This is a genomic window from Streptomyces sp. P3 (assembly GCF_003032475.1).
Lineage (GTDB): Bacteria > Actinomycetota > Actinomycetes > Streptomycetales > Streptomycetaceae > Streptomyces.
In genome coordinates this window covers 2,807,271-2,864,783 of record NZ_CP028369.1, presented here as the reverse complement: position 1 = coordinate 2,864,783, position 57,513 = coordinate 2,807,271, and the positions used below count along the sequence as shown (strand labels likewise).

Sequence of the window (57,513 nt, the reverse complement as noted above, 5' to 3'; positions counted from 1 at the left end):
CCACGATCTCGTTGGGACCGCTCTTCGCGTCGGTCGGCAGGTAGAGCGTGTTGGCGTCGGACGCGGTGCCCTGGCAGCCGGTGAGGTTGCGCTGCAGGAAGCCGGAGTCGCAGTCGGGAGCGAAGTCCTCGTCGAAGCCGACCTGCGAGCGGTAGGAGCCGTTCGCCTTGAACGTCGAGATGTTCCAGGAGTTCTTGTCCTTGTTGGTGCTGTAGACGACCAGCGGGTCGACGGAGTACGTCTTGCCGACGCTCCACCCCTTGTCGAACTTCTGGGTCCACTTGACCTTGCCGGTGGCCGGGTCCAGCTCCTGGAGCTCGTCGTGCTCGGTGGCCTTGGTCGCGTCGCAGGACGCCACCGAGAGGAGCCGGGTTCCGCCCGCGAACGCCGTCGGGAAGCACGAGTCGCCGTACTTCTGCTTGTCGTACAGCTTCTTGCCCGTGCGGACGTCGTAGGCCGTGCCGGACTGCGAGCGGCCCACCATCAGCGTGTTGCCGGCCAGCGACAGTTCGACGCTGATCGCGCTGTCGAACAGCGCGCCGTCCGCGACCACGCCCGTCCAGCCCTTGGCGCCGGTGCCGAGGTCGACCTGCTGGAGCTGGTTGCACTTGGCGCGGTCGCTGGTGCCGCTCATGTACGCGACGACGATTTTGTCGTCGGCGGTCCGCTGCGGGGTGACCGCGCAGATCTTCTGAGGGAACGTGAGGGCGGGCCAGGTCGGCCTGCCGTCCGCCGTGTTGTACGCGACGACCTGCTTGTAGGCGGCTTTCACGGCCGCCTTCGACGTGATCCACATGCCGGGGGCGTCGGCGCCGGAGGCGGGTGCGTCGGGCGCCTCCTTGTACCAGAGCACCTTCGCCTCACCGGACTTGCGCCCGGCGTTGAAGTCCTGGTCGTCCTCGCCGCCGTCGCCGCCGCCGTCACCGGGGTTGACCGGCGCCGCGCTCGTGGCCTTGCCGTCGCCGCTCGGTCCGGCGACGGGCTTCTTCGGGTCCTTGTCGTCGCCGTTCGTGACCGCGAACACCGCGCCGCCGATCACCAGCAGCGCCACGACCGCGGCCCCGACGACCAGTGCGGGCCGCCCCTTGAAGGGGTTACGTCCGCCCGCCGGGGCGCCGGGCGCGCCGGAGAACGGGGGCTGCTGCGGGTAGCCGTAGCCGGGCTGCGGGGCGTAGGGGCCGCCGGCCTGCCCGTACGGGCCCGGTTGCCCGTAGGGGCCGGGCTGACCCGACTGCCCGTAGGGGCCGGGCTGCTGGGGCTGCCCGTAGGGGCCCGGCTGCGGGGACTGCTGCCCGTAGGGGCCCGGCTGTTGTGGGTAGCCGTAGCCGGGCTGCGGCGCCTGGGCGGGCGGGCCCTGGGGCGGCTGCGGCGGCATCTGCGGAGCGCCGAAGCCGCCCTGCGGCGGCGGCTGCTGCTGCGACGGCTGCTGCGGCTGGTCCTGCGGTGCTCCGAAACCGCCGGGCTGCGGCGGCTGACTGGGCGGCTGGGCCATCGGCGTGTTCCCCCTGGTCACTGATTTTTAGCCACGCCCCCGGGCCAGTGACCACCCGGAGCCGTCCTCAGAAGGTTCTCGGACGGCTCTTTCTATCACCCGGTGCCGACGGCTTCCGGGGCCGCTCCACCCCTGTTCCCAAGGGAGGACCGCCCCGTGATGCCGTCGTTATGCGTCTTCACGCACCCTTCACGCGTCCTCGGCGAGATCCAGCCATCGCAGCTCCAGTTCCTCGCGCTCACCGGCCAGCGCACGCAGTTCGGCGTCGAGTTCGGCCACCTTCGCGAAGTCGGTGGCGTGGGCGGCGATCCGGTCGTGCAGCTTGGTCTCCTTCTCGGAGACCTTGTCCAACTGCCGCTCGATCTTCTGGAGTTCCTTCTTGGCGGCGCGCTGGTCGGCGGCGCTCCTCTCGGGCGCGGTCTTCTGCGTGACCGACGGGGCGGCGGAGGCGGCCGCGGCCTCCTCCATGCGCTGCCGGCGCTCGATGTACTCGTCGATGCCGCGCGGGAGCATCCGCAGTGCGGCGTCGCCGAGGAGGGCGAAGACGCGGTCCGTCGTGCGCTCGACGAAGAACCGGTCGTGGGAAATGACGATCATCGAGCCGGGCCAGCCGTCGAGCAGGTCCTCGAGCTGGGTGAGGGTCTCGATGTCCAGGTCGTTGGTGGGCTCGTCGAGGAAGAGGACGTTGGGCTCGTCCATCAGCAGCCGCAGGATCTGCAGTCGGCGGCGCTCGCCGCCGGACAGGTCGCCGACCGGCGTCCACTGCTTGTCCTTGTTGAAGCCGAACGTCTCGCAGAGCTGCCCGGCGGTCATCTCCCGCCCCTTGCCGAGGTCGACGCGTTCGCGCACCTGCTGCACGGCCTCCAGCACCCGCAGGTTCGGGTCGAGTTCGGCGACCTCCTGGGACAGGTAGGCGAGTTTGACGGTCTTGCCTACGACGACCCGGCCGGCCACGGGCTGCACCTCGCCCTCGCTGCGCGCGGCCTCGGCCAGGGCCCTCAGCAAGGAGGTCTTGCCGGCGCCGTTGACGCCGACCAGGCCGATGCGGTCACCGGGGCCGAGGTGCCAGGTGATGTGCCGCAGCAGCACCTTGGGTCCGGCCTGGACGGTGACGTCCTCGAGGTCGAAGACCGTCCGGCCGAGCCGCGAGGAGGCGAACTTCATCAGCTCGCTGCTGTCGCGCGGCGGAGGCACGTCCGCGATGAGCTCGTTGGCGGCCTCGACGCGGAAACGCGGCTTGGACGTGCGCGCGGGCGCGCCGCGGCGCAGCCAGGCCAGCTCCTTGCGGACCAGGTTCTGCCGTTTGGTCTCCTCGGTGGCGGCGATGCGCTCACGCTCCGCGCGCGCGAAGACGTAGTCGGAGTACCCGCCCTCGTACTCGTGGACGGCGCCGCGCTGCACGTCCCACATGCGGGTGCAGACCTGGTCGAGGAACCAGCGGTCGTGGGTGACGCAGACGAGCGCGGAGCGGCGCTCGCGCAGATGCCGGGCGAGCCAGGAGATGCCCTCGACGTCGAGGTGGTTGGTCGGCTCGTCCAGGACGATGAGGTCCTGCTCCTCGATCAGCAGCTTGGCGAGCGCGATACGGCGGCGCTCACCACCGGAGAGCGGGCCGATGACGGTGTCCAGGCCCTGCGGGAAGCCGGGCAGGTCGAGCCCGCCGAAGAGCCCGGTGAGCACGTCCCGGACCTTGGCGTTGCCGGCCCACTCGTGGTCGGCCATGTCCCGGATGACCTCGTGGCGGACGGTCGCTGTCGAGTCCAGCGAGTCGTGCTGGGTGAGCACGCCGAGGCGCACCCCGCCGGAGTGCGTGACCCGGCCGGAGTCCGCCTCCTCCAGCTTGGCGAGCATGCGGATCAGCGTGGTCTTCCCGTCGCCGTTGCGGCCGACGACACCGATCCGGTCCCCTTCGGACACGCCGAGCGAGATGCCGTCGAGCAGCGCACGGGTCCCGTACACCTTGCTGACGTTCTCGACATTGACCAGATTGACGGCCATTTCACTCCTGCGCATCGGGGTCGGACAGCCTTTAAGCCTACGGCCTGACGGGTGAGGCACCGGGCGCGAGGGTCCCATCACTCTTTGTGATGACGTGATCGGGATCGGGCCGCTACCGTGAAGGTCGGGCAGCAGGATCCCGTCCATGGGAGGAACCATGACCGCCGAGTCCGTCAAGCGCCGCGTCCAGTGGCCGGTGCCGCCGCAGGACGGTTACACCGTGGACGACCTGTTCACGCTGCCTGATCTCCCGCCGCACACCGAGCTGATCGACGGGAGCCTGGTCTTCGTGAGTCCCCAGCGAGCTTTCCACGCCGATGCGATCGACCTGCTGGTCACTGGTCTGCGCGGTGGGCTGCCGGCCGAGTTCAAGGTCAAACGCGAGATGACCATCGTCCTCGACACCCGCAACGGCCCCGAACCGGACGTCAGCGTGATCCGCGCCGACGCGGTCACCGGCCCGGATCAGACGAGTTACCGGGCCGAGGACGTGCTCCTCGCCGTGGAGGTCGTCTCACCGGACTCGGAATCCCGGGACCGCACGACCAAGCCACAGAAGTACGCGGCCGCCGGAATCCCGAATTTCTGGCGAGTCGAGCAGAGCGGGACCAGCAACAGGGCTGTCATCCATGTGTACGAGCTGGACCCGCTCACCCAGGCGTACGTTCACACAGGGATGCATCGGGACCAGGTCAAGGTCGACAAGCCCTATGACATCGTCATCGACCTGACCGCCATCGACGAACTCTGACCACGGCCGCCCTCAGAGCACCGTCGCCCCCGCCGCCGGCGCCGAGGCCACCCGCGCCGCTCGGCAGGTGCCGGAGGCGCGCAGGGCCTCGGCCACTGTCCGTGCCGCCCCCGGATCACGGACGAGGAACGCCGTCGTCGGGCCCGAGCCCGAGACCAGCGCGGCCAGCGCTCCCGCCCCGCGCCCCGCGCCCAGAGTGCCGGCGAGTTCCGGGAAGAGCGACAGCGCGGCGGGCTGGAGGTCGTTGGAGACGGTGGCCGCGAGGGCGTCGGGGTCGCCCGCGGAGAGGGCGTCCAGGAGCGCGTTCGAGGCGACCGGCTCGGGAACGTCCGTACCCCGGGTGAGCCGGTCGAACTCGCGGAACACCGCCGGCGTCGACAGCCCCCGCCCGGCCATGGCGAACACCCAGTGGAAGGCGCCGCCGGTCTCCAGGGCCGTCAGCTTCTCGCCTCGCCCGGTGCCGAGGGCTGCCCCGCCGACCAGACTGAACGGCACATCGCTGCCCAACTCGGCGCAGATGTCGAGGAGTTCGTCCCGGGTGGCACCGGTTCCCCACAGCGCGTCGCAGGCCAGCAGCGCGCCCGCGCCGTCCGCGCTGCCGCCCGCCATGCCCCCGGCGACCGGGATGTCCTTGGCGATGTGCAGATGCACGTCGGGGGTGCGGCCGTACCGCTCGGCGAGGGCGATCGCGGCCCGTGCCGCCAGGTTCGTGCGGTCCAGGGGCACCTGCCCCGCGTCCGGGCCCTCGCAGGTGACGCGGAGCGCGTCGGCCGGGGTCACCGTGACCTCGTCGTACAGGCCGACCGCCAGGAACACGTTGGCCAGGTCGTGGAAGCCGTCCGGGCGGGCCGCGCCCACCGCGAGCTGCACGTTGACCTTGGCGGGCACCCGCACGGTGACGCGGGCGCTCACGCGGAGTCCTTCTGCCGGTGCTCGGCGATCCGGGCGAACTCCTCGACGGTGAGGGCCTCGCCGCGCGCCTGCGGGGACACCCCGGCGGCGACCAGGGCCGTTTCGGCGGCGGCCGCCGACCCCGCCCATCCGGCGAGCGCGGCCCGCAGGGTCTTGCGGCGCTGGGCGAAGGCCGCGTCGACGACGGCGAAGACCTCGCGCCGGGAGGCCGTGGTCCTGATCGGCTCGGACCGCCGCACCAGCGAGACCAGCCCGCTGTCCACGTTCGGCGCCGGCCAGAAGACGTTGCGGCCGATGGCGCCGGCCCGCTTGACGTCGGCGTACCAGTTCGCCTTCACGGACGGCACGCCGTACACCTTCGAGCCGGGGCCCGCGGCGAGCCGGTCGGCGACCTCCGACTGGACCATGACCAGGGTGCGTTCGATGCTCGGGAACATCTCCAGCATGTGCAGCAGCACGGGCACGGCCACGTTGTACGGCAGGTTCGCGACGAGAGCGGTGGGAGCGGGGCCCGGCAGCTCGGTCACGTGCATCGCGTCGGAGTGCACCAGCGCGAACCGCTCCGCGCGCCGCGGCATGCGGGCGGCGATCGTCGCGGGCAGCGCGCCGGCCAGGACGTCGTCGATCTCGACGGCCGTGACCCGGTCGGCGACCTCCAGCAGCGCGAGAGTGAGGGAGCCGAGCCCGGGACCGACCTCGACGACCACGTCGTCGGGCCGCACCCCCGCGGTGCGGACGATCCGGCGGACGGTGTTCCCGTCGATCACGAAGTTCTGGCCGCGCTGCTTGGTGGGCCGCACGCCGAGGACGGCCGCCAGCTCACGGATGTCGGCGGGGCTCAGGAGGGCGTCGGAAGGGGGGCTGCTGCTCACGGAACAAGGGTACGGGGCTGCGAGGACGCCCCCGCACCGCCGCCGTGACCCGGGGGCGCCGTATCCGGGGCGACCGCCGTATCCGGGGCGGCCGCCGTATCCGGGGCGGCCGCCGTGACCCGGGTCCGACCGCGGCACCGCCGCCCTCTCCGCCGCCGTGCGACGCGGTCAGCCGTGCAGGCGCCGTCCGCAGTGCGGCCAGGGGCTCGCGCCGCGTCGCACGTAGAGCTTCTTCGCGCGGTACGTCTGCTCCGCCGCCGGGGCGTCCTGCGGCCGTCCGCGGCCGCCGAGGCTCTGCCAGGTTCGGGTGTCGAACTGGTAGAGCCCGCCGTAGGTGCCCGACGGGTCGACGGCGCCGGGCCGGCCGCCCGACTCACAGGCCGCGAGGCCGCGCCAGTCCAGGCCGTCCGCTCCCCGCACCGACGACGGCAGCGGCTTCGTCCCGACCCTCACCCGCTGCTCGCGCGGCTCGCGCACGATCTCCTCGCGGAGCCGCCGGGGCTTCTGCCGCACGCCGTTGACGGAGCGCAGGGCGTAGGTGATGCGCCGCAGTCCGGGCCGACCGGCCCGCTCCACCACCTCCGCGCCCTGGAACAGCGACGGGTCCGCGGTGCGGCGTACGCCGAACGGGATCTGCTCCTCGCGGACCTCCTGGGAGCCGGTGATCCGCAGCACCGTGACCGTCTGGCCGTCGCGCGGGAAACTGCCGGGCTCCACGGAGGTGGTGTCCTCGCCGCGCAGGGTGATCCCGGCCGCCGCGACCGCCTCGCGCACGGTCGCCGCGTTGGTGCGGATGGTGCGGGCCCGGCCGTCGGCCATGACGGTCACGGAGCGCTCGGTGCGCACGTCCATCGCCAGCCCCGCGCGTCCGATGCGCTGGGAGCGCGACACGGACATGTACGCGCCCTCCGCCCGCACCCCGAGCTGCCGGAGCGCCTCCTCGACGGTGTGCGCGGTCGTCCACCACTCTTGCGGCTGCCCGTCCAGGGTGAGCCGGACGGGCCGCCCGTAGTGCACGGTGATCTCGTCGCCGCTCGCGAGGTCCGAGCCCGGGGCGGGTACGACCACGTCGTGCTCGCCCACCCGCACACCCTCGTCCGCGAGGAGTTCGCCCACGTCGTCGGCGAAGGTGTGCAGGGTGCGCGGCCTGCCGTCGACGGTCAGCTCCACCGCCTTGTCGTCGGCGACGAACGCGGTGGTGCCGCCGGCCAGGAACGCGACGACGAGGGCCTGCGGGAGCAGCCGGCGCATCGCGGACTCCGGGCGCTCGGCGTCACGGGCCCGGCGCCGGCGCTCGGCCCGCCGCCCCACGCCCTGCGCCGGCAGCGGCGGTTGGGAGAGGGGGAGGGGGAGGGGGAGCACCGGCTCGGTCAGCTGCAGGGTCCGCGCGGGCCCGGCCGGGATCGGCTGCGTTTCGTACGCGTCGCGCGCGTCGTCCGTCGCGTACTCCTCGTACGAGGGGCGGTACGTGTCGTCGTACGTCCCGGGCGCCGCGTACACGCCGTACGCGACCGTCTCGGCGTTGTGCAGGTCGACCTGCGTACCGCCGCCGTACGGCCCGTACTCGAGGTACTGCGAGTTGCTCACGCCGACACTCCAGGGGTGGGGTCCGGATCGGGCCCCCAGAACCTAGCGGAGCGACGGTCACTCTCCAAAGTGGCGCGGCTACCGAGCGTCGTGTTCGACGCGCGTGTGCGGGTCAGTATCCGAACGCGCGTGCCGTGTTGGCGGCGAGCGCGGCGGCCAGGACGTCCTCGTCGACGCCCCGCACGGCGGCCAGGGCGCGCACGGTGACGGGGATGAGGTAGGGGGCGTTGGGCCGTCCGCGGTAGGGCGCCGGGGTCAGGAACGGGGCGTCGGTCTCCACCAGGAGCAGCTCCGCGGGGGCCACGGCGACGGCGTCCCTGAGGTTCTGGGCGTTCTTGAAGGTGACGTTGCCGGCGAAGGACATGAAGTAGCCGGCGCGGGCGCAGACCCCGGCCATCTCGGCGTCGCCGGAATAGCAGTGGAAGACGGTCCGCTCGGGGGCGCCCTCCTCCTTCAGGACGCGCAGCACGTCGGCGTGCGCGTCGCGGTCGTGGATGACCAGGGCCTTGCCGTGCCGTTTGGCCATCTCGATGTGGGCGCGGAAGGAGCTCTCCTGGGCTTCCTTGCCCTCGGGGCCGGTGCGGAAGAAGTCGAGGCCCGTCTCGCCGACGCCCTTGACGTGCGGGAGCGCGGCGAGGCGGTCGATCTCGGCGAGCGCCTCGTCGAGCGCCGCCATGCCGCCCGCCCCGCGCGCCCCCTGCCGGGACCCCCCTCCCCCGGGGTCGCCGTGCACGATGCGCGGCGCCTCGTTCGGGTGCAGGGCGACGGCGGCGTGCACGCTGTCGTGCGCCGCCGCCGTCTCGGCCGCCCACCGGGAGCCGCGGACGTCGCAGCCGACCTGGACGACCGTGGTCACGCCGACCGACGCGGCTTTGGCGAGGGCCTCCGCCACCGTGCCCGACTGCATGTCGAGGTGGGTGTGGGAGTCCGCGACCGGCACCCCGAGGGGGGCCGGAAGCGGCGGCGCGGCACTCTTGTCGGCGCGGTCGCCGGCGTTCGAAGACATGCCCCGATCCTACGGAAGGGGCCGCCCTCGCCCGGCCTGCTCCCGGCTAGCTCGCCTTGCGGAAGGGGTGCAGCAGGTCGGACAGGTGCCAGTGGTGCTGCGGCTGTCCCTCGGCCGCCGTCACCGGCGCCCGGACCGGTCCGGCCGGAGGCGCCTTGCGCTGACGGGCCGCGCTCAGCACCGAGGAGACCTGACCCGCCCGCATGATGCGCACGATGTGCCCGTCGCAGTTCTGGCAGGCCGGCCGGCTCAGCGGCGACGGTACGACACGCCCGTTCGCCACGTAGAGGACGAACTCGTGTCCGTCGGCGTCGGTGTGGTGCTCGATCTCGTACGACTGTTCCCAGCCGTGCCCGCAGCGCATGCAGGCGAAGGAGTACGACTCGTTGACGACGGCGCTCGCACCGCCGCGGAGGCCGGTCTGCCCTGTGATGTCACTCATGGCCGCTCCCGTGGTCCGCTGGTGGGACGCCTCACGTCCCGTCGTCCAGTGGACGCCTCCCCGGTGGCGAATGCACTCGACCTGTGCACTGTTGAAGGCGATTTGGGTGTCCCTTGCCCCAGGGCCCGGGGTCCTTTGCCCGCGCATGGGGCGCACGCTCAGACGACATGCGCCCTGCTCAGAGGGGGTGTGAGCTCCTTCACAACACCCTGGTACCAGCCGTCACAGCGCACCGGAGTTCTTCGCCGCCACCACCGCGTCGAACACCTCGCGCTTGGGCAGTCCGGCTTCCGCGGCGACGGCCGCGATGGCCTCCTTGCGGCGCTCGCCCGCCTCCTCGCGCACCCGTACGCGCCGGACCAGTTCCGCGGCGTCGAGTTCCTCGGGCCCGCGTTCCGGCGCGCCGGTGACGACGACGGTGATCTCGCCCCGCACGCCCTCGGCCGCCCACCGGGCCAGTTCGCCGAGCGGGCCGCGCTTCACCTCTTCGTAGGTCTTGGTCAGTTCGCGGCAGACGGCGGCCCGCCGGTCCGCGCCGAACACCTCGGCCATCGCGGCGAGGGTGTCGTCGAGCCGGTGGGGGGCCTCGAAGTAGACGAGCGTGCGGCGCTCGTCGGCGACGTCGCGCAGCCGCGACAGCCGTTCGCCCGCCTTGCGCGGCAGGAACCCCTCGAAGCAGAACCGGTCGACGGGCAGCCCGGACAGGGCCAGCGCGGTGAGCACGGCGGACGGGCCGGGGACGGCGGTGACGCGGACGTCCCGCTCGACGGCGGCGGCGACCAGCCGGTAGCCGGGGTCGGAGACCGAGGGCATCCCGGCGTCGGTGACCAGCAGCACCCGTGCGCCGCCGACGAGTTCCTCGACCAGCTCGGGTGTGCGGGCGGACTCGTTGCCCTCGAAGTAGGACACCACCCGCCCCTTGGGCGTCACGCCCAGGGACTGCGTCAGCCGGCGCAGTCTGCGGGTGTCCTCGGCGGCGATGACGTCGGCGACCGTCAGTTCCTCGGCGAGGCGCGGCGGGGCGTCCGCGACGTCGCCGATCGGCGTGCCGGCGAGGACGAGGACTCCGGGGGCGGTTCGGGTCGTAGCTGTCACGTTTCCATCCTCGCAGGGGGAGAGACGCGGGACTCACACAGACGTGTTCCCTACGATGGCGCGGTGACCAGTACCGCGTCCTCCATGGACTCCACGGACTACCGGCAGGGCCCGGCGCCGCACGACCGGCGGCCGTCGTGGCAGCAGCGGCTGCGCCGTTTCGGCTACCCGGCGCAGCCCTCCGCCGACGTCCGGGAGCGTCTGCTGCCGCCGTTCGCACAGCCGGGCCCGCGGCTGTGGCAGGCGCTCGGCGTCCCGTACGGGTGGGCGGACCGGATCGTCCGCTGGTCTTCCTGGCTGGGGCCGCTGCTGGTCACGCTGGTGGCGGGGGTGCTGCGGTTCTGGCACCTGGGCAGCCCCAGGGCGGTGATATTCGACGAGACGTACTACGCGAAGGACGCGTGGGCGCTCGTCCACCGCGGGTTCGAGGTCAACTGGGACAAGAACGCCAACGACGCCATCCTGTCCTCGGGCGGCCATGTCCCGATCTCGGGGAACGCGGCGTACGTCGTGCATCCGCCCGTCGGCAAGTACGTGATCGGGCTGGGCGAACTGCTCTTCGGGTTCGATCCGTTCGGCTGGCGGTTCATGACGGCGGTGCTCGGCACGCTCAGCGTGCTGATGCTGTGCCGGATCGGCCGCCGCCTCTTCCGCTCCACGTTCCTCGGCTGTCTCGCGGGCGCGCTGATGGCGGTGGACGGCCTGCACTTCGTGATGAGCCGCACGGCCCTGCTCGACGGGGTGCTGATGTTCTTCGTGCTGGCGGCGTTCGGCTGTCTGGTCGCCGACCGGGACTGGGCCCGCGCGCGACTCGCCGCGGCGCTCGAGCCGGACGCCGACGGCCGCTGCCGTCCGGACGCGCACCTCGCGGAGACGACCCGCATCGGGTGGCGCCCCTGGCGCTGGGGGGCGGGCCTGATGCTGGGCCTGGCCATCGGCACGAAGTGGAACGGCCTGTACATCATGGTGGCGTTCTGCCTGATGACGGTGTTGTGGGACGTCGGCTCGCGCAAGGTGGCGGGCGCCCGGCGTCCGTACCTGGCGGTGCTGAAGCGGGACACGGGCTTCGCGTTCCTGGCGACGGTGCCGGTCGCGCTGGTCACGTACCTGGTGTCGTGGACGGGCTGGATCCTGTCCGCCGCGGACGGCAGGGGCGGCTACTACCGCAACTGGGCGGCGACCGACGGCAGGGGCGGCAGCTGGACGTGGCTGTTCCCCGACTGGTGGCGCAGCCTGTGGCACTACGAGCACGAGGTCTACGAGTTCCACACCCACCTGACGTCGCCGCACACGTACCAGTCGAACCCGTGGAGCTGGCTCGTCCTCGGCCGCCCGGTCTCCTACTTCTACGAGTCGCCGGCGCCCGGTGTGGACGGCTGCCCGGCGGACGCGGGCGAGAAGTGCGCGCGGGAGGTGCTGGCCATCGGCACCCCGCTGCTGTGGTGGGCGGCCTGCTTCGCGGTGCTGTTCGTGCTGTGGCGCTGGCTGTTCCGCCGTGACTGGCGGGCGGGCGCGATCGTCTGCGCCGTCGCGGCCGGCTACCTGCCGTGGTTCATGTACCAGGAACGCACGATCTTCCTCTTCTACGCCGTGGTCTTCCTGCCGTTCCTGTGTCTGGCGGTGGCGATGATGATCGGCGCCCTCGTCGGCCCACCGGGCTCCAGCGACACCCGCCGGGTGGCGGGCGCCACGGGCGCGGGCGTCCTGGTCCTGCTGATCGCCTGGAACTTCATCTACTTCTGGCCCCTCTACACCGGCCAGGCCATCCCGATCGACGACTGGCGTTCACGGATGTGGCTGGACACGTGGGTCTAACGATTGCGGAAACTCCCGCCCCGTCCGCCCGGTTAGCGCTTACTGTGAGGCTGAGCGCGGTTTTCTGAACGCGTTCAGAAAAGGCCCGGGAGGGTCGCCACGGGGATACGGGGAGGACGCGGACCATGCGCAAGGGGGCCAAGGCGGCCATAGTCGGCTCGGCGTTAGCGGTGATGGTGGGCGGGGCCGGCTATGGAGCCTTCAACATCGTGAGCGCGCTCAGCGACACCGACGGGAGCGGCGGGCCGGGAGGCGCCGAGCCGGTGGCCGTGAAGAGCGGACCACCGAGCGACTCCGAGGTGAAGGACACCAGCGCCGCGTTCTTCGCGGCCTGGGAGAAGGGGCAGGCCTCGGCCGCCGCCGATCTCACCGACAACGCGGCGAAGGCCGGGCCGCTGCTGACCTCGTACGGCCAGGCCGCGCACATCACGGGCGTGCAGATCACACCGGGCAGCCCGGTCGGCGACAGTGTGCCCTTCTCCGTGAAGGCGACGGTGTCCTACGACGGGAAGTCCAAGCCGCTCGCCTACCGGAGCCGGCTGACGGTCGTGCGGGGCGTCACCACCGGCAGGGCGCTGGTCGACTGGCAGCCGTCGGTCGTCCATCCCGCGCTCAAGAGCATGGACGACACCCTGGTCACGGGCGACTCGTCGGCGCCGTCGATCGAGGCGGTGGACCGGGACGGCAAGGTGCTGACGAAGGAGAAGTACCCCTCCCTGGGACCGGTCCTGGACCAGCTGCGCACGAAGTACGGGGCGAAGGCGGGCGGGACGCCGGGCGTCGAGCTGGCGATCCGGCACGCCACCCCCGACACCGCCGACACCTCACTGCTGACGCTCGCCGAGGGCAAGGCGGGCAAGCTGCCCACCACCCTCAGCGCGCGCGTGCAGGCGGCGGCGGAGAAGGCGGTCCAAAAGCACCCCGAGTCGTCGGTGGTGGCCCTCGAGCCGAGCACCGGCGAGATCCTGGCCGTCGCCAACAACCGCGCCGACGGCTGGAACGCCGCGTTCCTGGGCGAGGTCGCGCCCGGCTCCACCATGAAGATCGTCAGCGCGGCCACCCTCATCGACAGCGGGCTCACCACCGCGAACGGGCCCGCGCCGTGCCCGTCCTCGGCCGTCTCCGAGAGCCAGACCTTCAAGAACATCAAGGGCATGAAGCCCGACGAGGGCGCGACCCTCTCCGAGAGCTTCGCCCGCTCCTGCAACACGGCGTTCGTGAAGTTCGCGGACGAGGTGAAGGTCGACTCGCTGACGAACGAGGCCCGGGACCGCTTCGGGATCGGCCTCGACTGGCAGACCGGCATCCCGTCGTTCGACGGCTCCGTCCCGGCGGCCGGCGGCCCGGACACCGCGGCCGGCCTGATCGGCCAGGGCAAGGTCCAGATGAACCCGCTGAACATGGCCTCGGTGACCGCGACCGCGATGACCGGCGCCTTCCGGCAGCCGGTGATCGTGCCGCTGAGCCTCGACGGCCGCGACCCGGCCCGCGCGAAGGGCCTGTCGGCGAGCACCGTCCAGCAGTTGCGCTCCATGATGAACCGCACCGCGACCAGCGGCACCGCGGCCCAGGTCATGGCCGGTCTGGGCGGCCGCATCGGCGCGAAGACCGGCTCCGCCGAGGTCGACGGACAGGCCCGGTCCGACAGCTGGTTCACCGGCTACCGGGGCGACGTGGCGGCCGCCGCGATGACCCAGGACGGCGGCCACGGAGTCGACGCGTCGGGGCCGATCGTCGCGGAGGTGCTGCGGGCCGGCTGAACCGGAACCGGAGTGGCCGACGTCACCTATGACGTCACATCCACCGGACGGGACTCTAGGCTGTTGCCGTCGTTGGGGTCGGTGAGGGCAACGAGGGCAACGGGGCGGGGGGAAGCCCCTGGGGATCCGGAGGATCGCACGCAGTGGGCAAGAGAAGGCGCGTCGAAGAGCAACGCAGCAGGCGGCGTCCCGCCGTGGTGGGCGGCATGATCGCCGTCGTGGTCGCGGGCGCCGGAATCGGCGTCTACGCGCTGTACGGCGGGGCGGCGGCCCTCGACGGTTCCTCCGGGGACCGCCGAGAGGTGCTCAGGTTCCGGACCGACCCCCCGTCGGCGGACGAGGCCAAGGCCGTGGCCCAGCGGTTCCTCACGGCCTGGCAGGGGGGCGAGGTGGCCCGGGCGGCCGCCGTCACGGACGATGCCGCGGCCGCCTCCGCCCTGCTGACCGGCTACGGCAAGGACGCCCATGTCACCGGCGTCGCCCTCAGCGCCGGCGAGGCCACGGGCACCAGAATCCCGTTCACGGTGAAGGGCACGGTGACGTACAAGGACGTCAGCAAGCCGCTGTCGTACGCCAGCTCGCTCACCGTGGTCCGCAACCCGAAGAACGGCAAGGCGCAGGTCGACTGGCACGCGTCGGTCGTCCACCCGGATCTGCAGGACGGCGACCGGCTCGTCACCGGTGCGGCGGGCACTCCGCCGGTCAAGGCCGTCGACCGCGACGGCGGTGAGCTCAGCGTCGCGAAGTACCCCTCTCTGGCGCCCGTCCTGGACGGGTTGCGGGAGAAGTACGGGAAGAAGGCGGGCGGCAAGGCGGGCGTCGAGCTCCAGGTCGTCCGCGGCAAGGCGGCCAAGGCGAAGAAGGTCTCCGACAAGACGCTGCTGGAGCTGAGCAAGGGCACTCCGGGCACCGTGAAGACCACGCTGAGCCCGGCCCTCCAGGCGGCCGCCGAGCAGCAGGTGGCGAAGACCGCGAAGTCGTCGGTCGTCGTGCTGCGCCCCTCCACGGGCGAGATCCTCGCGGTGGCCAACGCCGGTCACGGCTTCAACACCGCGTTCAACGGCTCGCTGGCGCCCGGCTCGACGATGAAGGTCGTCACGTCCTCGCTGCTCATCGAGAAGGAGCTGGCGTCGGCGGACAAGACGCACCCCTGCCCCAAGACGTTCACCTACGGCGGCTGGAAGTTCCACAACGACGACGACTTCGAGATCAAGGACGGCACGTTCAAGGCGAGTTTCGCGCGCTCCTGCAACACCGCCTTCATCAGCCAGGCGCCGGAGCTGGACGACGACAGCCTGACCAAGCAGGCGCAGCAGGTGTTCGGTCTGTCGATGAACAACTGGGCGATCGGGGTCCCGTCCTTCGACGGTTCGGTGCCGGTGCAGTCGAAGGCTCAGATGGCGGCGTCGCTGATCGGCCAGGGCGGGGTCCGGATGAACCCGCTGAACATGGCGTCGGTCGCCGCGACCGTGAAGTCGGGCTCCTTCCACCAGCCGTACCTGGTCGCCCCGTCGGTGGACGACCGCACGCTGGCGAAGGCCTCCCGCACCATGTCGGCGGCCACGCTGTCCCAGCTGCGGGAGCTGATGAACTACACCGCCGCGGCCGGCACCGCCGCCGAGGCGATGTCCGGCCTCGGCCCCGACTACGGCGCCAAGACGGGTTCCGCGGAGGTCGACAACCAGGACAAGCCCAACGGCTGGTTCACCGCCTACCGGGGCGACCTGGCGGCCGCGGGAGTCGTCCAGGCGGGCGGCCACGGCGGGGACACGGCCGGCCCGATCGTGGCGTCGCTGCTGCGCCTGGGCGGCTGACGGCCGGCCCCTCGGGGACGGCGCCGGCGGGCCCCGTCCCGTTCTCGCGATCCCGGGGTCCCGCCGTCCCGGGGTCCCGGAAGGTGTGTCACCGGGCCCGGGACACGCCCTAGTGGCTGACGGGCTGCTGCCGCGCCGTGGCCGAGCCCTTGGCGGCGGTGGCCGTGTAGGTGCGGCGCAGGAAGCGCAGCAGCGTCTTCGACTCGAACTGGACGACCGAGACGCCGTCAGGGGAATGGAACTCCACGATCGCCTGGACGCGCCCGCACGGCCACACCCGGACCTCTCCGGTGCCGGCCGGGGCGCGCAGGCCCTGTTCGAGGAGCGTTCGGGAGAACGTCCACTCGTGCCGGTCGGGCAGTCCGACCCGTACCGAGCGGGGGTCGCTGTCCGGGTCGTAGCGCAGGACGACGGGAACGGCCGTCCGTTCCTCCTCGACCTGGTCGGCGTCCGTGACGATATGGGCTCGCGCGTACTGTTCGACTACAGACATCGGCCGACCCTCTCACGCAGCGTGACCTGTGCGGAAGCTGTGCGTCCACTCCCCTCCAATGTCCCATATCTGCCGTAATACGCTCGTCCGAGCAGACGGATCTCATCTGTGCGATGCGTCGCACTGCAACACCCTGCGATACACAAGATTCTCGCTCTTGCGAATAGTTCGCATCAAGCCCCTATCATCGTCGGGTGCACGTACCCGACGGATTCATCAACGCCCCGACCTCCGCCGTGACCGGTGTCGTGGCCGCCGGCGCCATCGCCGTGAGCCTGCGCGGCGCGCGCCGTGAGCTCGACGACCGGACCGCGCCGCTGGCCGGCCTCGTCGCGGCCTTCATCTTCGCCGTGCAGATGCTCAACTTCCCCGTCGCGGCGGGGACCAGCGGCCATCTGCTCGGCGGTGCGCTCGCCGCGATACTCGTCGGCCCCTTCACCGGGATCCTGTGCGTGTCCGTGGTCCTGCTCATGCAGGGCGTCCTCTTCGCCGACGGCGGACTCACCGCCCTCGGCGTGAACATCACCGACATGGCCATCGTGACGACGGTCGTCGCCTACGCCGTCTTCCGGGGCCTGGTGAAGGTGCTGCCGCGCAGCCGCCGGTCCGTCACGGCCGCGTCCTTCGTCGCCGCCGTGCTGTCCGTGCCCGCCGCCGCCGTGGCCTTCACGTTCCTGTACTGGATCGGCGGCACCACCCACGTGGCCATCGGCAAGGTCGCCACCGCCATGATCGGCGTGCACGTGCTGATCGGCGTCGGCGAGGCGGCGATCACCGCGCTGACCGTCGGCGCCGTGCTCGCCGTGCGCCCGGATCTGGTCCACGGCGCCCGTGACCTGCGACAGAAACTCCGGCTGCGGGTGAACGGCGAACTCGTCGACGCCCCGGCGGCCGGCAGGGCGCCCACCGGGCCCGCCGCCCCGGTGGCGGCGCGCACGTCCCGGCGCACGCTGTGGGCGACGGGCCTCGTCACCTCCCTCGTACTGGCCGGATTCGTCAGCTTCTACGCCTCCGCGAGCCCCGACGGCCTGGAGAAGGTCGCCGCCGACAAGGGCATCGACGCGAAGACCGAGAAGCACGCGACCTCCGACTCCCCGCTCGCCGACTACGGCGTCAAGGACGTGACGAACGCCCGCCTGTCCGGCGGCCTCGCCGGCGTCATCGGCGTCGGCGTGACCGTCGTCGGGGGCAGCGCGATGTTCTGGACGGTGCGCAGGCGACGCGGCGCCGACGCGTCCCCCACGGCCGTAGAGAACGTCTGACGGCCATGGGAGCAGGCCACGCCCACCGGCTCTACCTGCACGGACACTCACCCGTGCACGGTCTGCCGCCGCACACCAAACTGGCCGCCGTCCTCGCGTTCGTGGTCGTCGTGGTGTCGACGCCCCGGGAGGCGATGTGGGCGTTCGGCCTGTACGCGCTGCTGCTGGCGTTCGTCGCGCATCGCGCGCGCGTGCCCGCCGGCCTCCTGCTGAAGCGGCTGCTGATCGAGGCGCCGTTCGTCGCGTTCGCCGTGCTGATGCCGTTCGTGGCCGAGGGCGAGCGGATGGACGTCCTCGGGCTGTCCCTCAGCGTCGACGGACTGTGGGGTGCCTGGAACGTGCTCGCGAAGGGCACCCTGGGCGTCGCCGCGTCCGTGCTGCTGGCGTCCACCACCGAACTGCGGGAGCTGCTGCTCGGGTTGCAGCGGCTGAGACTGCCGCCCCTGCTCGTGCAGATCGCCTCCTTCATGATCCGCTACGGGGACGTCATCGCGGACGAGATGCGGCGCATGCGGATCGCCCGGGAGTCACGCGGTTTCGAGGCCCGCGGGGTGCGGCACTGGGGGGTGCTCGCGAAGTCGGCGGGCGCACTGTTCATCCGCTCCTACGAGCGGGGCGAACGCGTGCACCTGGCCATGATCAGCCGGGGGTACGCCGGTTCCATGCCGGTGATCGACGAGGTGACCGCCTCCCGGGCCCAGTGGTCGTACGCGCTGACCCTCCCGTTCGCCGCTCTCGTCGTCTGCGTGTTGGGATGGGTCCTGTGACTGACGTGACGGCTTCCCCCGACCTGGCGGCCTCCCCCGACGGGCCGGCCTCCCTCGACGTGGCCGGTCTGGCCTTCGCCTACCCGGACGGCCACCAGGCCCTGTTCGGTGTGGACTTCTCCGTCGCGCGCGGGGAACGGGTCGCGCTGCTCGGGCCGAACGGCGCCGGCAAGACGACGCTCGTGCTGCACCTCAACGGCATCCTGACCGGCGGCACCGGCACGGTGACGGTGGCCGGACTGCCCGTGGACAAGCGGCACATGGCCGAGATCCGACGCAAGGTCGGCATCGTCTTCCAGGACCCGGACGACCAGCTGTTCATGCCGACCGTCCGCGAGGACGTGGCGTTCGGACCGGCGGCGGCCGGACTGAAGGGGGCCGCGCTGGAGGCGCGGGTCGACCACGCGCTCGCGCAGGTGGGCATGGCGGAGTTCAAGGACCGTCCGCCGCACCACCTCTCCTTCGGGCAGCGGCGCCGGGTGGCCGTCGCGACGGTCCTCGCCATGGAGCCGGAGATCCTCGTCCTGGACGAGCCGTCCTCCAACCTCGACCCCGCCTCCCGGCGCGAACTGGCCGACATCCTGCGGGGGTTGGACGTCACGGTGCTGATGGTCACCCACGACCTGCCGTACGCCCTGGAGCTCTGCTCACGCGCCCTGATCCTCAGCGAGGGCGTGATCGCGGCGGACGGCCCGACGGGCGAGCTGCTCGCGGACGACGCCCTCATGCGCGCCCATCGCCTGGAGCTGCCCTTCGGGTTCGACCCGCGCTCCGCCACAATGGGCGGGTGACTGACGAGGAACCCGCCGCCGACCGCTCGCTGCTGCTCCTCGACGAGCAGCTGTGTTTCGCGCTGTACGCGGCCCAGCGCGCGGTGACGGCCGCCTACCGGCCGCTGCTGGAGGAGCTGGGCCTGACCTACCCGCAGTACCTCGTGCTCCTGCTGCTGTGGGAGCGCGGCGAGACGAGGGTCAAGGACCTGGCGTCCGCGCTGCGGCTGGACTACGGCACGATGTCGCCGCTGCTGAAGCGCCTGGAGGCGGCGGGGCTGGTGCGCCGGGAGCGGGCGGCGCACGACGAGCGCTCGGTGCTGGTGGCGTGCACCGGTCGCGGCGAGGAGCTGAAGGGGCGTGCGGAGCGCGTCCCCGGGGCGCTGCTCGCCGCGACGGGACTGGACACGGCGGAGGTCGCGCGGCTGCGCGAGGAGCTGTGGGGCCTCGCGGAGCGGGCGCACCCGATGGCGGACCGCGCCCGCTAGGACCCACCCCCGCGTGCCCGCTGACCCACCCCCACGCGCGCACCCGCCGGGACTCCCCCTGTGGCGGCCTGTCCGGCCGGCCGGACACGTCCGCGGCCCGAGGCGAAGTTACCGAGGGTTATCTGCCCCTCCCCGGGACGCACCTACCTACCGGCCGGTACCTTGTGCACGATGCAATTGGGGAAGATGTTTGGGGAGGGACCGCCGTGACAGAGGGCGCCGCAGCCGCTACGACCGAGACCGCCGGGACGGCCGGCACCGCCGACACCCGTCCGACGAAGATCATGTACGTCGCCGAGGCCACCGCGCACGGGGGCCGCGACGGGTTCGTGACCAGTCAGGACGGCCAGATCGAGCTGAAGGTGGCGATGCCGCCGCAGCTGGGCGGCGACGGCAACGGCACCAACCCGGAACAGCTCTTCGCGGCCGGCTACAGCTCCTGCTTCCACAACGCGCTGATCCTGGTCGGCAACCGTGCGGGCTACGACCTGACGGGGTCGACGGTGGCGGCCAAGGTCGGGATCGGCCCCAACAGCACCAAGGGCTACGGGCTCGCGGTCGCGCTCAGCGTCTCGCTCCCCGTCCTGGACCCGGGTCTCGCGGAGAAGCTGGTGGACGCGGCGCACCAGGTGTGCCCGTACTCGAACGCCACGCGCGGCAACATCGATGTAACGATCATTCTCGGCTGACGGGACGAAGGAATCGCAGCCCAGCCCCGGGCGTTCCCCGAGGAGTCGAAGGCGAACTGCGAGAGGACGTGCGGGCGTGGACGTGAACGGTGCGGTGGCCGAGGGCTTCGAGCCGGTCCGGGAGGCGTTCGCACGGAACTTCGAGGCGCTCGGCGACCGGGGCGCGGCGGTCGCCGTCTACCGGGACGGCCGCAAGGTCGTCGACCTGTGGGGCGGCACGAAGGACGTCGACGGCACGGCCCCCTGGGAGCAAGGCACCGCCCAGATCGTGCGCTCGGCGACCAAGGGCGTGGTCGCCGCCGGCCTCCTGCTGCTGCACCAGCGCGGCGAGCTGGACCTGGACGCGCCCGTGGGAACGTACTGGCCCGAGTACAAGGCGGCCGGCAAGGAGCGCACCCTCGTACGGCATGTCCTCGCACACCGCGCGGGCGTGCCGGTCCTCGACCGGCCGCTGACGCCCGCGGAGGCCGCCGACCCCGACCTCGGCGCGGCGGCGGTCGCGGCACAGGCGCCGGTCTGGGAGCCCGGGACGGACCACGGCTACCACGCGCAGACCTACAGCTGGCTGACCGGCGAACTGGTACGGCGGATCACCGGACGGCCGGTCGGCGAGTGGATCGCCGACGAGATCGCCCGGCCGCTCGGCGCCGACCTGTGGCTCGGACTGCCGGCGGCGCTGCGCGGGCGCGCGGGGCGCGTGGGCCAGGTCGAGGCGCCGGCGCAGACCGGCACGCTGAGGACCCGGCCCAGGCCCGCCGTCACGGCCGCCTACGCCGATCCGGCCTCCCTCACCCGCCGCGCCTTCGCCGCGATCACCCCGCTGCCCGACGAGAACGACGCCGCGTACCGGGCCGCCGCCCTGCCCGCCTCCAACGGCATCGCGACCGCCGAGGGCCTCGCCCGCTTCTACGCGTCGCTGATCGGCGAGGTGGAGGGCGGGGTGCGGCTGCTGCGGCCGAAGACGGTGGAACTCGCGCGCGGCGAGCAGTCGTCGGGCCCGGACCGGGTCCTGGTGGTGAACACCCGGTTCGGCCTCGGCCCCATGCTGCACGGCGCCGTCTCCCCGCTGCTGTCCCCCGGCGCCTTCGGCCACCCGGGCCGCGGCGGCGCCCTCGGCCTCGCCGACCCGGAGTCGGGGATCGCCTTCGCCTATGTCACCAACGGTTTCCGGACGAGCGTGACGGCGGACCCGCGGGCACAGGCACTGCTCCGGGCGCTGCGGACGGCGACCGCGGCGACATCGTGACGGTCGCGGTGGCCGCCGCTGCCGCTGCGGCGTCTACACGTTGATCGAGTGCGACGTCCGTCCCGAGGCGTCGTCGATCTCGGTGTGCGCCTTGGTCAGCAGTTGCATGGCGAGCTCGTTGAGCGCGCGGGCGCCGGCGATCTCCTCGCCGACCCGGGGCTGGTCCGCGTCCACGGTGTGCCGGCTGGCGTGCCCCTGGGACCGCACCTCGGTCCCGTCGGGCAGCCGTACCAGCGCGGCCGCACGCGTGTGCCGGTCGTCCTCCTCGAACTCCAGCTCGACATGCCATCCGACTGTGGTGCGTGTTGCGGTGTGCGTCATGACGGCCACCTCCGAAGCCTCTGCTTCCAGGGTGCGCCCCGCAACGGGCGGCCGCACCCAGCGGACGTCCCCGGCCGGCGGACGTCGGCCCGGGTCGAACAGCAGACCCGTTCCGACGACCGGCAGCCCCGCGGCGACGGGGCGCCACCCCGGACCGCTTTTTGCCGAACAACCCCGGGCGGCGGCCCCGGCCAGGACCGACGACTCGCGCAGCGCTGCGACCAGGGCGAGTTCGGCGCGGGTCTGCGCTCGCAGGACGAGGGCGTGCGCGAGCACGGACAGGGAAGAGGCGCGCGGATCGCCGGCCGCCGCCCGGACGACATCGTGCGCCAGGAGGCCCCGGTCCGCGAGGACACGGGATTGTCCGGTAGGCGTCGCGCGCTGCGCGGAAATCGCGCCCCTGTTGTCATTGGCATGCCATACGCTGCTGCTCTGCCGCGTTCACGCGCCCGCTGCGGGTGCGAAGGGGGGACGCAGGCGCTTCATCACGCCCGGCGGACACACCGGGCTCTTTTCCTGGGGGTTCCCATTTCTGTGCGCAGGCGCAGCATCTCGGCCGCGACGACGCTCGCGGTCGTTCTCAGCTCCGCGGTACTCGCCGCGGGTTCGGCGGGAGTGGCCGTGGCCGACTCCGCCAACGTCCTTCCGGTGGAGTCGGTCGGCGACATCGTCGTGGACGGCGTCCACCAGCGGGTCTACGTCTCCGACCCGCGCGGCGGCAAGATCGTCGTCACCGACTACGCGGGCGCCGTCAAGGCGACCCTGACCGGGTTGTCCGGCGTGAGCGGCCTCGCACTGTCCGCCGACTCCGGGCAGGTGTACGCGGCCGTCAAGAACGGCAACAGGATCGTCTCGGTGGAGACGGGGACGTACACCGAGACCGCCAGCTACCCGGTGGGGGCGGCTCCGGGCGACCTGGAGGTCGTGGACGGCCGGATCTGGTTCGGCTACGGCTCCGACATCGGCTCGCTCGACGTCTCCGGCGCCGAACCCGTCGTCCACCTCTCCCAGCGCGGGGACGCCGACTTCTCCGGCGCCGCTCTCCTGGGCGCCGACCCGGCCGTCCCGGGCGTGCTGGTGGCGGGCAACGGCGGCCGGGTCGCCGTCTACGACCTCTCGGCCGACGGAGCCACGCTGCGGGCCAAGGGCTACATGGACTCCTCCGTGAGGCAGCTGGACCTGACGCCCGACGGCAAGCAGGTCCTCACCTCGTGGGGCTCGCCCGAGTTCGGCTACGGCCTCGGCGCCTACTCGGCCACCGACCTCGCCGAGCAGCCCGGCTACGCCATCGACGCGTACCCGAACGCCGTGCGGGTCGCACCCGACGGCAGCGTCGCGGGCGGCAGCTTCTCCTCGTACGACCCCGACGTCCACATCATCCGGCCGGGCGCGACGACGCCGGTGCGGGAGTACGACTTCCCCAACACCGGCAACAGCAGCGGCGCCGACACCCTCGTGGACGGCGCGCTCGCCTGGGCGCCGGACAGCAGCCGGGTGTTCGCGGTCTCCGTCAACACCGCCGACGTCTTCACCCTGCGCGCGCTGACGGACCCGGTCAGGGAGCTGCCGGCGCTGAAGGTGACGGCACCGGCCAAGGCGGAACGCGCCAAGAAGCTCACCGTCACCGGCAGACTGACCTCGGCGACGCCGCTTCCGGCGGGCACCGCCCTCAAGGTGACCCGGGCGGACCTGGAGTCGCCGGGCGGCAAGGTCCTCGCCGCCGTCAAGACCAAGGCCGACGGCTCGTTCTCCTTCACGGACGTCCCGCCCGCCGGCGGCAAGGTCACCTACCGGGTGTTCTTCGCGGGCGACGCCACCCACGCGGCCACCGTCGGCTCCGACACGGTGGCCGTCTCGCGCAAGGCGACCGCGCTCAGCGTCACCAACAACGCCAAGCTGTACGCGTACGGCAAGGACGTGACGTTCACGGCGCATCTGGGCGCGACGTACAAGAACCGCACGGTGGCGATCTACGTGGACCCCGCCGGCTCCGACAAGCCGAAGAAGCTGGTCAAGAACGCGAAGGTCAACTCGCAGGGCAACCTGTCGGTGGTCGTCGACATGACCCGCGACACGGCCGTCACCGCCGTCTTCGCGGGCGACGCGCGCAGCGCCGAGAAGACCGCGAAGTCCACCGCGGGCGCCTACGCGAAGGTCTCGACCGCCGTCTCCCGGCACTACAAGACGGGGCGGATCGGCTCCACGACGTACTCCTACTTCCGCAAGAACACCGACCCGTTGTTCACCACGACCATGAACTACTACGCGGGCCGCCAGCAGCGCCTGCAGATCCAGGTCTACTACCAGGGTTCCTGGTACGACTCCGGGTCCCAGTACTTCCCGGTGGGCCCCAACGGGAAGTCCGCCGTCACACTGGAGGCGCCGGGCGAGGCGGGCATCCGCGCCCGGATCCGCTCGTCGTACATCGACGGCTCCTCCGGCGACAACGTCAACGCGACGACGCACGGCGCCTGGAAGTACATCGTCTTCACCAACTGAGCACCGGCCGCGGGAGGGTCCGCGGCATGACATGGCGACGCGCCCGCCCCGCAAGGGGTCGGGCGCGCCGCGCGTGGTGGGGCCGGGTCAGCGGTGGTCGTGGCCGTGGCGGCGGTCGTCGCCGTGGTGGCGGTCGTGGCCGTGGTGGCGGTCGTCGCCGTGGTGACGGTTGTGGCCCCAGGACTCCTGGTCCACGCGGCGGCCGTGGTCGTCGCGCAGGGTGGCGGTGTCGGAGCGGTTGTCCCACACCTCGCGACGGCGGTCCTGGTACAGGTCGCTGCGGGTGTCGCGGCCGATGCCGGTGTGGACGCGCACCGTGGAGCGCGGGGCCAGGCGGTAGTGGCGGAAGGTGTACTTGTCGCCGCGGTCGTCGGAGAGCGTCCACCCGTCCAGGTTGACGGCGTGACGGGTGGTGTTGGTGAGCTCCACCCACTCCTTGTTCAGGGAGAAGGCCGAGCGGTCGTCGCGACCCGGGGCGTCGTAGTGCACTGCGCTGATCTCGACCTGCGGCCGGTTCGGACGCGAGGTCGCGGTGGCCGACGCCGGCAGTGTCGCCGCCCCGGTCACAGCGGCGGCGACGATCGCGACGGCGGTGAGACGACGGGCGGAAACAGAGGAAACGGACACAAGGTCTCCTTGCTTGGTGCGGTGTGCGGCCCCTCGGCCGCAGAACCAGATTGGCCCAGCCGGCCCGCCCCAAGTGGCTCAATACCACTGCACGTTACGAATCATGCACATTCCGGTGACAGTAGCCTTCCATGTCCATCTATGTCCTGAACACACCGGACCCGTTGGGCCACCGGCCCCGCGCGGCCCGCGCGCCTGAGGCCGTCACCCGATAGTGGGTCACAGAGCGGGCCGCGAAGAAAAAGGCCGGTGAGGGCGCCCCGTCCCCACGGAGCCCTCACCGGCGGTCTTTCGGACGGTCCGACGCGTCAGACGCGGACCGGTTCGCGGTTCTCGTCGCCCGCGTCGGAGGGGGTGCGCAGTCCCTCTCCCTCGACGTCCACGTCGGGCAGGGCGCGGTCCAGCCACTTCGGCAGCCACCAGGCCTTCTTCCCGAGCAGCGCGAGCACCGCCGGGACGATCGCCATGCGGACCACGAACGCGTCGAAGAAGACGGCGATCGCGAGGCCGAAGCCGATCGTCTTGATGATGGCCTCGCTGGAGCTGATGAAGCCGCCGAACACGGCCATCATGATGATCGCGGCGGCGACCACCACCTTGGCGCTGTGCCGGAAGCCGGTGACGATGGCCTGGCTCGGGCTCTCGCCGTGGACGTACGCCTCCCGCATCCGGGTCACGAGGAACACCTCGTAGTCCATCGCGAGGCCGAAGACCACGCCCACCATGAAGATCGGCGTCATCGACATGATCGGGCCGGTCTCCTCGACGCCGATCAGGCCGCCGAGCCAGCCCCACTGGAAGACCGCGACCACGGCGCCGAGCGCGGCCAGCACGCTGAGCAGGAAGCCGAGGGCCGCCTTCAGCGGGACCAGGAGGGAGCGGAAGACCACGATCAGCAGCAGGAACGCCAGGCCGACGACCAGGCCCAGATACGGGATCAGCGCGTCGTTGAGCTTCTGCGAGAAGTCGATGTTCATCGCGGTGGTGCCGGTGACCAGCACCTGCGCACCGGTGTCGGCCCTGACGTCGGCGCCCTGGTCACGGATGGCGTGCACCAGGTCCTCGGTCCGGGTCGAGGACGGCTTGGAGCCGGGGATCACGGTGATGGTGGCGGTGTCGCCGGCCTTGTTGAACATCGCCGGGGTGACCGTCGCGACGTCCCCGAGCTTCTTGATCCCGTCGGTCACCGAGGCGGCCGCGGCCTTGGGGTCGTCGCTGTCCGCGGCGTCGACCACGATCATCAGAGGGCCGTTGAATCCCGGGCCGAAGCCTTCCGACAGCAGGTCGTAGGCCCGGCGCTGCGTCGTCGACGTCGGCTGCGAGCCGTCGTCGGGCAGACCCAGCTCCAGCTGGGTGGCCGGGACGGCGATCGCGCCGAGACCGACCACGCCGAGCAGCAGCACGGCGGCCGGACGGCGGATGACGAAGCTCGCCCAGCGGACGCCCGGGCCGGGCTTGGTCCGCTCGCCCTGATCGCCCTTCGCGGCGGCCGGCCTGCGCTTCTCGCCGGTGGCCCTGACCTTGCCGCCCGCATAGCCGAGCAGCGCCGGGATCATGGTCAGCGCGATGAGGACGGCGACCACGACCGTGCCCGCCGCGGCGAGGCCCATCTTGGTCAGCATCGGCACGTCGACGACCGCGAGGCCGGCCAGGGCGATGACGACCGTGAGGCCGGCGAAGACGACGGCCGAGCCGGCGGTGCCGGTGGCGCGGCCGACCGCCTCCTCGCGGTCCCGGCCCTCGGCGAGCTCGCTGCGGTAGCGGGAGACGATGAACAACGCGTAGTCGATGCCGACCGCGAGGCCGATCATCAACGCGAGGGTGGAGGTGGTGTCGCCGAGGTCGAGCGCCTTGGCGAGGACGGTGATGGTCGAGACGCCGATGCCGACGCCGACGATCGCGGTGAGCAGCGGCAGCCCGGCCGCGACCAGCGAGCCCAGGGTGAGGACGAGGACCACGGCGGCGATCGCGAGACCGACGACCTCGCCGATCGCACCGGGTTCGGCCGCGACCTGGAGGGCGTCGCCTCCGACGTCGACGGTCAGTCCGGTGGCCCGGGCCGTGTCGCCGGCCGCCTCGAGGGCGTCCCGCGTCGAGTCCTGCAGCTCCATGCCGGGGACGTCGTACTTGACGGAGGTGTAGGCGACCGTCCCGTCCTTGCTCACGGCGTTCGTCGTGAAGGGGTCGGTGACGGAGGTGACCTCGGAGCCGTCACGCAGGGCCTTGACCGTCCTGTCGACGGTCGCCCTGTTGGCGGGATCGGTCATCTTCTGGCCGTCGGGCGCCTTGAAGACGACGCGCCCGGTCCCGCCGTCGGCACTGGCTCCGGGGAAGCGCTGTTCCAGCAGGTCGAAGGCCTTCTGGGCCTCGACTCCCGGTATGGAGAAGGAGGTCGTCCCGGCGGCGGGCGCGGAGGCGGCGCCGACGCCGGCGAGGGTCAGCAGCGCGACCCACATGAGGGCGACGAAGTGGCGGCGGCGGAAGGCGAGCCGGCCGAGTCGATAGAGGAACGTGGCCACGGAGGCGTACTCCCGGTCAGGTCGTGGTGTAGGGGCCGCGGTTACGGCGCGGCACCGGGGGCAGGGTTGACCAACCCGGCGGGGAGGCAGGGGTGATCGGCCCGACGACCGAGCGGTGACGTCAGGTGGGGCGGACCGTGGGGACGGTCAGGTGGTGGGGTTCGGCGCGCAGAGGGCGGGGAGCACCACGGCGTCGATGTACGAGAGGAGGAAGTCCTGCGTAGGGGGCTGCTCGTCGAGCAGCGTCCGGGCCGCGAACGCCCCGATCATCATGTGCATCACGAACTCGGTCGCGGGGTTGTCCGCGCGGACTTCCCCCCGGTCGATCGCCCGTGACAGCACCCGCCGGAACTCGGCCAGCTCCGGTTCGACGAGGTGTTCCTTGAACGCCTTCAGCAGGTCCGGGTTGTCGTGGACGGCCATGGCCAGCCCTCGCATGAGTGCGGAGTTCTGCTCCATCTGGCAGTCGTCCGAACGCAGGGTGAGAGCGTGCATGTCGCCTCTGAGCGACCCGGTGTCGATCGCGCCGAGGGAGCCGCCCGGCTTGCCGTGCCGGACCGCCTTGGCCACCAGCTCGGGCTTGCCGCCCCACTGGCGGTAGAGCGTCGCCTTGCTGGACCTGGTGCGGGCGGCGACGGCGTCCATGGTGAGGGCGTCGTAGCCGACTTCGCGGAGGAGTTCGAGGACGGCCTCGTACAGCTCGGCCTCGCGCTCGGGAGTGATGCGGCTACGACGCGCCGTTGCGACCTCGGTCATTGCGCTCACCTTCCCACTCCGCACCGCCACAGTCTCCTGTTCGCACACGCCGAATGTAGCGCATCCCGTCGCGAAACGAAACAGTTTCGTACGTGTCCTCGCTCACCCGGGCACCCACCCGGCCTTCCGGTGATCGCCACATGATCGTCCGCGACGCGCTTTTGTCATAAGTTGCTCCGGTCCATCCCCCGGAAAAGCATGGGGAGGTGAGCTATCTGCGTCTGCCCCATCTCAGCGGTGACCTGTTGTGCTTCGTGGCCGAGGACGACCTCTGGCTGACCCCCCTCGACGACCCCGGACGGGCCTGGCGGCTCACCGTCGACCGCACCAAGGCCGGACACCCCCGCTTCTCCCCCGACGGCCGCCTCATCGCGTACACGAGCTGGCGCAGCCTGGTCCCGGAGATCCACGTGGTCCCGGTGGACGGCGGTCCGGGGCGGCGCCTCACCTACTGGGGCAGCTCCGACACCCAGGTCCGCGGCTGGACGCCCCCCGACCCGGACGGGAACGCCGACATCCTCGCCGTCGCCTCCCACGGCGAGCCGTTCTCCTACTTCACCTGGTCCTACAAGGTCCCCACCGACGGCTCACCCGGCCACAAGCTCCCCTGGGGCCCGGTCTCCGACCTCCAGGTGTCCGACGTCGACGGCGAGCGCCGCACCCTCCTGCTCACCGGCACTCCCCCGCACGAACCGGCCGGCTGGAAGCGCTACCGGGGCGGCGCCACCGGCCGCCTGTGGCTGCACGGACGGCGGCTGCTGGAAGGCCTCGACGGGCACCTCGCCTGCCCGCTCTTCGTCGGCGACCGCATCGCCTTCCTCTCCGACCACGAGGGCGTCGGCAACCTGTACTCCTGCGCCCACGACGGCTCCGACCTGCGCCGGCACACCGACCACGACGCCTTCTACGCCCGGCACGCCGCCGGCGACGGCACCCGCGTCGTCTACCAGTGCGCCGGCGAGCTGTGGATCGTCGACGACCTGGCCGCCGGCTCCGTGCCGCGCCGCCTCGACGTGCGCCTCGGCGGGCCGCGGGCCGGGCGGCGGCCGTACCAGATCCCGGCCGCCCAGCACGTGGACGGCATCTCCGTCGACGAGACGGGACGCGCGAGCGCCGTCGTCGTCCGCGGCAGCCTCTACTGGCTGACCCACCGGGACGGGCCCGCCCGGACGATCACCGACACGCCCGGGGTGCGGGTGCGGCTGCCGGAGATGCTCGGCTCGGGCGGCCAGGTCGCCTACATCACCGACGCGGAGGGCGAGGACGCCGTCGAGATCGCCTGCCTGCCGCGCGCCAGCGGCGACCGCGCACCGCGCAGGCCGGTCTCCGGGACGCTCGGACGGGTCCTCGAGATGGTGTCCGACCCTGAGGGCGAACGGCTGGCGATCGCCTCGCACGACGGCCGGCTGCTGCTCGTCGACGTGCGCGAGGACCCCGCAGTCGGCTCCCCCGCGCAGGCCGCCGCCGACGTGGTCACCGAGCTGATCGCCTCGGTCAACGGTCCCGTCCGCGACCTGGCGTTCTCGCCGGACGGCAGCTGGCTGACCTGGTCGCACCCGGGCATCGGGCGCTCCCTGCGGCAGATCAAGATGGCCCGCGTGCCCGGCGTGGCGAACGGCGAACGGCTGATCGTCGACGTCACCGACGGACGGTTCGAGGACGAGAACCCGGTCTTCACCCGGGACGGCCGCTACCTCGCGTTCCTGTCCTGGCGCGGCTTCGACCCGGTGTACGACGTGCACACCGGCGACCTGTCCTTCCCGCTGGGCTGCCGCCCCTACCTGGTGCCGCTGTCCTCCGCCACCCCCTCGCCCTTCGCACTGACCCCCGAAGGCCGTCCGGCCGCCGGCGGACTGGACCCGCTGCAGGACGGCGAGGGCGGTGAGACCGGCGACGGGACCGTGACCGTCGAGGCCGAAGGGCTGGAGAGCCGGGTCACCCCCTTCCCCGTGCCGGCGTCCAAGTACTCCGCCCTGCACCCGGTCGCGGGCGGCGGACTGGTGTGGCTGCGCTGGCCGATCTCCGGCGCGCTGGGCGAGACGTTCGCGAACCCGGACGACACCAGCGGCCGTCCGACGCTGGAGCACTTCAGCATCGGCAAGGCCAGGAGGTCCGAACTCGTCGACCACCTCGACTGGTTCGCGCTCAGCGGTGACGGCACCCGGCTGGTCGTCGTCGACGAGGGCGACCTGCGGGCGGTGCCCTCGGCCGAGACCGGTGACCCCGACTCCACCGTCTGGATCGACCTGCGGCGCATCCTGCACGAGGTGGACCCCGGCGCCGAATGGCGACAGGCGTACGAGGAGGCCGGCCGGCTGATCCGCGCCTACTTCTGGGACCCCGGAATGTGCGGCATCGACTGGGGCGCGGTGCTCGACCAGTACCGCCCGCTCGTCGAACGCGTCGCTTCCCCCGACGAGTTCGCGGACCTGCTGCGCGAGGTGCTGGGCGAACTCGGCACCTCCCACGCCTATGTCACCGCCGCCCGCCGCAACGAGGGACCGCCGCACTACCAGCGCCTCCAGGGCCTGCTCGGCGCCAACCTCGTCCGCCGGGAAGCCGGTTGGACCGTCCGCCGGATCCTGCCCGGCGACTCCTCCGACTCCAAGGCCCGCTCGCCGCTGGCCGGCACCGGCATCCGCGAGGGCGCGGTGCTCACCCACGTCGACGGCCGGGCGGTCGATCCGGTGACCGGCCCGTACCCGCTGCTGGCCGGGGCCGGCGGCACCACGGTCGAGCTGACCTTCGCCCCGGCCGAAGGCGAGGCGGGCCGCGCGCGGCGGGTCGCCGTCGTCCCGCTCGTCGACGAACGCCCCCTGCGCTACCAGGACTGGGTCGCCAAACGCCGGGCCGTCGTCCGCGAGTTGAGCGGCGGCCGCTGCGGCTACCTGCACATCCCCGACATGGGCGGCTCGGGCTGGGCCCAGTTCAACCGCGACCTGCGCATGGAGGTCTCCAGACCCGCGCTGATCGTGGACGTGCGTGGCAACGCGGGCGGCCACATCAGTGAGTTGGTCGTGGAGAAACTGACACGCACGATCCTCGGCTGGGACCTCACCCGCGACGCCCAGCCGGTGTCATACGCCTCGAACGCGCCGCGAGGTCCGGTGGTGGCGCTCGCCGACGAGGCGACCTCCTCGGACGGCGACATGATCGCGGCCGCCTTCAAGCTGCTGAAACTGGGCCCGGTGGTCGGCCAGCGCACCTGGGGCGGTGTGGTCGGCATGACCGGCCGCCATCAGCTCGGCGACGGCACCGTCATCACCGTCCCGATGAACGCGGCCTGGTTCGACGCGTACGGCTGGTCGGTGGAGAACCGGGGCGTGACCCCCGACCTGGAGGCCCTGCGCACCCCGCTCGACTGGGCCGAGGGCCGCTACGCCCAACTCGACGACGCCGTACGGCTGGCCCTGGACCTGCTCACCCTCACACCCCCGGCGACGCCGCCGGACCTCACCGGCGTGCCCGACCGGTCCCGGCCGCGGCTGCCGCCGCGCGACGCGGAAGGCTGAGACGGAAAGCCGAGACGGAAAGCGCTCGGGGCGCCCCTTGGGAGAAGGGCGCCCCGAGTCGCCGGCCTGGGCCGGCTCGTCAGCGGCGACTACATGTCGTAGTCGTGCGCGAGACGGTCGTCGTCCTCGCGCCGCATCCGCTCGGTGTCCTGGCCGGGACGCTCACCGGGACGCTGACCGGAGCGCTCGCCCGGACGCTCGCCCGGACGGTCGCCGGAGCGGTCCGCGGGACGCTCGCCGGGGCGCTCGCCCGGGCGCTGCTTGCCGCCGCGCTGCTGGACCTGCTCCTTGGCCTGCTGGGCCTTCTGCTTGGCCTGCTGCTGCCACTGTTCGGTCTGGTCCTGGAACTTGTCCTTCATACCCATGTGGGTTCACTCCTGTAGGAGATGAGGGGGGTCGAGGCCCCGTGGTGGGGCCTCGACCAGATTCACACGGGCGGTCACGGAACGCATGTCGATCAACTACGCTGCGTAGCCCTCGACTCCTCGTCGGCGGAGCCGCCCGCGCCCACCAGCCCCGTCCGCATCCCCTGCAGCCGTGGCGCGAACCGCCGCATCTCGCGCTGTCCGACCGTCCCGATGAGACCCGGCAGATATCCGCGCACGCCCTGCATGCCGCGCAGCCACCCCTGCCCGTACACATGCGCCGCACGCCGCTCGATGCCGGCCACGAGCCGGTCGACGGCCGGGCCGAGCGGGTACGTCTTGTTCGCCGGCCAGGGCAGCCGCTGCCGCAACTCCCGCATCACCTCGTCCTGATCGGCCCCGCGCACCATGTCGGTGTCGGTCCACGACAGATAGCCGACGCCCACCCGTACGCCCTGGTGGCCGACTTCGGCGCGCAGGCAGTGCGCGTACGCCTCCACGCCCGCCTTGGACGCGCAGTACGCCGTCATCATCGGCGCCGGGGTGACCGCGGCCAGCGAGGCGATCTGCAGGAGATAGCCGCGGCTCTCCCTGAGCAACGGCAGGAAGGCTCGCCCGGTGACCGCCGAGCCGATCAGGTTCACCTCGACGACCCGCCGCCAGGACTGCGGATCGGAGTCGGCGAACGGGCCGCCGTTGGCCACGCCCGCGTTGGCGACCACGATGTCCACCTTGCCGAAGCGTTCCTTCACCTCCGCCGCGACCCGGGCCATCGCCTCGTGGTCGGTGACGTCGGCGTACCAGTGGTCGCTGTCGCCGTGCAGCCGCTCGGAGACCTGCTTGAGCGCGTCCGGCTCCAGACCGACCAGCGCGATCCTCGCGCCCCGCGCGGAGAGTTTGCGGGCCAGCAGTTCGCCCACGCCGCGCGCGGCCCCGGTGATGACGGCGACCTGTCCCTCGAGGCTCACCCTGCTCATGCGCCCTCCTTCAACTGCGAGTAGGTGGTGACGAGTTGCCTGATCCGGCCGGTGACCAGCCCGGGCGCCTCGACCGGCGTCATATGGCCGAGGCCGGGCAGTTCGGTGACGCCGAGGCAGTGCGGCAGCGCCGCGGCGATCCGGTGGGCGTGCACCGGCGGGGTGAGCCGGTCGCCGGTGCCGACGATCACCGCCGTCGGCACGCTCAACTCCCGTACGCGGTGGTCGAGATCGAGCAGGCTCAACACGTTCGACCAGGCGTGCCGCACCTTGCGCGGACAGGCGTGCACGATGCGGGCGCACGCGTCCACCATGTGCGGGGCGGCACCGGCGCCCATCGTGGCGTACTTGAGGATCCGCTTCGCGACGGGCGTGACCGGTCCGAGGGGCGCCCTCGAGCCGAGGACGTGCCCGGTCAGCCAGGTCCGCAGCCGGCCGGGCCGCAGGGGCAGCACGGTGGACTCGGCGACCAGCCCCGAGGCGCCGGTGCTGCACAGCAGGACCGCCGCCGCATGCTCCCTGAAGGTGTCCCTGCCGGCCGCCGCGAGGACCGTCATGCCGCCCATCGAGTGCCCGGCGATCACGGCCTTCTCGCCGCGCGCGAGCGTCGCGGTGAGCACCGCCTCCAGATCGTCGGCCAGCGTGTCCGTGCTGCACACCGGGCCGGCCGGGGTGCGGCCGTGGCCGCGCTGGTCGTAGGCGATGACGCGGTGGTCGGCGGCGAGGTCCCGGATCTGGTCCGCCCAGAACGCGGTCGAACAGGTCCAGCCGTGCGCGAGGACGACGGCGGGCGCGCCCTGCGGGCCGTACACCTCGACGTGCAGGGACGTGCCGTCGGCGGAGACGGCGGTCAGATCGCGGCGGGCGCTCACGCCGTCACCTCGCTGCCGGCCGCGCGCGGGGCGGCCGGGGCCGCGGGCGCGCGCAGGACCTCGTACTCGGCGAGGTCCACCCGTCGCGTCGCCCGCCTGAACTCGGAGGTGGTGCCCGGCCAGACGGTGGTGTTGCGGCCGTTCGCGTCCAGGTACCAGCTGGTGCAGCCGCCGGTGTTCCACACCGTGCGCCGCATCCGGTCCTGCACCCGGCGGTTCCAGGCGTGCACGGCGCTCGGGCGGGCGTCCAGTGCCGCCCGGCCGCCGAGGACGTCCAGCTGGCGCAGATAGTCGGCCAGGTAGTTCAACTGCGACTCGATCATGAGGATCATGGAGGAGTTCCCGAGGCCCGTGTTGGGGCCGATGATCGTCATCCAGTTCGGGAAGCCGGCGGCGGAGGCGCCGCGCAGGGCCTCCATGCCGTCCTTCCAGCTCTCCGCCAGCGTCCGCCCCTCGGCACCCACCACCCGGTCGGCGATCGGCATGTCGGTCACATGGAAGCCGGTACCGAAGACGATCACGTCCGCCTCGGCCTCGCTGCCGTCGGCGGCGACCAGTGTGGACCCGCGCACCTCGCTCAGCCCGCTCGCGACGACGTCCACGTTGGGCTGTGCGAGGGCCGGGTAATAGGCGCTGGACAGCAGGATCCGCTTGCAGCCGATGCGGTAGTCCGGGGTGAGCTTGGCCCGCAGGGCCGGGTCCTTGATGACACGGGCCATGTTCTGCCGGGCGAGCCTCTCCACGAGACCGAGCTGGTTCGGCCGCTTGGTGAACGCCTGGACCTGCAGTTCCCGGATGCCCCACAGCAGCCCCCGGCGCGCCTGCGCGGTGACGGGCAGGGCACGGTGCAGGGCGCGCTCCGCGCCGCTGATCGCCCGGTCGACGCGGGGCATCACCCACGGCGGGGTGCGCTGGAACAGCGTCAGCCGGGAGACGTCGGGCTGGAGGGCGGGCACGATCTGGATGGCGGAGGCGCCGGTGCCGACCATGGCGACGCGCTGCCCGGCGAGGTCGGCGTCGTGGTCCCAGCGGGCGGAGTGGAAGACCTTGCCGGGGAAGGAGCCGAGGCCGGGGATCTCCGGGATCTTCGGGTCGGACAGCGGCCCGGTGGCCGACACGACGACGTCGGCGAAGTAGCGCCCCGCGCTCGTCTCGACGTCCCAGCGCAGCTCCTGCGCGTCCCAGGTCATCCGCAGTACTTCGGAGTCGAGCCGCAGGTGCGGCCGCAGCCCGAAGACGTCCGTGACGTGCTCCAGATAGGCGCGGATGTGCTCCTGCCCGGAGAAGGTGCGCGGCCACTCGGGGTTCGGGGCGAAGGAGAAGGAGTACAGATGGGAGGGCACGTCGCAGGCGCAGCCGGGGTAGCTGTTGTCCCGCCAGGTCCCGCCGACGCTGCTCGCCCGTTCCAGGATCACGAAGTCGGTGATTCCCTCCCGGCGCAGCCGCACGGCGGCCCCCAGCCCGCCGAAGCCGGACCCGATCACCGCCACCCGTACGTGTTCGGTCATCCCGACACCTCCTGCCGTGCGACTCTCGCGACTCTGCCAGTGAATACTGGCGCAATGGGAGCGTAGAGCAGCTCCGTACCGATGGGTAGGGCCGGGAAAAGGAAAGTTACCGGCGGTACAACATAGGCTTCGGCCGTGACGGAGAAGAGGGAGTACCGAGCGGAGGAACTGGCCGCCGAGGCCGGCATCACGGTGCGCACCCTGCGCTTCTACCGCGAACGCAAGCTGCTCGCGCCGCCCCGCCGCGAGGGCCGTATCGCCTGGTACGACGACCATCACCTGGCCCGGCTGCGGACCATCGCGGCCCTGCTGGAGCGCGGCCACACCCTCACCGGCATCGCGGAGCTGGCGGACGCCCTCGACCAGGGCCGCGACGTCGCCGACCTCATCGGCGTCGGCGGCCCCACCGAGGAGGAGCCGGTCCGCCTCACCCCCGAGGAGCTCGCCGCCCGCTTCGAGGGCCAGGTCACCCCGGAGAACCTCGCCACCGCCCTCGAACTCGGCTATCTGGGCACCGACGGCGACGAGATCGTCCACATCAGCCGCCGGCTGCTGGACGTCTCCGCCGCCCTGGTCCGCGAGGGCATCCCGCTCGCGGAGGTCCTGGCGGCGGGCGTGCGCGTGCGCGCCCACGCCGACGCGCTCGCCGAACTCTTCACCGACCTGATCCTGCGCCACGCCACCGAACAGGAACTCCCCCGCCTGCGCCCCCTGGCCCGCAGCGTCGTCGAGGCGGAGGTCTCCCTCGCCCTGGACCGACGGCTGCGCAAGGAGAACTGACGGGGCCGCGGCGGCCACCGGGCGCTCTACAGGTCGAAGACCACGGTCACCGGGGCATGGTCCGACCAGCGCTCGGCGTGTGTGGCGGCCCGCTCCACCAGCGCCTTGACGGCCCTGGCCGCGAGACCGGGCGTCGCCACCTGAAGGTCGATGCGCCAACCTGAGTCGTTGTCGAAGGCCCGTCCCCGGTAGGACCACCAGGTGTACGGGCCCGTCGTGTCCGGGTGCAGTTCGCGTACGACGTCGACGTAGCCGCCGTCCGTCGGGGTGAGGACCCGGGTGAGCCAGGCGCGCTCCTCGGGCAGGAAGCCGGAGTTCTTGGCGTTGGCGCGCCAGTTCTTCAGGTCCGCCTGCTGGTGGGCGATGTTCCAGTCGCCGCAGACGAGGACCTCACGGCCGTCGGCGGCGGCGCGGGCGCGCAGCTCCTTGAGGTACGCGAGGAACTCGCCCATGAAGCGGAGCTTCTCGTCCTGCCGTTCGGTGCCCACCTCGCCGGAGGGCAGGTACAGGGAGGCGACCGTCACACCGGGCAGGTCGGCCTCCAGATAGCGGCCGGACCCGTCGAACTCGGACGAGCCGAAGCCGACGCGGACGGCGTCCGGCTCACGGCGGGTGTAGAGGGAGACGCCGGCGCGGCCCTTGGCGGCGGCCGGGGCATGGGTGACGTGCCATCCCTCGGGGGCCCGGACCGCCTCCGGCAGCTGCTCCGGCTCGGCTCGCACCTCCTGCAGGCACAGCACGTCGGCGGAGGTGTCCGCGAGCCACTCGACGAAGCCCTTCTTCGCGGCGGCGCGGAGTCCATTCACGTTCACGGAGGTCACGGTCAGCACCCGGGCACGATACCGGCCGCGGGTCGCCGGGCCGGACCTGGTCCCCTTCCCTGCCGCACGGGGGCGCCGAAGGTTGGGTTGTGCCTACACGTACTGTGTTCGGCGTGAGAATACGTCCGGTCCCCTTCGACCATCCCGACGCGGTCAAGCTCAACGACGAGGTCCAGGCCGAGTACCACGAGCGATACGGCGACGGCGGCGACGCCACCGTCCTTGCGCCCTCCGACTTCCAGTCGCCACGCGGCGTCTATCTCATCGCCTACGACGAGGCCGACCGCCCGGTCGCCACCGGCGGCTGGCGCGGCCAGGACGAGAACGGCGAGGGCAACCAGGACGGCGACGCCGAGCTGAAGCGGATGTTCGTGGTGCGGGACATGCGCGGACGCGGTCTCGCGCGACGGATGCTCACCGCGCTGGAGGAGAGCGCGCGGGACGCGGGCCGTATCCGGATGGTGCTGGAGACCGGCACCGAGCAGCCGGAGGCGATCGCCCTGTACACCTCCAGCGGGTACGAACCGTGCACGAAGTTCGGCTACTACCGCGCCTACGACGCGAGCCGCTGCTTCGCCAAGTCGCTCACCCCGTGAGGCCGCTCGCCCTCTGAGGGGCCGCTCGCCTCCTCGCACTCCCTCGGCGCCCGGGGCTGCTCACGCGGCCTCAGGCCCCGCCCGGGAGGAGCGGTTGCTGTACTTCACCGCTGCACGACACCAAAGAACCCCTGCCGGGTCTCCCCGGCAGGGGTTCTGAGCTGCGGTGGACCTGTGGGGATTTGAACCCCAGACCCCCTCGATGCGAACGAGGTGCGCTACCGGACTGCGCCACAGGCCCTTGCAACGAGTGAAACTCTAGCATCCCCGTCGGCGTGCTTGGAAATCCGTTCCCCGAGGCCGGAGGCGGGACGCCGGAGATCATTCGTTGGCGGCCCGCCGACGCTCGCCGTCCTCGTACTGGTCGAACAGCGGGGTGCGTCCGCGCTCGCGGGAGCGCCGGGCCGAGGCCGCGCGCCGGGCGTCGCTGCGTTCGCCGTCCTCCGCGCCCCTGTCCTCCGTCGCCGCGCCGTCCCGCGCACCGTCGGGGTCGTCCGGCCCGGCGGCCGACGCGTCGTCGGCGTCCGCCGTCTCGTGCTCGGGGGCGACCGAGCTGGAGCGGGCCGAGCTCCAGGCGTCCGCCGCTCCGAGATCCACGTCGGAGGTCGCCCGGGGCGCGACCGGAGCCGTCACATACGTCGGCAGCGGCACCGGGACGGGGTCCCAGCTGTCGCCGTGGCCGGGGCGGCGTTGCCGCTCGCGCTGCTGGTCGATCCACTCGGCGTGGTCGGTCTGTTCGACGAGCGCCCTGCGGTCCGCGGCGAGCGCCAGCAGGCCCGGGTCGGTCTGCGGTTCGGGGCCCGCGTGCGGTTCCTCTGCGCCGGCGTCGGGGCCGGGGTCGGCGGACGGTGCGTTCGCCGGGGCGGGCGCGCGCCGGCGCGGCTGACGCTCCCGCAGCCGCTGCGCGGCGACCTCGGCGCGCCTGCGGTCCATCTGGAACGCGAAGCGGCGGCGCTCCTGGGCGCGCAGGTACCCGATGTACGCGCTGAGCAGGACGGCGGGAACGGCGGGCGCCCAGAGGAAGGCGAGCCCGCCGACCGCCGCGACGATCGCGCCGATGGTGAAGGCGAAGAAGAGCATCACGGTGGTGCGCCGACGGCGGGCGAGCGACTTCGAGCGCTGGGCGCGGGCAGCGGCAGCCTGCGCGGAGGCCGCACGCCGGGCGTTCTGCTCGCGCTGTTCCCGCGCGGCCCGTCCCGCCGGTTCGCGCACCTGCTCACGCACCTGCTCACGGTCCTGTTCACGGGTCTGCTCCCGCGACGGCTCCGAGCGGCCCGGCGCTCGCTCCTGGCCACGGTCCCCGCCGCGGTCCACGCCCCGGTCCTGGCCGCGTTCGTGGACGTGTGCCGTCGCCTGCGGACGGGTCGGGGGCATGGCGAAGGCCCGGACGTCCACCGAGTCGGTGACGGCGTCCGAGGCGTCGGCGACGGGCTCCCCCTCCTCGGTGGAACGCGCCTTCAGGTCCCTGGCGTACCGGCGCTCCATACCCGCCCGTCCGGACAGCAGCCGGATGGCGGTACTGAAGCGTTCCGTCGGACGGGCCTCGTTCAGCTCGTCCTGCCTACGGAGCCACATAGGCACCAAGTAGGCGGCCCAGGCCCCGACGATGACTGCGTAGATGAGGCCGCTGCTGCTCACGCCTCACACGGTAGAGGGGTTTGCGTGAGGCCATCCGCCAATTGAGTCGGTGTGTCGCACGATCCGGCTGATATTTCGAACTTTTTTGTGACCGATGCGATCAGCAGGCCGCCGAGGGCGCGAATTCCCCGCCCCAGATGGTCAACCTCCGATCATTTTCGAACACTTATTCAATTTCCCGGACCGTGGCCAATCCGGTCGGCATTCCCCGAGGGTGTTCGGTGCCGGACGGTCGGGGGCGGGGCTTCGTGATCAGGCGATCGGCTCGGCGACCGGCTCGGCGATCGGTTCAGGCGTTGCGGTGGTCGCGGGGGACGCTGGTGGAGCGGGTGCGCCGCCACCGGCTCAGCAGACCCTCCGGGACCTCCTCCGCCGTCAGCGCGAACACGAGGTGGTCCCGCCAGGCCCCGTCGATGTGGAGATAGCGCGGCCGCAGCCCTTCCTCGCGGAATCCGAGTTTCTCCACCACCCGGCGGCTGGGCCCGTTCTCGGGCCGAATGCAGACCTCGATGCGGTGCAGTCCGACGGTGCGGAAACAGTGGTCGACGACGAGCGCCACGGCGGTCGGCATCACGCCGCGGCCGGCCACCGACTCGTCCACCCAGTAACCGACGTGTCCGGAGCACATGGAGCCCCAGGTGATCCCCGCGACGGTCAACTGCCCGACGAGCCGCCCCTGGTACTCGATGACGAACGGCAGCATCCGTCCGGCGTGCGCCTCGGTGCGCAGGTGTCGGACCATCTGACGGTAGGTCGGCCGGTGCGCGATCGGGCCGCTCGGCGCGGGCGGTGGGATGGTCGCCTCCCAGGGGCGCAGCCAGTCCCGGTTGCGCTGGTTGACCTCGCGCCAGACCCGCTGGTCGCGCAGCTTTATGGGCCGCAGGACGATGTCGCCCTCCACCAGTTCCACGGGCCAGGACGGGCTGTTCAGCTCGCACCTCCCCGGCTCGGTCCGGGGTGGTCGCCGCCCCGGATCTGGTCGACGGCGTGGATCAGCAGGGGCTCCAGGACGGCGAGGCCGTCCTTCACTCCCCCGGTCGATCCCGGCAGGTTGACGATCAGCGTGCCGCCCGCCACGCCGGCCAGTCCGCGGGAGAGCGCCGCCGTGGGCGTCTTGTCGCGGCCGTACGCCCGTACGGCCTCGGCGATGCCCGGGATCTCCAGGTCGAGCACCGCGCGGGTGGCCTCCGGCGTGCGGTCGGTGGGCGAGACGCCGGTGCCGCCGGTGCTGACGATCACGTCGTAGCCCGCCTCGACGCCGGCCCGCAGCGCGGCCTCGACCGGGTCGCCGTCCGGCACCACCTGCGGGCCGTCGACCGCGAACCCGAGACCGCGCAGGCCCTCGGCGATCAGCGGGCCGCCCCTGTCCTCGTAGACGCCCGCGGCCGCGCGGTTGGACGCGGTGACCACCAGCGCGCTGTACGGCGCGAGCAGCGCAAGCAGCGCGCCGCCCGCCGACGCGTCGGGATTCGCGTCCTGTGTCATGTCCGGCTCCAGTCGCCCGACTTGCCGCCCGTCTTCTCCTCCACGCGCACGTCCGAGATGACGGCTTTCTTGTCGACCGCCTTGATCATGTCGATCACGGTGAGGGCTGCGACGGAGACCGCGGTGAGGGCCTCCATCTCGACGCCCGTGCGGTCCGTCGTCTTCACCGTGGCGGTGATCTCCACGGCGTCGTCCGCGACCGACAGGTCCAGTTTCACACCGGAGACGGCGAGCGGGTGGCACAGCGGGATCAGGTCGGGGGTGCGCTTGGCGCCCATGATGCCCGCGATCCGCGCGGTGGCCAGCGCGTCCCCCTTGGGGACCCCTTCGCCCCGCAGCAGCTCGACCACGCGGGGCGAGACGAGGACGCGTCCGCTGGCCCGTGCGGTGCGGGAGGTGACGTCCTTGCCGGAGACGTCGACCATGCGGGCGGCGCCCGCGTCATCGATGTGCGTCAGTCGGTCCTGCGTGCTCATGGTCGTGTGGCGCTCCCGGTCCGGGCCCGGCGCGGTGCGGCGCGGTGGCCTGTTGTGCGCGACACGGTACCCCCAACCAGGAGGTCTCAGCCGAGGAGGACCACCTCGACGTCGGCGCCCGGCTCGACCAGCTCGGTGTCCTCGGGGACGACGATCAGCGCGTCGGCGTGCGCCAGGGCGGCGACCAGGTGGGAGCCGGCGCCGCCGACCGGGCGGACGGCGCCGTCTGTGTACGTGGCGCGCAGGAACTGTCTGCGGCCCTTCGGAGAGGTCAGCGGCTCGTCGGCGGTCAGCTTCGCGCGCGTGGTGGGCCGGTGGACGTCGTCGAGTCCCATGAGGGTGCGGATGGCGGGCCGCACGAAGAGCTCGAAGGAGACGTACGACGACACGGGGTTGCCGGGCAGGGCCAGCAGCGGGGTGTGGTCGGGGCCGACGGTGCCGAAGCCCTGGGGCTTGCCGGGCTGCATGGCGAGTTTGCGGAACTCGACACCGCCGCCCTCCTCGTCCTCGTCGCCGACGTGCTCCAGGGCCTCCTTGACGACGTCGTACGCGCCGACGCTGACCCCGCCCGTGGTGACCAGGAGGTCGGCGCGCACGAGCTGGTCCTCGATGGTGGAGCGCAGGGTGTCGGCGTCGTCGGCGACCGCGCCGACCCGGTAGGCGATGGCCCCGGCGTCGCGGGCGGCGGCGGTGAGGGCGAAGCTGTTGGAGTCGTAGATCTGGCCGCTGCCGAGCGTCTCGCCGGGCTGGACGAGTTCGCTGCCGGTGGACATCACGACCACGCGCGGGCGCGGGTGCACGCGCACCGAGCCGCGGCCGATCGCGGCGAGCAGGGCGATCTGGGGCGGGCCGAGGACGGTGCCGGCTTCGAGGGCCCGGTCCCCCGCCCGCACGTCGCTGCCCTTCGCGCGGACGTGCGCGCGTGCCGCGGCGGGCCGGTACACGCGCACCTGCCCGCAGGCCTGCTCGGGGGCGAGGCTGCGGGCCCGCATCCCGGCGACCGGGCCCTCGCCGAGCCCGCCGTCGGTCCACTCCACGGGGACGACGGTCTCCGCGCCGCCGGGCAGCGGGGCGCCGGTCATGATGCGGGCGGCCTGGCCGGGTCCCACGTGCAGCAGGCCGGCCTGGTGTCCCGCCGCGATGTCCCCGACGACGTCCAGTGCCGCGGGGAACTCCTCGCTCGCGCCCGCGATGTCCGCGACCCGTACCGCGTAGCCGTCCATGGAGCTGTTGTCGAAGGGCGGCAGCGCGACCGGCACCATGACGTCCTCGACGAGCACGCAGCCCTGCGCGTCGGGCAGTTGCAGCTCGATGGGCTCCAGCGGGCGGACGGCGGCGAGGATGTCGTCCAGATGCTCGTCCACCGACCAGAGGCGGTCCTGGGCGGCGGGGTGGGGCGCGGCGGTGCTCAAAGTTGCTGCATCTCCTCTGTGACGTAACGGCGAAGCCAGGACCGGAAGTCCGGACCCAGATCCTCACGTTCGCACGCGAGTCTGACAATGGCACGCAGATAGTCGCCGCGGTCACCGGTGTCATAGCGGCGGCCCTTGAAGACGACGCCGTGCACCGGACCGCCGGCCTTCTCGTCCAGTGCGAGCTGCTGGAGGGCGTCGGTGAGCTGGATCTCGCCGCCGCGGCCGGGCTCGGTCTCGCGGAGCACGCCGAACACGCCCGGGTCGAGCACATAGCGGCCGATGATGGCGTAGTTCGACGGGGCGTCCGCCGGGTCCGGCTTCTCCACCAGGCCGGTCACCTTGACGACGTCGCCGTCCACGGTGGTCTCCACGGCCGCGCAGCCGTAGAGGTGGATCTGCTCGGGGGCGACCTCCATGAGGGCCACTACGCTGCCGCCGTGCTGCTCCCGCACCTCGATCATCCGCCGGAGCAGCGGGTCGCGGGGGTCGATCAGGTCGTCGCCGAGCAGGACGGCGAACGGCTCCTGTCCGACGTGCGGGGCCGCGCACAGGACGGCGTGGCCGAGGCCCCTGGGGTCGCCCTGGCGCACGTAGTGCATCGTCGCGAGGTCGCTGGACTGCTGCACCTTGGCGAGCCGCGCGGCGTCGCCCTTCTTCTGCAGCGCCGACTCGAGTTCGTAGTTGCGGTCGAAGTGGTCCTCGAGGGGGCGCTTGTTGCGGCCGGTGACCATGAGGACGTCGTCGAGGCCGGCGGAGACGGCCTCCTCGACCACGTACTGGATAGCGGGCTTGTCCACGACCGGCAGCATCTCCTTGGGAGTGGCCTTGGTCGCCGGCAGGAACCGGGTGCCGAGACCGGCTGCGGGGATGACAGCCTTGCTGATCCGTGGGTGCGACTGAGTCATGGCGGCAACACTATCCGGTGACTTTGAGAGGAATCTGTGACTCTGCTCAATTCATGATCATATGAACATATTGAAGCGTGTGGGAGTGCCGCGCGAGCGGTGCGCAAGCGGTGCGGGAGCGACACATGAGCCATCTCGAAGGCGAACCGGAGCCTGACAAACGTACGTTGCGACGGGGTTTCCTCGCCGCGCGGAACGCGTTGACGACCGACGACGTGCGCACGGCGGCCCTCGCGCTGGCCGAGCGCGCGGGAGAACTGCCCGAGTTGGCGCACGCCCGCACGGTGGCGGCGTACGTCTCCGTGGGCGGCGAACCCGGCACCCTGACGCTGCTGGACGCGCTGCACGCGCGGGGCGTGCGCGTCCTGCTCCCCGCCCTGCTGCCGGACAACGACCTGGACTGGGGCACGTACGCCGGGGAGGGCTCGCTCGCGCCGGTCCGGCACGGCGGCAGGACGGCCCTGCTGGAGCCGACGGGCGAACGCCTCGGCCCGGACGCGGTGACGGACGCGGACGTGGTGCTGCTGCCCGGCCTCGCGGTCGACGCGGGCGGCATGCGGCTGGGGCGCGGCGGCGGATCGTACGACCGTGTGCTGGCCCGGCTGGCGGCCGTCGGCGCACGTCCCTCGCTGGTGGTGCTCCTGTACGACGACGAGGTCGTCGGCCGTCTGCCGGCGGAGCCGCACGACCGGCCGGTGCACGCGGTGGTCACCCCGTCCGGGGTGCGCCGCTTCGCCTGAGACGACGACGGGCCCTCCACGCGCGCGTGGAGGGCCCGTCGTCCGCAGAGTCGCTCAGGGTTCGAGCACCAGGGTGTCGACCGTGCTGCCGTCGACCGCCTTCTTGCGGAAGGACCAGTCGAGCAGCTCACCGTCGGCCCACTTGCCCGTCTGGTCGGTGTAGTGGGCGCTGAAGGCGTGCCCCGAGGCACCGGTGAGGTTGATCCACTTCGACTTGTCGAGGTCGTCGAGGTTGACCACCATCCGCATCGACGGCACCCACACCACTCCGTAGCCGCCGGCCGCGTTCCAGCCGGTCGCGTCGACCGTCGCCTCGCCGCCGCCGAGCTTCCAGGGGCCCCGGTTGAGGATGTACTGCAGGAAGCCGGGTCCGCTGGTGCCCAGGGTCTGGTTCTTCAGGAACAGGCGGTGCAGCCGGCCCCAGCTCCAGGTGTCGATGTCCTTGCCGAGCTTCGCGGTCAGCTCCCAGCGTGCGTCGATCATGGCCCGCTCGAACAGCTTGTCCCGGTCGTTGACGGCCTCGGGGCGGGTGCCGACGGCGGGCGTCGTCCACCACGGGCTGGTCTTCTTCTCCACGAGTGAGCGCACCACCTCGAACCAGCGGTCGCCGCCGTCCGGCTGCGCCTGGTCGGCTTCGCGCTGCCCGCACTCGCGGACCTTGTCCGTGTCGTCGACGGGACCGGTGGTGTTGACCGGGTCGACCCACAGGCACTGGCCCTCGACACGCAGCTCCTTGGGCAGCTTGTTGCCGAAGGCCAGCTTCAGGATGTTGCGCCAGACCGCGTTGAAGTAGGCGGCGGCCGCCGAGTCGGCGTCCTGGCTGTAGTCCCAGCCCTGCAGGAGGTCCTGCGCCTCACGGACGTCGGGGTCCTTCAGGTTGATCTTCAGCAGGTACGGCCTCAGCAGCTTCGCGACCTGGCTGTCGTCGTCCATCTGCATCTGGCGCATGTCGTCGGTGGAGACCTTGCCGCCGCCCTTGATCTTGCCCTTGATCAGGTCGGTGATCCGCTGGCTGCGTGCGCCGTAGCCCCAGTCCGTGGTGAGCGTGTAGGGGTACTTGTCCTTGTCGATCACTGCCTGGTTGGCGGTGACGATGTACCCGCGCGCGGGGTCGTACTCGTAGGGCAGCTCGTCGAACTTGATGTACTGCCGCCACCGGTACCTGGAGTCCCAGCCCTCCGCCGGGATCGAGCCGTCGACGCCCTTCGCGCGCGTGGGGATCTTGCCGGGCAGCTGGTAGCCGATGTGGTTCTTGACGTCGGCGTAGACGAGGTTCTGCGAGGGCACGTCGAAGAGCTCGGCCGCCTTGCGGAAGTCGTTCCAGTCCTTCGCCTTGTTCATGGCGAAGACGGCGTCCATGGTGGTGCCCTCCTCCAGGGCGGTCCACTTCAGTGCCACGCCGTAACCGTCGCCGCGGTCGGGCGCCTCGCCCACGACCTCGGCCCGCTTGCCGACGTCGACGAGTTCGTCGGCCCGGTCGGACAGCAGGGGCATCCCGTCCTCGGTCTGCCGGACGACGATCTTCTTGGAGTCGCCGCCGGCGACCTTGATGGTCTCCTCGCGCGTGCGGAACGGCTTCACCTTGCCGTCGTACTGGTAGCCGTCGTCCCCGGAGAGCTTCTCCAGGTAGAGGTCGGTGACGTCGACGCCGGAGTTGGTCATGCCCCAGGAGATGTCCGCGTTGTGGCCTATCACCACGCCGGGCATCCCCGCGAAGGTGTAGCCGGCGACGTCGTACCGGCACGCGCTCGAGACCTTCCGGCAGTGCAGGCCCATCTGGTACCAGACGGAGGGCAGCGACGCCGACAGGTGCGGGTCGTTGGCCAGCAGCGGCTTGCCCGTGATCGTGTGCTCGCCGCCGACGACCCAGCTGTTGGAGCCGATGCCGTTGCCGTTCACGCCGACGGCGGTGGGCAGGTCGTCCAGGACGTCGTAGAGGCCCGAGAGCTGGCTCTGCAGGGCTGAACCCGAGCCGCCCGAGGTGTCGCCGTTACCGGAAGAGCCGCCGGAGCCGGAGCCGCTTCCGTTGCCGGATCCGCGGCCGCCGTCGCCGTCGCTCTGCTCGAACGTCTGGGTCAGCTTGTCGTACTGCCCTTCCTGGACGATCGGCTGGTTGCTGCCGGAGGGGCGGTACTCCGGGTACAGTTCGGCGATCTGCTGCCCGCCGAGGCGGCTGGTCATCAGGGCGCGGTCGATCTCGTCCTGCATGTTGCCGCGCAGGTCCCAGGCCATCGCCTTCAGCCAGGACACCGAGTCGACCGGGGTCCACTCGGCGGGCTTGTAGTCGTTGGTGAACCCCAGGGCCGCGTACTCCAGCGAGATGTCCGCGCCGTCCTTGCCCTCGAGGTAGGCGTTGACGCCCTTGGCGTACGCCTGGAGGTACTTCTTGGTCGAGTCCGACAGCTTGCCGTCGTACTCGTTCTTGGCGATCCGGTCCCAGCCCAGGGTGCGCAGGAACTCGTCGTTGTCGACCTGGCTCTTGCCGAACATCTCCGACAGCCGCCCGGAGGTCATGTGCCGGCGGACGTCCATCTCGTAGAACCGGTCCTGGGCCTGCACATACCCCTGCGCCATGAACAGGTCGGCGTCGGAGTCCGCGTAGATCTGCGGGATGCCGTAGCCGTCCCGCTGGACGCTCACGGGCCCGGAGAGGCCCTTGAGCGTGATCGAACCGGTGGTCTGCGGGAAGGACGCGCGGACCGTGCTGACGGACCAGTAGGCGCCGTAGGCGATGCCTCCGATGATCGCCAGCACCAGTACAAGAACGATCAAACGGGCTTTGCGCCCCTTCTTCCTGCCGGACTTGACGGGCTTGTCACCCGATGTGGCGGTGGTGTTGGGGGGCATCGCTGTCCTTGCTGTCCTAACGCGAGCGGCAGGCGGGCTGTCCTTTGAATGAGCGCTGGAGCAACCATAGGCGCAGGGGTTCGCGCCACTTGACGCGGAGTCGGGTACCGGCCCGGAACGATGTTCGATCTCACGTCGCGGAGTGTCAAGAAATCGTCAAGAGTTAGGTAAGGTAATGAAGTACCTGGGGCTCGGGGCGTGCAGCTTCGTGTCCTATGTGACCAGTGCACATGTGCGCCCGTGCCCGAGGCGCGCGCGCCGGTGAAGGGAACCGCCGCTGACCGTCCACCACCTCAACCAGCTCCTGCTCGCCTGCTCCCTCGTGCTGCTCGTCGCCGTCGCAGCGGTCCGGATCTCCTCGCGCAGCGGGCTCCCCAGCCTGCTCGTCTACCTGGGGATCGGCATCGCCATGGGCCAGGACGGCATCGGCGACATCCACTTCGACAGCGCCGAACTGACCCAGGTCATCGGCTACGCCGCCCTGGTCGTGATCCTCGCCGAGGGCGGCCTGGGCACGAAGTGGAAGGAGATCCGGCCGGTCCTGCCCTCCGCCACGGCGCTGGCACTGGTCGGGGTCGCGGTGAGCGTCGGCGTCACGGCCACGGCCGCGCACTTCGTGACGGGGCTGGAATGGCGGCAGGCGCTGATCATCGGCGCGGTGGTGTCCTCGACGGACGCGGCGGCGGTCTTCTCCGTCCTGCGCAAGATCCCCCTGCCCGCCCGCGTGACGGGCACCCTGGAGGCCGAGTCCGGCTTCAACGACGCCCCGGTGGTCATCCTGGTCGTCGCCTTCTCCACGGCCGGCCCCGTCGAGCACTGGTACCTGCTTCTGGCCGAGATACTGCTGGAGCTGGCGATCGGCGCCGCCATCGGCCTCGCGGTCGGCTGGCTGGGCTCCTGGGGCCTGCGGCACGTGGCACTGCCCGCCTCCGGCCTCTACCCGATCGCCGTCATGGCGATCGCGGTCACCGCGTACGCGGCCGGCTCGCTGGCGCACGGCAGCGGCTTCCTCGGCGTCTACCTCGCCTCGATGGTGATGGGCAACGCCAAACTGCCGCACTGGCCCGCCACCCGCGGGTTCGCCGACGGCCTCGGCTGGATCGCCCAGATCGGGATGTTCGTCCTGCTCGGCCTGCTGGTCACCCCGCACGAGCTCGGCGACGACGTGCTGCCCGCGCTCGTCATCGGCCTGGTGCTGACCATGGTCGCCCGACCGCTCAGCGTCGTGCTGTGCCTGACCCCGTTCCGGGTCCCCTGGCAGGAGCAGACGCTGATGTCCTGGGCGGGACTGCGCGGCGCCGTGCCCATCATCCTGGCGACGATCCCCATGGTGAACGGCGTCGACGCCAGCCGCCGCATCTTCAACATCGTCTTCGTCCTGGTCGTCGTATACACCCTGGTCCAGGGGCCGACACTGCCCTGGCTGGCGCGCACGCTGCGGCTGGGCGGCGACCCCGAGGCCGCCGACCTGGGCATCGAGTCGGCGCCGCTGGAGCGGCTGCGCGGGCACCTGCTGTCCGTGGCGATCCCCGAGGGATCGAAGATGCACGGCGTCGAGGTCGACGAGCTGCGGCTGCCGGCCGGAGCCGCCGTCACCCTCGTCGTGCGCGACGGGACGTCGTTCGTGCCGCTGCCGGCGACCGTCCTGCGGCACGGCGACGAACTCCTCGTCGTGGCCACCGACCCGGTCCGCGACGCGGCCGAGAAGCGGTTGCGCGCCGTCGGGCACGGCGGCAAGCTCGCCGGATGGCTGGGCACCGGCGGCGACACCCGCTGAGCCGGCGGCGACACCCGTTAAGCACGTGTTTCCCACCGTTCACACCCCCGCGTTTCCGAGGACGACCGGCTCTGCGGTGCTCCTTTTCACAGGTGGAGTGCCCCTTGATCCCTGTAGGATGAAGGGGCACTTTGATCGAACCAACTCTGCCTGACGCAGAGCTGGCGCGACCGTATGGCGGCCGGGACACCCCTCGCAGCGGAGACCGGCATCTACCGCAGCACGCGCAAGAGGACAGCTCTCGGCGCCCCCGCACGGGCGCGCTACCAGGCGGCAGAAAGGCACGGGCCGTGGCATCCACGGTCACCACCGAGCCGTCGAGCGACTCGTCGGCCTCCGCCCGCCCGGGATACGGGCAACTGCTGCGCACCCGCGGCGCCTGGACGTTCCTGCTGCCCGGCTTCGCCGCCCGCCAGCCGTTCGCGATGCTCACCCTCTCCATCGTGCTGCTCGTGCAGCACACCACCGGCTCCTACGGCGCGGCCGGCGCCGCCGCGGCCGTCACCGGTGTCTCCATGGCGCTGTTCGCGCCCTGGAGCGGCCGTCTCGCCGACCGTTACGGGCAGCGCGCCGTACTGGTCCCCGGCGTCCTCGTGCACACCGTGTCGGGCCTGGCGCTCACCACCCTCGCCCTCGCCCACGCGCCGCTGTGGGCGGTGTTCGCGGCGGCCGTGCCCACGGGCGCCTCGGTGCCGCAGGTCGGCCCCATGGTGCGGGCCCGCTGGGGTGTGCGGCTCAAGGGCTCGCCCCTGATGACCACCGCGGCCGCCTTCGAGTCCGTCACCGACGAGCTCACCTTCGTCCTGGGCCCGCTGCTCGCGACCGCCCTGTGCACCGCCGTGCACCCGGCCGCGGGTCTGCTCACCGAGGCCTCGCTGACCCTGCTCGGCGGGCTGCTGTTCGCCGCGCAGCGGAGCACGCAGCCCCAGGTCGCCCCCGCCGGGCACGCGCGCGTGGAGCACACCTCGGCCCTGCGCGTCCCCGGTGTGCGCGTGCTGGTCGTGACCTTCCTGGGCATCGGCTCCGTCTTCGGCGGCATGCAGGTCTCGCTGGCCGCGTTCACCGAGTCCATCGGCGCACCCGGCCTCAACGGCGTCCTCTACGGCACCTTCGCCGCGGGCAACATGCTCTCCGGCCTGGTCTGCGGCGCCGTCGCCTGGAAGGCCGCTCCGCGGCGGCGTCTGGTCGTCGCCTACGCCGCGCTGGCGCTCGTCGCCTCCGGGCTGTGGGCGGCGCACTCGGTGCTCGTGCTGGCGGGCCTCGGCCTGCTGGTCGGCATGTGCATCGCGCCCGCGCTGATCACCGGCTACACCCTGGTCGAGGGCCTGGTCCCGGCCGGCGCCCGCACGGAGGCGTTCACCTGGCTGACCGGCGCGGTGGCGCTCGGCCAGGCGGCCGCCGTCACGATCGCCGGACAGCTCGAGGACCGCCTCTGGGGCGGCTCCGGTTTCCTGGTCCCGGCGGGCGGCACGGTGCTGGCCCTGATCACCCTGCTGGCCCTGCGGTCGCGGCTGGCGACGCGCCCCCGCGAACGCACCGTCGCACGTGGCGTCGGTCACCGCGTGCCGGTGACAGTGGACTGAACCCGGGGAATGCGTCAAGATAGACCGTCGTTAGCACTCACTGAGTGAGAGTGCCAGGAGGAAGACAGTGCCGACCTATCAGTACCAGTGCACCGAGTGCGGCGAGGGCCTCGAGGCGGTGCAGAAGTTCACCGACGATGCCCTGACCGAGTGCCCCAACTGCGGTGGCCGCCTCAAGAAGGTGTTCTCCGCCGTCGGCATCGTCTTCAAGGGCTCCGGTTTCTACCGCAACGACAGCCGCGGCTCCTCGTCGAGCAGCTCGCCGGCGTCGTCGTCCTCGAAGTCGTCGACGTCCGGTTCCGACGCGAAGTCGTCGAGCACGAGCTCGTCGTCGTCCTCGGACTCCAAGTCGTCGAGCAGCGGCACCTCCGCCGGCAGCAGCTCCGCCGCGTAGGACGCCTTTCGCCTTTCTTACGGGACCCTGTCGTCGTCCGACGGCGGGGTCCTCGGCGTTCCGCCGTGCGGTTAGGGTGCGACGCATGGCGAACAAGGCGAACGCAGAGATCGGTGTCATCGGGGGATCCGGCCTCTACTCGTTCCTGGACGACGTGACCGAACTCCAGGTCGACACCCCCTACGGACCGCCCAGCGACTCCCTCTTCCTCGGCGAGGTGGCAGGCCGGCGGGTCGCCTTCCTGCCCCGGCACGGACGCGGCCACCATCTGCCGCCCCACCGCATCAACTACCGCGCCAACCTGTGGGCGCTGCGCTCGGTCGGGGTGCGTCAGGTCCTCGGCCCGTGCGCGGTGGGCGGCCTGCGCCCCGAGTACGGGCCCGGCACGCTCCTCGTGCCCGACCAGCTGGTCGACCGCACCAAGTCGCGGACCGGGACCTACTTCGACGGACTGCCGCTGCCCGACGGCACGGTGCCCCAGGTGGTGCACGTGTCGCTGGCCGACCCCTACTGCCCCACCGGACGGGCCGCGGCGCTCAAGGCGGCACGCGGCCGCGAGTGGGAACCGGTGGACGCCGGAACCCTCGTCGTGATCGAGGGGCCGAGGTTCTCCACCCGTGCCGAATCGTTGTGGCACCAGGCGCAGGGCTGGTCGGTGGTGGGCATGACGGGCCACCCGGAAGCGGCGCTGGCCCGTGAACTCGAGCTCTGCTACACCACGTTGACCCTGGTCACCGATCTGGACGCGGGCGCCGAGAGCGGCGAGGGCGTCTCCCACGAGGAAGTGCTGCGGGTGTTCGCGGCGAACGTGGACCGGCTGCGGGGCGTGCTGTTCGACGCGGTGGCCGCGCTGCCGTCGACGCAGGACCGCAACTGCCGGTGCGGCAACGCACTGGGCGGCATGAACCCGGGGTTCGAGCTGCCGTAGCCACGGGGGTGGGGACGGGGGGCGGCGGAGGCCGGGGGCGTGGGGGTTGCGGGGGGCCGCGGGAGCCCTGGAGGTCGCGGGGGCACTGGGGGTATAGGGGGGCCACGTAGCCGCGGGAGCCGTGTAGGCCGCGGGGGCGGAACTCCTCGTTCGGGTGAGGGAGTTGTCCACAATCCGTGACTGGTCCACCGGCTCCGGCGAGGGCCGCCGCGAAGGCCCATCGTGGCTGTGCAAGCACGTCCCTCGTCGCAGGTGGTGAACCCGTCGTGTCCCTTACGCCTCCCTCCGCTCCCCTGCCTTCCGCACCGCTTCCCGCCAGGCCCGTCCGTCCCGCGGCCTCCCTCTCGGATCCGTCACCCGGCCGCCCGTTCTTCCCTTCGGCACCGTTCCCTACGTCGTCCCCGTCCCCGGCGTCCTCGCGACCGCCGGGTGCGGAGACGCCCGCCAACCGGGAGGTGCCGCCCTTTCCTCCGGTGCGGGTTCGCGGCGGGCGGTACCGGCTGGGTCCGGTGGGCCGGCCGGCCCGAGGTCGTAGGCGCGCCCTCGCGGTCGGTCTCGCCGTCACCGCCGTCGCGCTGGTCGCGGCCGGGCCTCGGATCGGTGATCCGGTGCGCGGGCACCCGTCGGAACGGAGCAGCACAAGCCCGCCCGACCGCGCGCGGTCGGCACTGCACGCCCCCTCACCCGGCGCGCACGCCGCCCGGAAGGTGTCGGCCCCGGTGCGGATCGCCGACGCCGCCGCCGTCCGGCTGCTGCGCCCCGGTGACCGGGTGGACGTCATCGCCGCCGAGCAGACGGCGCGGGGCGGCACGGCCCGGCTGATCGCCCGTGGAGCACTCGTGACCAAGGTGCCCGAGCCGCTGGACGCCCCGGCCGGGGGTCCCGGGCCGGTCAGTGACGCGGGCGCGCTGGTCGTGCTGTCGGTGCCCCGGTCGACAGCGGCACGCCTGGCGGGCGCGAGCGCCGCTGCGCGGCTTTCGGTGGCCCTGTGGTGACGTCAGGTCTCCCCTTGGGGGTCTCGTCAACGGGACCTCGCTGGACACGCCCGTCGAGCGTTGACGTAGGTTGCGGAGCTGTTTGTTCCACAACCTGCACATGCGAGGAGTGTCCCCCAGGTGAGCGAACAGAAGGCAAGCGTCCTGCAAGGTTTCAAAGCGTTCCTGATGCGTGGCAACGTCGTCGACCTGGCCGTCGCGGTGGTGATCGGCGCGGCCTTCACGAACATCGTCAACTCGGTCGTGAAGGGGATCATCAACCCGGTCATCGGAACCGTCGGCACCAAGAACCTGGACAGCTACTACTCCTGCGTCAAGGGGCCCTGCACCGGGACGGGAGACAGCGCGACCGGTGTCCGGATCCTGTGGGGGTCCGTCCTCGGCGCGACCCTCACGTTCGTGATCACCGCGGCGGTCGTCTACTTCCTGATGGTCCTGCCGATGGCCAAGTACCTGGCGAGGGTCGAGGCCCGCAGGAAGGCCAAGGAGGGCACGCGGGAGATCATCGAGGTGACCGAGCTGGAGGTGCTCAAGGAGATCCGCGACGCCCTGGTCGCCCAGCGGGGCAACGGCCACAGCCAGCGGTAGCGGCGGCGCTGCCGGGGGCCTCGCGGAAGGGCGTCCGGCAGCCGTTGCGGCCGGCCGGGCCTGTACGGCCTGTGCGGCCTCAGATGTGGTGGGGCGGCTTCTCGTCGAGGAAGCGCCTGAGGTCCGCGGCGCTGTCGCCGTCGGCGGCCGGGCGCTCGCCCCACCCCTGGTCGGTGTCGTCCGAGGACTGCCGGTCCAGCGGGTCGTCGAAGTTCAACGCGGTCTTCGGGTCGCGCGGCTCGGAGGCGGAGGGGCTGCTCATGCCTCCAGAGTACGGCCCCGCCCACCGGCCCCGCCCGGGCCGGGCCGTCCGACGCGAACTCCGCGGCGCGGCTGCCGACGGCCGACGGCGGGTGGCTCGCGCAGAGGATTTTCCCGCGGTTATCTGCTGTGCTGGGGCCCATGACGCCCCGTACGACTCGGCCGGCCTCCCCCTCCGGCGCACCTGTCCCCACCCCCGCCCGCAGGAGACCGGTGCGCAGGCTCACCTCGCGCGGCAGGGACGAGGCGCATCGGGTGGCCTCGCCGCTCGAGCTCTTCTTCGATCTCTGCTTCGTGGTCGCCGTCGCCCAGGCGGGCGTCCAACTGGTCCACTCCGTTGCGGAGTCCCACGCTGGCGAGGGAATCCTCAACTACGCGATGGTCTTCTTCGCCATCTGGTGGGCCTGGATGAACTTCACCTGGTTCGCCTCGGCCTACGACAACGACGACGTCCTCTTCCGCATCGTCACGCTGGTGCAGATCGCCGGAGTGCTGGTGCTCGCCGCGGGGGTGTCCCGGGCGTTCGAGGACCACGAGTTCCTGGCCGTCTGGCTGGGCTACGCCATCATGCGCGTGGCCATGTCCTCCCAGTGGCTGCGCGTGGCGCTGTCGACGGAGGGCGCGGAGCGGACGGCCGCGCTGCGGTACGCGGGCGGCGTGCTGGTCTGCCAGGTCGGCTGGCTGGGGCTGCTGATGCTGCCCGAGAGCGGCAGGACATGGCTGTTCCTGGCGATGGCGGTGGTGGAGGTGTGCGTGCCGCTCTACGCCGAGAAGGACCGGCCGACGTCCTGGCATCCGCATCACATCGCGGAGCGGTACGGGCTGTTCACGATCATCGTGCTGGGCGAGACGATCGCGGCGGCCACGGTCGCGGTGAAGTCCGGCATCGACGAGAACGACGCGTTGGGCGAGCTGCTGCCGATCGCGGTGGGCGGGCTGCTGATCGTCTTCGCCGCCTGGTGGATCTACTTCGTGGTGCCCATCCACGGCCATCTGCGCACCAGCAGGCAGGCGTTCATGTGGGGGTACGGGCACTACTTCGTCTTCGCCTCCGCCGCCGCGATCGGCGCGGGTCTGGAGGTCGCCGTCGAGCAGGCCATCGGCGAGGCCCACCTCTCGACGACGGCCGCGTCGGCTGCGGTGACGCTGCCGACGGCACTGTTCCTGGCGACGGTCTGGGCCTTGCACGCACGGCACTTCAAGGTGGGCACCGCCCAGCAGTCGGTGCTGCCGGTCACCGCGTTGCTGGTGATCTGCTGCACCTTCCTGGGCGAGTGGGCGGTTCCGGCGGCGGGCCTGGTGACGGCACTGGCGGTCGCGGCCGGGACGACACTGACGGCGCACACGTCGGCACGGGAGTACCGGGCGGCGGGGAAGGACGCGGAGGCGAGAGAGGGCGCGAAGGCCGGGAAGGACGCGAAGGCCGGGAAGGGCGCGAAGGCCGGGAAGGACGCGGAGGCGGGGAAGGGCGCTGCGGCGGGAACGAGCCTGGAAGCGCCGGAGAGCCGGGAGGGCTGAGTGCAGCCGGGAGACCGGCGTGCTGGGCGAGACTGCCACCATGACAGTTGACGCTCTGACGGATGTCGCCGGCCTGCGGGTGGGGCACGCCACGCGGACGGGCGACGGTTGGCTGACCGGAGCCACGGTCGTCCTCGCGCCGGAAGGCGGTGCCGTGGCCGCCGTCGACGTACGCGGCGGCGGTCCCGGCACCAAGGAGACCGACGCCCTCGATCCACGCAACCTGGTCCAGCGGGTCGAGGCGATCGTGCTGACCGGCGGCAGCGCCTACGGGCTGGACGCGGCGTCCGGTGTGATGGCCTGGCTGGAGGAGCAGGGCCGCGGGATCCCCGTCGGCCCGGACCCGCGGCACGTCGTGCCGGTGGTCCCGGCAGCCTGCGTCTTCGACCTGGGTCGGGGCGGCGACTTCCGGGCCCGGCCGGACGCGGCCACCGGCCGGGCGGCCGTGGAGGCCGCCGCCGCCTGCGAACCCGGAGCTCCGGTGCCGCAGGGGTGCGTCGGCGCGGGCACGGGCGCGGCCGTCGGAGCGATGAAGGGTGGAGTGGGCACCGCAGGCGTCGTCCTCGCGTCGGGGATCACAGTGGCCGCGCTGGTGGTGGCCAACGCCGTGGGATCGGTGCTGGATCCGGAGACCGGGGTGTTGTACGGAGAGCTGTTCCAGGGGCGCGTGACCTACCCTCGGGCGCGGGTGCACGAGGCCGCGCGCCGTCGGCTGGCCGAGAGCGCCGCGAGGAACGCCCCTGCGCCGCTCAACACGACGCTCGCGGTGGTTGCCACCGACGCGGACCTGTCGAAGGCGCAGGCGCAGAAGCTGGCGGGGACGGCGCACGACGGCATCGCGCGCGCCGTGCGGCCGGTGCACCTGCTCCATGACGGCGACACGGTCTTCACACTGGCGACGGGCACGCGTCCGCTAGACCCCGGCAACCCGCTCGCCCTGAACGACGTGCTCGCGGCGGGCGCGGACATGGTGACGCGGGCGATCGTGCGGGCCGTGCGCGCCGCCGAGTCGGTGGACGTGCCGGGCGGGACCTGGCCGTCGTACGGGGAGTTGTACGGGGAGTCGTCCGACGGCTCGTGAGCGTGCGCCGGGAAGGGCGGTCGTCCCCGGGCCGGACACGGCCGTCGCCCGCGAAGCGGTACGCAGGCCGACAGGCCGACAACGGGCGCTCGCCCACAAGCGGTTGTCACCGCTGACGGGCGCTCCGGGACGGGTGATGGTCGCCGCGACGGGCGCTCCGAGGGCCATTGTCCGGGTTCTGTCACGCGACGGTGCCAACCGGGACCGGAGGGAACCCCGTGGGCCACCGGCTCCCTCCTTGTCCACGTACCGGATCGGATAACGGATCGGATACCGGAGCGGATCACTCACCTCGCACGAAGTTGGAGCAGCCCGTGACAACGGCGGACAAAGCAGCGCGGCGCGCAGTGGGAGCCTGTGCGGCCCTGATCGTCGGCGCCCTGACCCTGACCGCCTGCGGGGGCAGCGCCAGTGCCGAGGACGACGACGCCAAGGGTGGCAAGGACGGCGCGAGCGCCGTCAGGACGTCCACCGCGAAGATCGTCATCTCGGCGAAGGACGGCTCGACGGGCGCGTCGATCAACACGACCGGGGTGAAGGTCAGCGAGGGCAGACTCACCGAGGTGCGGATGACGGTGGCCGGGTCAGGGCAGGCCGTCGAGGGCGTCCTGTCGGCGGACGGCGGCAACTGGAAGCCGAAGGAACAGCTGGAGCGCGGGACGAAGTACCGGATATCGGCGGCCGCGAAGGACCCGAGTGGCAGGACGGCCGCCGCCAACTCCACTTTCACCACAGTCTCTTCGGCCGACAGCTTCATCGGCACGTACACACCGGACAACGGCACGACGGTGGGCGTGGGGATGCCGGTGTCGTTCACCTTCGACAAGGCCATCGGCGACCGGAAAACCGTGCAGTCGCACATCACGGTCACCTCCAGCAGCGGACAGCAGGTGGTGGGGCACTGGTTCGGAGCGCAGCGGCTGGACTTCCGGCCCGAGGAGTATTGGAAGGCCGGCTCCAAGGTCACGATGAAGATCGACCTGGACGGGGTGGAGGGCGCGAACGGTCTCCACGGCGTGCAGAAGAAGACTGTCACCTTCACGGTCGGGCGTTCACAGGTCTCCACGGTCGACGTGAACACGCAGACCATGACGGTCGTGCGGGACGGCCGGACGCTGAAGGCGATCCCGATCTCGTCGGGCGACGCCGAGCACACCACGTACAACGGCCGCATGGTGATCTCCGAGAAGTTCACGCAGACGCGTATGAACAGCCGGACGGTCGACCTGGGCTCCGAGTACGACATCCCGGACGTACCGCACGCCATGCGGCTGACCGCGTCCGGGACGTTCCTCCACGGCAACTACTGGTACAGGAAGGGCAATCCGCCCTTCGGCCGCACCGGCACCAGCCACGGGTGCGTGGGGCTCGCCGACGTGCAGGGCGCGCGGGGCGACACGCCCGCCAAATGGTTCTACGACCAGTCGTTGATCGGTGACGTGGTGGTCGTCAAGAACTCCCCCGACAAGA

Annotated in this window: 50 protein-coding genes and 1 tRNA gene (2 of these 51 running past the window's edge); 24 read left to right on the top strand and 27 right to left on the bottom strand. The window is 72.0% G+C overall.

Translation table 11 applies throughout. The annotated features are described in order from the left end of the window. Both C6376_RS12910 and C6376_RS12905 read right to left on the bottom strand, forming a co-directional pair. Window positions 1-1,492, bottom strand: the 5' portion of a protein-coding gene (locus C6376_RS12910) for a PQQ-binding-like beta-propeller repeat protein (protein WP_107443551.1). The gene continues 329 nt to the left of window position 1, outside the view; only the first 1,492 of its 1,821 coding nucleotides appear in the window; it begins with the start codon at window positions 1,490-1,492; the stop codon falls past the left edge of the window. A gap of 189 nt (window positions 1,493-1,681) precedes the next feature. Beyond that, window positions 1,682-3,490 (bottom strand): ABC-F family ATP-binding cassette domain-containing protein, encoded by a 1,809-nt coding sequence (locus C6376_RS12905; RefSeq protein WP_107443550.1) that lies wholly within the window; start codon window positions 3,488-3,490, stop codon window positions 1,682-1,684. Window positions 3,491-3,647: 157 nt separating this feature from the next. Between C6376_RS12905 and C6376_RS12900 the strand changes: the two genes are divergently transcribed. Next, window positions 3,648-4,241, top strand: coding sequence for a Uma2 family endonuclease (locus tag C6376_RS12900; protein ID WP_107443549.1), 594 nt, complete (start codon window positions 3,648-3,650; stop codon window positions 4,239-4,241). 12 nt (window positions 4,242-4,253) lie between these two features. On the opposite strand, the gene C6376_RS12895 is transcribed toward C6376_RS12900, so the two are convergent. The 6 genes from C6376_RS12895 to rsmI all read right to left on the bottom strand — a co-directional run bounded on the left by C6376_RS12895 (window position 4,254) and on the right by rsmI (window position 10,155). After that, window positions 4,254-5,153, bottom strand: a complete 900-nt coding sequence (locus C6376_RS12895; RefSeq protein ID WP_107443548.1) for a 4-(cytidine 5'-diphospho)-2-C-methyl-D-erythritol kinase — start codon at window positions 5,151-5,153, stop codon at window positions 4,254-4,256. Further along, window positions 5,150-6,025 (bottom strand): 16S rRNA (adenine(1518)-N(6)/adenine(1519)-N(6))-dimethyltransferase RsmA, encoded by an 876-nt coding sequence (gene rsmA, locus C6376_RS12890; RefSeq protein WP_107443547.1) that lies wholly within the window; start codon window positions 6,023-6,025, stop codon window positions 5,150-5,152. The genes C6376_RS12895 and rsmA overlap by 4 nt, the downstream gene beginning before the upstream one ends. 168 nt (window positions 6,026-6,193) lie before the next feature. Next, window positions 6,194-7,612, bottom strand: a complete 1,419-nt coding sequence (locus C6376_RS12885; RefSeq protein ID WP_107443546.1) for a resuscitation-promoting factor — start codon at window positions 7,610-7,612, stop codon at window positions 6,194-6,196. A 112-nt stretch (window positions 7,613-7,724) separates the two neighbouring features. Further along, window positions 7,725-8,618, bottom strand: coding sequence for a TatD family hydrolase (locus tag C6376_RS12880; RefSeq protein WP_107443545.1), 894 nt, complete (start codon window positions 8,616-8,618; stop codon window positions 7,725-7,727). A gap of 46 nt (window positions 8,619-8,664) precedes the next feature. After that, entirely contained in the window at window positions 8,665-9,060 is a 396-nt protein-coding gene (locus tag C6376_RS12875; protein ID WP_107443544.1) for a hypothetical protein, read from the bottom strand. Between the two features lie 222 nt (window positions 9,061-9,282). Then, on the bottom strand, window positions 9,283-10,155 hold the full coding sequence (gene rsmI, locus C6376_RS12870) for a 16S rRNA (cytidine(1402)-2'-O)-methyltransferase (RefSeq protein WP_107443543.1): 873 nt from the start codon (window positions 10,153-10,155) through the stop codon (window positions 9,283-9,285). A gap of 63 nt (window positions 10,156-10,218) precedes the next feature. On the opposite strand from rsmI, the gene C6376_RS12865 reads away from it, so the two are divergent. From C6376_RS12865 to C6376_RS12855, 3 genes are all read left to right on the top strand, one after another. After that, on the top strand, window positions 10,219-11,970 hold the full coding sequence (locus tag C6376_RS12865) for a dolichyl-phosphate-mannose--protein mannosyltransferase (RefSeq protein WP_107443542.1): 1,752 nt from the start codon (window positions 10,219-10,221) through the stop codon (window positions 11,968-11,970). A 125-nt stretch (window positions 11,971-12,095) separates the two neighbouring features. Then, window positions 12,096-13,730 carry a penicillin-binding transpeptidase domain-containing protein gene (locus C6376_RS12860; RefSeq protein ID WP_107443541.1) on the top strand — a complete coding sequence of 545 codons (1,635 nt, stop codon included), beginning with the start codon at window positions 12,096-12,098 and terminating at the stop codon, window positions 13,728-13,730. Window positions 13,731-13,873: 143 nt separating this feature from the next. Continuing rightward, on the top strand, window positions 13,874-15,544 hold the full coding sequence (locus C6376_RS12855) for a penicillin-binding transpeptidase domain-containing protein (RefSeq protein ID WP_107443540.1): 1,671 nt from the start codon (window positions 13,874-13,876) through the stop codon (window positions 15,542-15,544). 109 nt (window positions 15,545-15,653) lie between these two features. On the opposite strand, the gene C6376_RS12850 is transcribed toward C6376_RS12855, so the two are convergent. Then, the gene (locus C6376_RS12850) at window positions 15,654-16,037 is read right to left on the bottom strand and encodes an SsgA family sporulation/cell division regulator (RefSeq protein WP_107443539.1); all 384 of its coding nucleotides are present in this window, start codon (window positions 16,035-16,037) and stop codon (window positions 15,654-15,656) included. 194 nt (window positions 16,038-16,231) lie between these two features. On the opposite strand from C6376_RS12850, the gene C6376_RS12845 reads away from it, so the two are divergent. From C6376_RS12845 to C6376_RS12820, 6 genes are all read left to right on the top strand, one after another. Beyond that, window positions 16,232-17,299, top strand: a complete 1,068-nt coding sequence (locus C6376_RS12845) for an energy-coupling factor ABC transporter permease (RefSeq protein ID WP_107443538.1) — start codon at window positions 16,232-16,234, stop codon at window positions 17,297-17,299. Window positions 17,300-17,304: 5 nt separating this feature from the next. Further along, on the top strand, window positions 17,305-18,066 hold the full coding sequence (gene cbiQ, locus C6376_RS12840) for a cobalt ECF transporter T component CbiQ (protein WP_107443537.1): 762 nt from the start codon (window positions 17,305-17,307) through the stop codon (window positions 18,064-18,066). Then, window positions 18,054-18,857: an energy-coupling factor ABC transporter ATP-binding protein gene (locus tag C6376_RS12835; protein WP_107443536.1), complete on the top strand. Its 804-nt coding sequence runs from the start codon at window positions 18,054-18,056 to the stop codon at window positions 18,855-18,857. Before cbiQ ends, C6376_RS12835 begins: the two co-directional genes overlap by 13 nt. Then, window positions 18,854-19,324, top strand: a complete 471-nt coding sequence (locus C6376_RS12830) for a MarR family winged helix-turn-helix transcriptional regulator (protein WP_107443535.1) — start codon at window positions 18,854-18,856, stop codon at window positions 19,322-19,324. Before C6376_RS12835 ends, C6376_RS12830 begins: the two co-directional genes overlap by 4 nt. Window positions 19,325-19,608: 284 nt before the next feature. Next, entirely contained in the window at window positions 19,609-20,013 is a 405-nt protein-coding gene (locus C6376_RS12825; protein ID WP_057579357.1) for an organic hydroperoxide resistance protein, read from the top strand. Between the two features lie 76 nt (window positions 20,014-20,089). Then, on the top strand, window positions 20,090-21,259 hold the full coding sequence (locus C6376_RS12820) for a serine hydrolase domain-containing protein (protein ID WP_107443534.1): 1,170 nt from the start codon (window positions 20,090-20,092) through the stop codon (window positions 21,257-21,259). A 33-nt stretch (window positions 21,260-21,292) separates the two neighbouring features. On the opposite strand, the gene C6376_RS12815 is transcribed toward C6376_RS12820, so the two are convergent. Continuing rightward, window positions 21,293-21,580: a DUF1876 domain-containing protein gene (locus C6376_RS12815; protein WP_107448936.1), complete on the bottom strand. Its 288-nt coding sequence runs from the start codon at window positions 21,578-21,580 to the stop codon at window positions 21,293-21,295. A gap of 534 nt (window positions 21,581-22,114) precedes the next feature. Between C6376_RS12815 and C6376_RS12810 the strand changes: the two genes are divergently transcribed. Then, a complete protein-coding gene (locus tag C6376_RS12810; protein ID WP_107443533.1) occupies window positions 22,115-24,079 on the top strand; it encodes a hypothetical protein in 1,965 nt (654 codons plus the stop codon). A gap of 87 nt (window positions 24,080-24,166) precedes the next feature. Here C6376_RS12810 and C6376_RS12805 read toward each other — a convergent pair whose 3' ends face one another. From C6376_RS12805 to C6376_RS12795, 3 genes are all read right to left on the bottom strand, one after another. Then, the gene (locus C6376_RS12805; RefSeq protein ID WP_107443532.1) at window positions 24,167-24,706 is read right to left on the bottom strand and encodes a lamin tail domain-containing protein; all 540 of its coding nucleotides are present in this window, start codon (window positions 24,704-24,706) and stop codon (window positions 24,167-24,169) included. Window positions 24,707-25,014: 308 nt separating this feature from the next. Next, complete coding sequence (locus tag C6376_RS12800; RefSeq protein WP_107443531.1) at window positions 25,015-27,225, bottom strand: MMPL family transporter; 2,211 nt, start codon at window positions 27,223-27,225, stop codon at window positions 25,015-25,017. 147 nt (window positions 27,226-27,372) lie between these two features. After that, a complete protein-coding gene (locus C6376_RS12795; RefSeq protein WP_107443530.1) occupies window positions 27,373-27,981 on the bottom strand; it encodes a TetR/AcrR family transcriptional regulator in 609 nt (202 codons plus the stop codon). 206 nt (window positions 27,982-28,187) lie between these two features. Between C6376_RS12795 and C6376_RS12790 the strand changes: the two genes are divergently transcribed. Further along, entirely contained in the window at window positions 28,188-31,493 is a 3,306-nt protein-coding gene (locus tag C6376_RS12790; RefSeq protein ID WP_107443529.1) for a S41 family peptidase, read from the top strand. An 89-nt stretch (window positions 31,494-31,582) separates the two neighbouring features. On the opposite strand, the gene C6376_RS12785 is transcribed toward C6376_RS12790, so the two are convergent. From C6376_RS12785 to C6376_RS12770, 4 genes are all read right to left on the bottom strand, one after another. Continuing rightward, entirely contained in the window at window positions 31,583-31,858 is a 276-nt protein-coding gene (locus C6376_RS12785; RefSeq protein WP_107443528.1) for a hypothetical protein, read from the bottom strand. A gap of 92 nt (window positions 31,859-31,950) precedes the next feature. After that, window positions 31,951-32,835 carry an SDR family oxidoreductase gene (locus tag C6376_RS12780; RefSeq protein ID WP_107443527.1) on the bottom strand — a complete coding sequence of 295 codons (885 nt, stop codon included), beginning with the start codon at window positions 32,833-32,835 and terminating at the stop codon, window positions 31,951-31,953. Then, window positions 32,832-33,707 carry an alpha/beta fold hydrolase gene (locus tag C6376_RS12775; RefSeq protein WP_107443526.1) on the bottom strand — a complete coding sequence of 292 codons (876 nt, stop codon included), beginning with the start codon at window positions 33,705-33,707 and terminating at the stop codon, window positions 32,832-32,834. Before C6376_RS12775 ends, C6376_RS12780 begins: the two co-directional genes overlap by 4 nt. After that, the gene (locus C6376_RS12770) at window positions 33,704-35,215 is read right to left on the bottom strand and encodes an NAD(P)/FAD-dependent oxidoreductase (RefSeq protein WP_107443525.1); all 1,512 of its coding nucleotides are present in this window, start codon (window positions 35,213-35,215) and stop codon (window positions 33,704-33,706) included. Before C6376_RS12770 ends, C6376_RS12775 begins: the two co-directional genes overlap by 4 nt. Window positions 35,216-35,350: 135 nt before the next feature. On the opposite strand from C6376_RS12770, the gene C6376_RS12765 reads away from it, so the two are divergent. Then, the gene (locus C6376_RS12765; protein WP_107443524.1) at window positions 35,351-35,995 is read left to right on the top strand and encodes a MerR family transcriptional regulator; all 645 of its coding nucleotides are present in this window, start codon (window positions 35,351-35,353) and stop codon (window positions 35,993-35,995) included. Between the two features lie 26 nt (window positions 35,996-36,021). Here C6376_RS12765 and C6376_RS12760 read toward each other — a convergent pair whose 3' ends face one another. Then, a complete protein-coding gene (locus tag C6376_RS12760; protein ID WP_107443523.1) occupies window positions 36,022-36,825 on the bottom strand; it encodes an exodeoxyribonuclease III in 804 nt (267 codons plus the stop codon). Between the two features lie 104 nt (window positions 36,826-36,929). Here C6376_RS12760 and C6376_RS12755 point away from each other — a divergent pair, with 104 nt between their 5' ends. After that, window positions 36,930-37,412 (top strand): GNAT family N-acetyltransferase, encoded by a 483-nt coding sequence (locus C6376_RS12755; RefSeq protein WP_107448935.1) that lies wholly within the window; start codon window positions 36,930-36,932, stop codon window positions 37,410-37,412. Between the two features lie 167 nt (window positions 37,413-37,579). Here C6376_RS12755 and C6376_RS12750 read toward each other — a convergent pair. From C6376_RS12750 to galU, 7 genes are all read right to left on the bottom strand, one after another. Then, window positions 37,580-37,653 (bottom strand) — tRNA-Ala (locus tag C6376_RS12750). 80 nt (window positions 37,654-37,733) lie between these two features. After that, window positions 37,734-39,050 (bottom strand): gephyrin-like molybdotransferase receptor GlpR, encoded by a 1,317-nt coding sequence (gene glpR, locus C6376_RS12745; RefSeq protein ID WP_107443522.1) that lies wholly within the window; start codon window positions 39,048-39,050, stop codon window positions 37,734-37,736. 289 nt (window positions 39,051-39,339) lie between these two features. Next, window positions 39,340-39,951, bottom strand: a complete 612-nt coding sequence (locus C6376_RS12740) for a GNAT family N-acetyltransferase (RefSeq protein ID WP_254076369.1) — start codon at window positions 39,949-39,951, stop codon at window positions 39,340-39,342. 26 nt (window positions 39,952-39,977) lie between these two features. Further along, window positions 39,978-40,535, bottom strand: coding sequence for a molybdenum cofactor biosynthesis protein B (locus tag C6376_RS12735; RefSeq protein WP_107443520.1), 558 nt, complete (start codon window positions 40,533-40,535; stop codon window positions 39,978-39,980). After that, the gene (gene moaC / locus C6376_RS12730) at window positions 40,532-41,011 is read right to left on the bottom strand and encodes a cyclic pyranopterin monophosphate synthase MoaC (RefSeq protein WP_107443519.1); all 480 of its coding nucleotides are present in this window, start codon (window positions 41,009-41,011) and stop codon (window positions 40,532-40,534) included. Before moaC ends, C6376_RS12735 begins: the two co-directional genes overlap by 4 nt. A gap of 86 nt (window positions 41,012-41,097) precedes the next feature. Next, on the bottom strand, window positions 41,098-42,423 hold the full coding sequence (gene glp / locus C6376_RS12725) for a gephyrin-like molybdotransferase Glp (RefSeq protein ID WP_107443518.1): 1,326 nt from the start codon (window positions 42,421-42,423) through the stop codon (window positions 41,098-41,100). Continuing rightward, a complete protein-coding gene (galU, locus tag C6376_RS12720) occupies window positions 42,420-43,331 on the bottom strand; it encodes a UTP--glucose-1-phosphate uridylyltransferase GalU (protein ID WP_107443517.1) in 912 nt (303 codons plus the stop codon). The genes glp and galU overlap by 4 nt, the downstream gene beginning before the upstream one ends. A 125-nt stretch (window positions 43,332-43,456) precedes the next feature. On the opposite strand from galU, the gene C6376_RS12715 reads away from it, so the two are divergent. Beyond that, window positions 43,457-44,071 carry a 5-formyltetrahydrofolate cyclo-ligase gene (locus C6376_RS12715; RefSeq protein ID WP_107443516.1) on the top strand — a complete coding sequence of 205 codons (615 nt, stop codon included), beginning with the start codon at window positions 43,457-43,459 and terminating at the stop codon, window positions 44,069-44,071. A 54-nt stretch (window positions 44,072-44,125) separates the two neighbouring features. On the opposite strand, the gene C6376_RS12710 is transcribed toward C6376_RS12715, so the two are convergent. Continuing rightward, the gene (locus tag C6376_RS12710) at window positions 44,126-46,918 is read right to left on the bottom strand and encodes a penicillin acylase family protein (protein ID WP_107443515.1); all 2,793 of its coding nucleotides are present in this window, start codon (window positions 46,916-46,918) and stop codon (window positions 44,126-44,128) included. Window positions 46,919-47,240: 322 nt separating this feature from the next. Between C6376_RS12710 and C6376_RS12705 the strand changes: the two genes are divergently transcribed. From C6376_RS12705 to mscL, 6 genes are all read left to right on the top strand, one after another. Then, window positions 47,241-48,695 carry a potassium/proton antiporter gene (locus C6376_RS12705; RefSeq protein ID WP_254075925.1) on the top strand — a complete coding sequence of 485 codons (1,455 nt, stop codon included), beginning with the start codon at window positions 47,241-47,243 and terminating at the stop codon, window positions 48,693-48,695. Between the two features lie 290 nt (window positions 48,696-48,985). Beyond that, entirely contained in the window at window positions 48,986-50,278 is a 1,293-nt protein-coding gene (locus C6376_RS12700; protein ID WP_107443513.1) for an MFS transporter, read from the top strand. 67 nt (window positions 50,279-50,345) lie between these two features. After that, entirely contained in the window at window positions 50,346-50,672 is a 327-nt protein-coding gene (locus C6376_RS12695; RefSeq protein ID WP_107443512.1) for an FmdB family zinc ribbon protein, read from the top strand. A gap of 85 nt (window positions 50,673-50,757) precedes the next feature. After that, on the top strand, window positions 50,758-51,600 hold the full coding sequence (locus C6376_RS12690) for an S-methyl-5'-thioadenosine phosphorylase (RefSeq protein WP_107443511.1): 843 nt from the start codon (window positions 50,758-50,760) through the stop codon (window positions 51,598-51,600). A gap of 176 nt (window positions 51,601-51,776) precedes the next feature. Then, window positions 51,777-52,595: an RcpC/CpaB family pilus assembly protein gene (locus C6376_RS12685; RefSeq protein ID WP_367881044.1), complete on the top strand. Its 819-nt coding sequence runs from the start codon at window positions 51,777-51,779 to the stop codon at window positions 52,593-52,595. 120 nt (window positions 52,596-52,715) lie between these two features. Next, a complete protein-coding gene (gene mscL, locus C6376_RS12680; protein ID WP_107443509.1) occupies window positions 52,716-53,183 on the top strand; it encodes a large conductance mechanosensitive channel protein MscL in 468 nt (155 codons plus the stop codon). A gap of 79 nt (window positions 53,184-53,262) precedes the next feature. Here the strand turns inward: mscL and C6376_RS12675 are convergent, their stop codons facing one another. Continuing rightward, window positions 53,263-53,445, bottom strand: a complete 183-nt coding sequence (locus tag C6376_RS12675; RefSeq protein WP_107443508.1) for a hypothetical protein — start codon at window positions 53,443-53,445, stop codon at window positions 53,263-53,265. Window positions 53,446-53,585: 140 nt separating this feature from the next. Here C6376_RS12675 and C6376_RS12670 point away from each other — a divergent pair, with 140 nt between their 5' ends. The 3 genes from C6376_RS12670 to C6376_RS12660 form a co-directional block, all read left to right on the top strand. After that, a complete protein-coding gene (locus tag C6376_RS12670) occupies window positions 53,586-54,962 on the top strand; it encodes a low temperature requirement protein A (protein WP_107443507.1) in 1,377 nt (458 codons plus the stop codon). Window positions 54,963-55,002: 40 nt separating this feature from the next. Next, entirely contained in the window at window positions 55,003-56,043 is a 1,041-nt protein-coding gene (locus C6376_RS12665; RefSeq protein ID WP_107448934.1) for a P1 family peptidase, read from the top strand. 314 nt (window positions 56,044-56,357) lie between these two features. After that, a protein-coding gene (locus C6376_RS12660) for an Ig-like domain-containing protein (RefSeq protein ID WP_107448933.1) crosses the window boundary here: on the top strand, window positions 56,358-57,513 show its 5' portion. Its footprint extends 74 nt past the window's final position; only the first 1,156 of its 1,230 coding nucleotides appear in the window; it begins with the start codon at window positions 56,358-56,360; its stop codon lies beyond the right edge, outside the window.

What these genes read in the sequence shown, in the direction of transcription:
- C6376_RS12905 (WP_107443550.1), bottom strand. Translation starts at nt 3,490, where the DNA reads ATGGCCGTCAATCTGGTCAATGTCGAGAACGTCAGCAAGGTGTACGGG.
- C6376_RS12900 (WP_107443549.1), top strand. Translation starts at nt 3,648, where the DNA reads ATGACCGCCGAGTCCGTCAAGCGCCGCGTCCAGTGGCCGGTGCCGCCG.
- C6376_RS12880 (WP_107443545.1), bottom strand. Translation starts at nt 8,618, where the DNA reads ATGTCTTCGAACGCCGGCGACCGCGCCGACAAGAGTGCCGCGCCGCCG.
- C6376_RS12875 (WP_107443544.1), bottom strand. Translation starts at nt 9,060, where the DNA reads ATGAGTGACATCACAGGGCAGACCGGCCTCCGCGGCGGTGCGAGCGCC.
- C6376_RS12860 (WP_107443541.1), top strand. Translation starts at nt 12,096, where the DNA reads ATGCGCAAGGGGGCCAAGGCGGCCATAGTCGGCTCGGCGTTAGCGGTG.
- C6376_RS12850 (WP_107443539.1), bottom strand. Translation starts at nt 16,037, where the DNA reads ATGTCTGTAGTCGAACAGTACGCGCGAGCCCATATCGTCACGGACGCC.
- cbiQ (WP_107443537.1), top strand. Translation starts at nt 17,305, where the DNA reads ATGGGAGCAGGCCACGCCCACCGGCTCTACCTGCACGGACACTCACCC.
- C6376_RS12835 (WP_107443536.1), top strand. Translation starts at nt 18,054, where the DNA reads ATGGGTCCTGTGACTGACGTGACGGCTTCCCCCGACCTGGCGGCCTCC.
- C6376_RS12825 (WP_057579357.1), top strand. Translation starts at nt 19,609, where the DNA reads ATGTACGTCGCCGAGGCCACCGCGCACGGGGGCCGCGACGGGTTCGTG.
- C6376_RS12815 (WP_107448936.1), bottom strand. Translation starts at nt 21,580, where the DNA reads ATGACGCACACCGCAACACGCACCACAGTCGGATGGCATGTCGAGCTG.
- C6376_RS12795 (WP_107443530.1), bottom strand. Translation starts at nt 27,981, where the DNA reads ATGACCGAGGTCGCAACGGCGCGTCGTAGCCGCATCACTCCCGAGCGC.
- C6376_RS12785 (WP_107443528.1), bottom strand. Translation starts at nt 31,858, where the DNA reads ATGGGTATGAAGGACAAGTTCCAGGACCAGACCGAACAGTGGCAGCAG.
- C6376_RS12780 (WP_107443527.1), bottom strand. Translation starts at nt 32,835, where the DNA reads ATGAGCAGGGTGAGCCTCGAGGGACAGGTCGCCGTCATCACCGGGGCC.
- C6376_RS12770 (WP_107443525.1), bottom strand. Translation starts at nt 35,215, where the DNA reads ATGACCGAACACGTACGGGTGGCGGTGATCGGGTCCGGCTTCGGCGGG.
- C6376_RS12735 (WP_107443520.1), bottom strand. Translation starts at nt 40,535, where the DNA reads ATGACACAGGACGCGAATCCCGACGCGTCGGCGGGCGGCGCGCTGCTT.
- moaC (WP_107443519.1), bottom strand. Translation starts at nt 41,011, where the DNA reads ATGAGCACGCAGGACCGACTGACGCACATCGATGACGCGGGCGCCGCC.
- galU (WP_107443517.1), bottom strand. Translation starts at nt 43,331, where the DNA reads ATGACTCAGTCGCACCCACGGATCAGCAAGGCTGTCATCCCCGCAGCC.
- C6376_RS12715 (WP_107443516.1), top strand. Translation starts at nt 43,457, where the DNA reads ATGAGCCATCTCGAAGGCGAACCGGAGCCTGACAAACGTACGTTGCGA.
- C6376_RS12710 (WP_107443515.1), bottom strand. Translation starts at nt 46,918, where the DNA reads ATGCCCCCCAACACCACCGCCACATCGGGTGACAAGCCCGTCAAGTCC.
- C6376_RS12690 (WP_107443511.1), top strand. Translation starts at nt 50,758, where the DNA reads ATGGCGAACAAGGCGAACGCAGAGATCGGTGTCATCGGGGGATCCGGC.
- C6376_RS12675 (WP_107443508.1), bottom strand. Translation starts at nt 53,445, where the DNA reads ATGAGCAGCCCCTCCGCCTCCGAGCCGCGCGACCCGAAGACCGCGTTG.
- C6376_RS12670 (WP_107443507.1), top strand. Translation starts at nt 53,586, where the DNA reads ATGACGCCCCGTACGACTCGGCCGGCCTCCCCCTCCGGCGCACCTGTC.
- C6376_RS12665 (WP_107448934.1), top strand. Translation starts at nt 55,003, where the DNA reads ATGACAGTTGACGCTCTGACGGATGTCGCCGGCCTGCGGGTGGGGCAC.